66 protein-coding genes (1 of these 66 running past the window's edge) are annotated in these 53,672 nt (G+C 60.0%); 32 read left to right on the top strand and 34 right to left on the bottom strand.

Annotated features, from left to right (window positions below):
* Nucleotides 1–611 carry the 3' portion of a peroxide stress protein YaaA gene (gene yaaA, locus ACPW74_RS00330; RefSeq protein WP_279981083.1) on the top strand. It extends 163 nt beyond the left edge of the window, so only the last 611 of its 774 coding nucleotides appear in the window; the start codon falls outside the window, past its left edge; its stop codon occupies nucleotides 609–611.
* A gap of 187 nt (nucleotides 612–798) precedes the next feature.
* Here yaaA and srmB read toward each other — a convergent pair whose 3' ends face one another.
* Nucleotides 799–2,019: an ATP-dependent RNA helicase SrmB gene (srmB, locus tag ACPW74_RS00325; protein WP_041210934.1), complete on the bottom strand. Its 1,221-nt coding sequence runs from the start codon at nucleotides 2,017–2,019 to the stop codon at nucleotides 799–801.
* 127 nt (nucleotides 2,020–2,146) lie between these two features.
* On the opposite strand from srmB, the gene ACPW74_RS00320 reads away from it, so the two are divergent.
* Together ACPW74_RS00320 and brnQ are read left to right on the top strand one after the other, a co-directional pair.
* The gene (locus ACPW74_RS00320) at nucleotides 2,147–2,857 is read left to right on the top strand and encodes a tRNA1(Val) (adenine(37)-N6)-methyltransferase (protein WP_202040292.1); all 711 of its coding nucleotides are present in this window, start codon (nucleotides 2,147–2,149) and stop codon (nucleotides 2,855–2,857) included.
* Between the two features lie 190 nt (nucleotides 2,858–3,047).
* On the top strand, nucleotides 3,048–4,355 hold the full coding sequence (gene brnQ / locus ACPW74_RS00315) for a branched-chain amino acid transport system II carrier protein (protein ID WP_223933202.1): 1,308 nt from the start codon (nucleotides 3,048–3,050) through the stop codon (nucleotides 4,353–4,355).
* 89 nt (nucleotides 4,356–4,444) lie between these two features.
* Here brnQ and ACPW74_RS00310 read toward each other — a convergent pair whose 3' ends face one another.
* From ACPW74_RS00310 to zur, 3 genes are read right to left on the bottom strand one after another with little or no spacing between them, the layout of a single operon-like run.
* The gene (locus ACPW74_RS00310) at nucleotides 4,445–4,672 is read right to left on the bottom strand and encodes a hypothetical protein (RefSeq protein ID WP_039039956.1); all 228 of its coding nucleotides are present in this window, start codon (nucleotides 4,670–4,672) and stop codon (nucleotides 4,445–4,447) included.
* Nucleotides 4,673–4,677: 5 nt separating this feature from the next.
* The gene (locus tag ACPW74_RS00305; protein ID WP_010673043.1) at nucleotides 4,678–5,139 is read right to left on the bottom strand and encodes a chemotaxis protein CheX; all 462 of its coding nucleotides are present in this window, start codon (nucleotides 5,137–5,139) and stop codon (nucleotides 4,678–4,680) included.
* Nucleotides 5,129–5,587: a zinc uptake transcriptional repressor Zur gene (zur, locus tag ACPW74_RS00300; protein ID WP_049636537.1), complete on the bottom strand. Its 459-nt coding sequence runs from the start codon at nucleotides 5,585–5,587 to the stop codon at nucleotides 5,129–5,131. Before zur ends, ACPW74_RS00305 begins: the two co-directional genes overlap by 11 nt.
* Before the next feature lie 136 nt (nucleotides 5,588–5,723).
* Between zur and dusA the strand changes: the two genes are divergently transcribed.
* Together dusA and ACPW74_RS00290 are read left to right on the top strand one after the other, a co-directional pair.
* Nucleotides 5,724–6,710, top strand: a complete 987-nt coding sequence (gene dusA / locus ACPW74_RS00295) for a tRNA dihydrouridine(20/20a) synthase DusA (protein ID WP_223933200.1) — start codon at nucleotides 5,724–5,726, stop codon at nucleotides 6,708–6,710.
* A gap of 2 nt (nucleotides 6,711–6,712) precedes the next feature.
* Nucleotides 6,713–6,862: a hypothetical protein gene (locus ACPW74_RS00290; protein ID WP_080944170.1), complete on the top strand. Its 150-nt coding sequence runs from the start codon at nucleotides 6,713–6,715 to the stop codon at nucleotides 6,860–6,862.
* Between the two features lie 83 nt (nucleotides 6,863–6,945).
* Here ACPW74_RS00290 and ACPW74_RS00285 read toward each other — a convergent pair whose 3' ends face one another.
* Together ACPW74_RS00285 and hupA are read right to left on the bottom strand one after the other, a co-directional pair.
* Nucleotides 6,946–7,371, bottom strand: a complete 426-nt coding sequence (locus tag ACPW74_RS00285) for a hypothetical protein (RefSeq protein ID WP_029313758.1) — start codon at nucleotides 7,369–7,371, stop codon at nucleotides 6,946–6,948.
* Nucleotides 7,372–7,483: 112 nt separating this feature from the next.
* On the bottom strand, nucleotides 7,484–7,756 hold the full coding sequence (gene hupA, locus ACPW74_RS00280; protein WP_005305063.1) for a nucleoid-associated protein HU-alpha: 273 nt from the start codon (nucleotides 7,754–7,756) through the stop codon (nucleotides 7,484–7,486).
* 338 nt (nucleotides 7,757–8,094) lie between these two features.
* Between hupA and ACPW74_RS00275 the strand changes: the two genes are divergently transcribed.
* Both ACPW74_RS00275 and ACPW74_RS00270 read left to right on the top strand, forming a co-directional pair.
* Nucleotides 8,095–8,577, top strand: a complete 483-nt coding sequence (locus ACPW74_RS00275) for an Rsd/AlgQ family anti-sigma factor (protein WP_029313757.1) — start codon at nucleotides 8,095–8,097, stop codon at nucleotides 8,575–8,577.
* Between the two features lie 102 nt (nucleotides 8,578–8,679).
* On the top strand, nucleotides 8,680–9,066 hold the full coding sequence (locus ACPW74_RS00270; protein WP_279982240.1) for a PilZ domain-containing protein: 387 nt from the start codon (nucleotides 8,680–8,682) through the stop codon (nucleotides 9,064–9,066).
* A gap of 53 nt (nucleotides 9,067–9,119) precedes the next feature.
* Here ACPW74_RS00270 and radA read toward each other — a convergent pair whose 3' ends face one another.
* A complete protein-coding gene (gene radA / locus ACPW74_RS00265; protein WP_010673036.1) occupies nucleotides 9,120–10,484 on the bottom strand; it encodes a DNA repair protein RadA in 1,365 nt (454 codons plus the stop codon).
* A gap of 100 nt (nucleotides 10,485–10,584) precedes the next feature.
* Between radA and ACPW74_RS00260 the strand changes: the two genes are divergently transcribed.
* Nucleotides 10,585–12,960 carry a PilZ domain-containing protein gene (locus ACPW74_RS00260; protein ID WP_202043097.1) on the top strand — a complete coding sequence of 792 codons (2,376 nt, stop codon included), beginning with the start codon at nucleotides 10,585–10,587 and terminating at the stop codon, nucleotides 12,958–12,960.
* 56 nt (nucleotides 12,961–13,016) lie between these two features.
* On the opposite strand, the gene ACPW74_RS00255 is transcribed toward ACPW74_RS00260, so the two are convergent.
* A complete protein-coding gene (locus ACPW74_RS00255) occupies nucleotides 13,017–13,922 on the bottom strand; it encodes an alpha/beta fold hydrolase (protein WP_279981081.1) in 906 nt (301 codons plus the stop codon).
* Nucleotides 13,923–13,950: 28 nt separating this feature from the next.
* Nucleotides 13,951–14,955: a phosphoserine phosphatase SerB gene (gene serB, locus ACPW74_RS00250; protein ID WP_279981080.1), complete on the bottom strand. Its 1,005-nt coding sequence runs from the start codon at nucleotides 14,953–14,955 to the stop codon at nucleotides 13,951–13,953.
* Nucleotides 14,956–15,148: 193 nt separating this feature from the next.
* On the opposite strand from serB, the gene ACPW74_RS00245 reads away from it, so the two are divergent.
* A complete protein-coding gene (locus tag ACPW74_RS00245; RefSeq protein ID WP_279982239.1) occupies nucleotides 15,149–15,757 on the top strand; it encodes an AhpA/YtjB family protein in 609 nt (202 codons plus the stop codon).
* A gap of 65 nt (nucleotides 15,758–15,822) precedes the next feature.
* Entirely contained in the window at nucleotides 15,823–18,069 is a 2,247-nt protein-coding gene (locus ACPW74_RS00240; protein ID WP_425858512.1) for a PAS domain S-box protein, read from the top strand.
* A 61-nt stretch (nucleotides 18,070–18,130) separates the two neighbouring features.
* Here the strand turns inward: ACPW74_RS00240 and deoD are convergent, their stop codons facing one another.
* From deoD to ACPW74_RS00205, 7 genes are all read right to left on the bottom strand, one after another.
* A complete protein-coding gene (gene deoD / locus ACPW74_RS00235) occupies nucleotides 18,131–18,847 on the bottom strand; it encodes a purine-nucleoside phosphorylase (RefSeq protein WP_005341325.1) in 717 nt (238 codons plus the stop codon).
* A 133-nt stretch (nucleotides 18,848–18,980) separates the two neighbouring features.
* Nucleotides 18,981–20,189 (bottom strand): phosphopentomutase, encoded by a 1,209-nt coding sequence (locus ACPW74_RS00230; protein ID WP_039039948.1) that lies wholly within the window; start codon nucleotides 20,187–20,189, stop codon nucleotides 18,981–18,983.
* 14 nt (nucleotides 20,190–20,203) lie between these two features.
* Nucleotides 20,204–21,535, bottom strand: coding sequence for a thymidine phosphorylase (deoA, locus tag ACPW74_RS00225; RefSeq protein ID WP_041210927.1), 1,332 nt, complete (start codon nucleotides 21,533–21,535; stop codon nucleotides 20,204–20,206).
* An 82-nt stretch (nucleotides 21,536–21,617) separates the two neighbouring features.
* Nucleotides 21,618–22,391, bottom strand: coding sequence for a deoxyribose-phosphate aldolase (gene deoC / locus ACPW74_RS00220; protein WP_039039946.1), 774 nt, complete (start codon nucleotides 22,389–22,391; stop codon nucleotides 21,618–21,620).
* A 387-nt stretch (nucleotides 22,392–22,778) separates the two neighbouring features.
* On the bottom strand, nucleotides 22,779–22,949 hold the full coding sequence (locus tag ACPW74_RS00215; protein WP_010673027.1) for a XapX domain-containing protein: 171 nt from the start codon (nucleotides 22,947–22,949) through the stop codon (nucleotides 22,779–22,781).
* 123 nt (nucleotides 22,950–23,072) lie between these two features.
* The gene (locus tag ACPW74_RS00210; protein ID WP_010673026.1) at nucleotides 23,073–24,347 is read right to left on the bottom strand and encodes a NupC/NupG family nucleoside CNT transporter; all 1,275 of its coding nucleotides are present in this window, start codon (nucleotides 24,345–24,347) and stop codon (nucleotides 23,073–23,075) included.
* A 213-nt stretch (nucleotides 24,348–24,560) separates the two neighbouring features.
* The gene (locus ACPW74_RS00205; RefSeq protein ID WP_279981078.1) at nucleotides 24,561–25,349 is read right to left on the bottom strand and encodes a TatD family hydrolase; all 789 of its coding nucleotides are present in this window, start codon (nucleotides 25,347–25,349) and stop codon (nucleotides 24,561–24,563) included.
* A 40-nt stretch (nucleotides 25,350–25,389) separates the two neighbouring features.
* Between ACPW74_RS00205 and tppF the strand changes: the two genes are divergently transcribed.
* A complete protein-coding gene (gene tppF / locus ACPW74_RS00200) occupies nucleotides 25,390–26,004 on the top strand; it encodes a type IVa pilus pseudopilin TppF (protein ID WP_042014943.1) in 615 nt (204 codons plus the stop codon).
* On the opposite strand, the gene ACPW74_RS00195 is transcribed toward tppF, so the two are convergent.
* From ACPW74_RS00195 to amt, 4 genes are all read right to left on the bottom strand, one after another.
* Complete coding sequence (locus ACPW74_RS00195) at nucleotides 25,973–26,143, bottom strand: DUF5363 family protein (RefSeq protein ID WP_167418745.1); 171 nt, start codon at nucleotides 26,141–26,143, stop codon at nucleotides 25,973–25,975. The genes tppF and ACPW74_RS00195 overlap by 32 nt on opposite strands.
* Nucleotides 26,144–26,224: 81 nt before the next feature.
* Nucleotides 26,225–26,734 (bottom strand): GNAT family N-acetyltransferase, encoded by a 510-nt coding sequence (locus tag ACPW74_RS00190; RefSeq protein WP_210556020.1) that lies wholly within the window; start codon nucleotides 26,732–26,734, stop codon nucleotides 26,225–26,227.
* A gap of 188 nt (nucleotides 26,735–26,922) precedes the next feature.
* Nucleotides 26,923–28,275, bottom strand: coding sequence for a 23S rRNA (uracil(1939)-C(5))-methyltransferase RlmD (rlmD, locus tag ACPW74_RS00185; RefSeq protein ID WP_039039940.1), 1,353 nt, complete (start codon nucleotides 28,273–28,275; stop codon nucleotides 26,923–26,925).
* Nucleotides 28,276–28,505: 230 nt separating this feature from the next.
* Complete coding sequence (gene amt / locus ACPW74_RS00180) at nucleotides 28,506–29,933, bottom strand: ammonium transporter (protein ID WP_010673021.1); 1,428 nt, start codon at nucleotides 29,931–29,933, stop codon at nucleotides 28,506–28,508.
* Nucleotides 29,934–30,465: 532 nt separating this feature from the next.
* On the opposite strand from amt, the gene ACPW74_RS00175 reads away from it, so the two are divergent.
* Nucleotides 30,466–30,834, top strand: coding sequence for a VOC family protein (locus tag ACPW74_RS00175; RefSeq protein WP_042882282.1), 369 nt, complete (start codon nucleotides 30,466–30,468; stop codon nucleotides 30,832–30,834).
* A gap of 502 nt (nucleotides 30,835–31,336) precedes the next feature.
* The gene (locus ACPW74_RS00170; RefSeq protein ID WP_225159686.1) at nucleotides 31,337–31,738 is read left to right on the top strand and encodes a hypothetical protein; all 402 of its coding nucleotides are present in this window, start codon (nucleotides 31,337–31,339) and stop codon (nucleotides 31,736–31,738) included.
* Between the two features lie 41 nt (nucleotides 31,739–31,779).
* Here ACPW74_RS00170 and ACPW74_RS00165 read toward each other — a convergent pair whose 3' ends face one another.
* From ACPW74_RS00165 to ACPW74_RS00125, 9 genes are all read right to left on the bottom strand, one after another.
* A complete protein-coding gene (locus ACPW74_RS00165) occupies nucleotides 31,780–32,100 on the bottom strand; it encodes a hypothetical protein (protein WP_225159685.1) in 321 nt (106 codons plus the stop codon).
* 53 nt (nucleotides 32,101–32,153) lie between these two features.
* A complete protein-coding gene (locus tag ACPW74_RS00160) occupies nucleotides 32,154–32,816 on the bottom strand; it encodes a hypothetical protein (protein WP_225159683.1) in 663 nt (220 codons plus the stop codon).
* Between the two features lie 80 nt (nucleotides 32,817–32,896).
* A complete protein-coding gene (locus ACPW74_RS00155; protein WP_225159681.1) occupies nucleotides 32,897–33,169 on the bottom strand; it encodes a hypothetical protein in 273 nt (90 codons plus the stop codon).
* A 230-nt stretch (nucleotides 33,170–33,399) separates the two neighbouring features.
* Nucleotides 33,400–33,717, bottom strand: coding sequence for a DUF5681 domain-containing protein (locus ACPW74_RS00150; protein WP_225159679.1), 318 nt, complete (start codon nucleotides 33,715–33,717; stop codon nucleotides 33,400–33,402).
* Between the two features lie 339 nt (nucleotides 33,718–34,056).
* Nucleotides 34,057–35,901, bottom strand: coding sequence for an AAA family ATPase (locus tag ACPW74_RS00145; protein ID WP_425858511.1), 1,845 nt, complete (start codon nucleotides 35,899–35,901; stop codon nucleotides 34,057–34,059).
* Nucleotides 35,902–36,067: 166 nt separating this feature from the next.
* Entirely contained in the window at nucleotides 36,068–36,313 is a 246-nt protein-coding gene (locus ACPW74_RS00140; protein WP_225159676.1) for a hypothetical protein, read from the bottom strand.
* Nucleotides 36,314–36,443: 130 nt separating this feature from the next.
* Nucleotides 36,444–36,821 carry a hypothetical protein gene (locus ACPW74_RS00135; protein WP_225159674.1) on the bottom strand — a complete coding sequence of 126 codons (378 nt, stop codon included), beginning with the start codon at nucleotides 36,819–36,821 and terminating at the stop codon, nucleotides 36,444–36,446.
* Nucleotides 36,806–36,961, bottom strand: coding sequence for a hypothetical protein (locus ACPW74_RS00130; protein WP_225159672.1), 156 nt, complete (start codon nucleotides 36,959–36,961; stop codon nucleotides 36,806–36,808). The genes ACPW74_RS00135 and ACPW74_RS00130 overlap by 16 nt, the downstream gene beginning before the upstream one ends.
* Nucleotides 36,962–37,218: 257 nt before the next feature.
* Entirely contained in the window at nucleotides 37,219–38,235 is a 1,017-nt protein-coding gene (locus ACPW74_RS00125; protein ID WP_280094361.1) for a tyrosine-type recombinase/integrase, read from the bottom strand.
* Between the two features lie 409 nt (nucleotides 38,236–38,644).
* On the opposite strand from ACPW74_RS00125, the gene ACPW74_RS00120 reads away from it, so the two are divergent.
* Both ACPW74_RS00120 and ACPW74_RS00115 read left to right on the top strand, forming a co-directional pair.
* Nucleotides 38,645–39,166, top strand: a complete 522-nt coding sequence (locus ACPW74_RS00120) for a hypothetical protein (RefSeq protein WP_425858510.1) — start codon at nucleotides 38,645–38,647, stop codon at nucleotides 39,164–39,166.
* A gap of 272 nt (nucleotides 39,167–39,438) precedes the next feature.
* Nucleotides 39,439–39,618, top strand: coding sequence for a hypothetical protein (locus ACPW74_RS00115; RefSeq protein WP_127904545.1), 180 nt, complete (start codon nucleotides 39,439–39,441; stop codon nucleotides 39,616–39,618).
* Between the two features lie 98 nt (nucleotides 39,619–39,716).
* On the opposite strand, the gene ACPW74_RS00110 is transcribed toward ACPW74_RS00115, so the two are convergent.
* Both ACPW74_RS00110 and ACPW74_RS00105 read right to left on the bottom strand, forming a co-directional pair.
* Complete coding sequence (locus ACPW74_RS00110) at nucleotides 39,717–40,769, bottom strand: site-specific integrase (RefSeq protein ID WP_102949137.1); 1,053 nt, start codon at nucleotides 40,767–40,769, stop codon at nucleotides 39,717–39,719.
* Between the two features lie 14 nt (nucleotides 40,770–40,783).
* A complete protein-coding gene (locus tag ACPW74_RS00105) occupies nucleotides 40,784–41,503 on the bottom strand; it encodes a LexA family transcriptional regulator (RefSeq protein WP_227656737.1) in 720 nt (239 codons plus the stop codon).
* 137 nt (nucleotides 41,504–41,640) lie between these two features.
* Between ACPW74_RS00105 and ACPW74_RS00100 the strand changes: the two genes are divergently transcribed.
* From ACPW74_RS00100 to ACPW74_RS00020, 17 genes are all read left to right on the top strand, one after another.
* The gene (locus tag ACPW74_RS00100; protein WP_102949136.1) at nucleotides 41,641–41,856 is read left to right on the top strand and encodes a hypothetical protein; all 216 of its coding nucleotides are present in this window, start codon (nucleotides 41,641–41,643) and stop codon (nucleotides 41,854–41,856) included.
* Nucleotides 41,857–41,885: 29 nt separating this feature from the next.
* Nucleotides 41,886–42,395, top strand: coding sequence for a phage regulatory CII family protein (locus ACPW74_RS00095; protein WP_102949135.1), 510 nt, complete (start codon nucleotides 41,886–41,888; stop codon nucleotides 42,393–42,395).
* A 10-nt stretch (nucleotides 42,396–42,405) separates the two neighbouring features.
* Nucleotides 42,406–42,864, top strand: a complete 459-nt coding sequence (locus ACPW74_RS00090; RefSeq protein WP_102949134.1) for a hypothetical protein — start codon at nucleotides 42,406–42,408, stop codon at nucleotides 42,862–42,864.
* A gap of 66 nt (nucleotides 42,865–42,930) precedes the next feature.
* Nucleotides 42,931–43,107 (top strand): hypothetical protein, encoded by a 177-nt coding sequence (locus ACPW74_RS00085; RefSeq protein ID WP_193758892.1) that lies wholly within the window; start codon nucleotides 42,931–42,933, stop codon nucleotides 43,105–43,107.
* A 2-nt stretch (nucleotides 43,108–43,109) separates the two neighbouring features.
* Nucleotides 43,110–43,283: a hypothetical protein gene (locus ACPW74_RS00080; RefSeq protein ID WP_193758891.1), complete on the top strand. Its 174-nt coding sequence runs from the start codon at nucleotides 43,110–43,112 to the stop codon at nucleotides 43,281–43,283.
* On the top strand, nucleotides 43,280–43,471 hold the full coding sequence (locus ACPW74_RS00075; RefSeq protein ID WP_102949132.1) for a hypothetical protein: 192 nt from the start codon (nucleotides 43,280–43,282) through the stop codon (nucleotides 43,469–43,471). The genes ACPW74_RS00080 and ACPW74_RS00075 overlap by 4 nt, the downstream gene beginning before the upstream one ends.
* Nucleotides 43,468–43,677, top strand: a complete 210-nt coding sequence (locus ACPW74_RS00070) for a hypothetical protein (protein ID WP_102949131.1) — start codon at nucleotides 43,468–43,470, stop codon at nucleotides 43,675–43,677. Before ACPW74_RS00075 ends, ACPW74_RS00070 begins: the two co-directional genes overlap by 4 nt.
* Nucleotides 43,674–44,102 carry a hypothetical protein gene (locus ACPW74_RS00065; RefSeq protein ID WP_127904544.1) on the top strand — a complete coding sequence of 143 codons (429 nt, stop codon included), beginning with the start codon at nucleotides 43,674–43,676 and terminating at the stop codon, nucleotides 44,100–44,102. The genes ACPW74_RS00070 and ACPW74_RS00065 overlap by 4 nt, the downstream gene beginning before the upstream one ends.
* A complete protein-coding gene (locus tag ACPW74_RS00060) occupies nucleotides 44,099–44,413 on the top strand; it encodes a hypothetical protein (protein WP_102949129.1) in 315 nt (104 codons plus the stop codon). The genes ACPW74_RS00065 and ACPW74_RS00060 overlap by 4 nt, the downstream gene beginning before the upstream one ends.
* Nucleotides 44,410–44,667 carry a hypothetical protein gene (locus tag ACPW74_RS00055; RefSeq protein ID WP_102949128.1) on the top strand — a complete coding sequence of 86 codons (258 nt, stop codon included), beginning with the start codon at nucleotides 44,410–44,412 and terminating at the stop codon, nucleotides 44,665–44,667. The genes ACPW74_RS00060 and ACPW74_RS00055 overlap by 4 nt, the downstream gene beginning before the upstream one ends.
* 140 nt (nucleotides 44,668–44,807) lie before the next feature.
* Nucleotides 44,808–46,997, top strand: a complete 2,190-nt coding sequence (locus ACPW74_RS00050; RefSeq protein ID WP_425858509.1) for a replication endonuclease — start codon at nucleotides 44,808–44,810, stop codon at nucleotides 46,995–46,997.
* A gap of 2 nt (nucleotides 46,998–46,999) precedes the next feature.
* Nucleotides 47,000–47,497 carry a hypothetical protein gene (locus tag ACPW74_RS00045; protein WP_425858508.1) on the top strand — a complete coding sequence of 166 codons (498 nt, stop codon included), beginning with the start codon at nucleotides 47,000–47,002 and terminating at the stop codon, nucleotides 47,495–47,497.
* Nucleotides 47,494–47,718, top strand: a complete 225-nt coding sequence (locus ACPW74_RS00040) for a hypothetical protein (protein WP_095591450.1) — start codon at nucleotides 47,494–47,496, stop codon at nucleotides 47,716–47,718. Before ACPW74_RS00045 ends, ACPW74_RS00040 begins: the two co-directional genes overlap by 4 nt.
* Nucleotides 47,715–48,047 (top strand): hypothetical protein, encoded by a 333-nt coding sequence (locus ACPW74_RS00035; RefSeq protein ID WP_425858507.1) that lies wholly within the window; start codon nucleotides 47,715–47,717, stop codon nucleotides 48,045–48,047. Before ACPW74_RS00040 ends, ACPW74_RS00035 begins: the two co-directional genes overlap by 4 nt.
* A gap of 90 nt (nucleotides 48,048–48,137) precedes the next feature.
* Entirely contained in the window at nucleotides 48,138–48,572 is a 435-nt protein-coding gene (locus tag ACPW74_RS00030; RefSeq protein WP_425858506.1) for a hypothetical protein, read from the top strand.
* A gap of 355 nt (nucleotides 48,573–48,927) precedes the next feature.
* Nucleotides 48,928–49,506: a Rha family transcriptional regulator gene (locus tag ACPW74_RS00025; protein WP_425858505.1), complete on the top strand. Its 579-nt coding sequence runs from the start codon at nucleotides 48,928–48,930 to the stop codon at nucleotides 49,504–49,506.
* A gap of 194 nt (nucleotides 49,507–49,700) precedes the next feature.
* On the top strand, nucleotides 49,701–50,519 hold the full coding sequence (locus tag ACPW74_RS00020) for a DUF3800 domain-containing protein (RefSeq protein WP_425858504.1): 819 nt from the start codon (nucleotides 49,701–49,703) through the stop codon (nucleotides 50,517–50,519).
* A gap of 11 nt (nucleotides 50,520–50,530) precedes the next feature.
* Here ACPW74_RS00020 and ACPW74_RS00015 read toward each other — a convergent pair whose 3' ends face one another.
* From ACPW74_RS00015 to ACPW74_RS00005, 3 genes are all read right to left on the bottom strand, one after another.
* Nucleotides 50,531–50,782, bottom strand: a complete 252-nt coding sequence (locus ACPW74_RS00015; RefSeq protein ID WP_102949124.1) for an ogr/Delta-like zinc finger family protein — start codon at nucleotides 50,780–50,782, stop codon at nucleotides 50,531–50,533.
* Between the two features lie 65 nt (nucleotides 50,783–50,847).
* Nucleotides 50,848–51,861 (bottom strand): phage portal protein, encoded by a 1,014-nt coding sequence (locus ACPW74_RS00010; RefSeq protein ID WP_182955451.1) that lies wholly within the window; start codon nucleotides 51,859–51,861, stop codon nucleotides 50,848–50,850.
* Nucleotides 51,858–53,672 carry a terminase large subunit domain-containing protein gene (locus ACPW74_RS00005; RefSeq protein WP_411646733.1) on the bottom strand — a complete coding sequence of 605 codons (1,815 nt, stop codon included), beginning with the start codon at nucleotides 53,670–53,672 and terminating at the stop codon, nucleotides 51,858–51,860. The genes ACPW74_RS00010 and ACPW74_RS00005 overlap by 4 nt, the downstream gene beginning before the upstream one ends.

Below are 53,672 nucleotides of genomic sequence, written 5' to 3'. Positions count from 1 at the left end.
AGCTCGCCGGCCTCAACGCCGCCCGCTTTGCCGAGTGGCAGCCTGACTTCACGCCGGCCAACGCCCGCCAGGCGCTGCTGGCCTTCAAGGGGGACGTCTACACTGGTCTGGCCGTAGAAGATTTCAGCGAGGCCGACCTCGACTTCGCCCAGGCCCACCTGCGCATGCTCTCCGGCCTTTATGGCGTACTGCGGCCGCTTGACCTCATGATGCCCTACCGCCTGGAGATGGGGATTAGGCTTGAGAACCCGCGCGGCAAGGACCTCTACCAGTTCTGGGACGACATCATCACGGAGCACCTGAACAAGGCGCTGGCGGCCCAGGGGGACGACGTGCTGATCAACCTCGCCTCCGACGAGTATTTCAAGTCGGTGCGCCCGAAAGCCCTGCAGGGGCGCATCATCACACCGGTGTTCAAGGACGAGAAGAACGGCCAGTTCAAGATCATCAGCTTCTACGCCAAGAAGGCCCGCGGCATGATGGCACGCCACATCATCAAGCATCGGCTCACCCGGGTGGAACAGCTGACCGGTTTCAATGCCGACGGCTACTACTTTGTACCGGAAGAGTCCGACGCCAATACCCTGATGTTCAAGCGCGCTGAAAATTAATTACACATTCAAGGGAACCAAGTCGGAGATCCTCGGGTCTGACTCTGTGAATCCTCTGTTGTAAGCACTTTTTGTTGGCCGACGTCCTTGCGTCGGCTTTTTTCTGCGCCTCTCTCAGGCCACTCCCCAGGCAGCAGACAGCAAAACGGCCATCCTGGGATGGCCGTTTCAACTGTGCTCGGGGGCATTACTTCTTTTTCTTCTTTGCCGACTTCTTGGCATCCTTCGGCTTTTTCTTCTTCACCGGCACCCGCGCTTCCTTGTGTCTGGGGCGCAGCTCATCGATCACCCGGCGCTTGAGGCGCTCCTCGGTGTAGCGTTCGATCTTGGCGACCATGGCCATGTCGTGAGCTTCCACCAGGCTGATGGCGCAGCCACGGTTGCCGGCACGACCGGTACGACCGATGCGGTGCACATAGACATCCGCGCCGTAGGGCATGTCGTAGTTGATGACATGACTGACGTTCGGCAGGTCGATGCCGCGGGCGGCCACGTCGGTGGCGATGAGGAAGGGCACCTCCCCTTCGTGGAACTTGCGGATAGACTCTATGCGCTTGGCCTGCTCCATCTCGCCACGGATCCAGGCGCAGGGCACGCCTGCCGCCTGCAACTGGCCGGAAAGCTCCGCCAGTCGCTCACGGGTCTTGACGAAGATGATGGCCTTCTGGGTCTCCGGGTTTTTCAGGATGTGCACCAGCAGAGCCAACTTGTGGGCGGCATCATCGGCCAGGTGGATCCACTGGGTGATGGGGCGGCGCTCGCTGCGGGGCGGCTCGGCGTGCAGCTCAACCGGGTCTTTGAGGATCTCGCTCGCAAACTTCTCGAGGCCGGCCCCTTCCAGGGTGGCGGAGAAGAGCATGGTGTGCTTGCGGTAGCGCGCCTCTTCCACGATGCGGTTCACGTCCTTGATGAAGCCCATGTCCAGCATCCGGTCCGCTTCATCCAGCACCAGCACCTCGATGTCGTGGCTCTCGAACTCCTCTTTCTCGATGTACTCGAGCAGACGGCCCGGGGTGGCCACCACGATGTCGGTGGTCTTGGTCAGGGCAGGCAGCTGCTCTTCATGGCTGACGCCACCGATGATGGTCTCGATGCTGAGATGGGTGTGCACCGCCAGGGCCTTGGCGTGAGCACTCACCTGCAGCGCGAGCTCGCGGGTCGGAGTCAGGATCAGCATGCGGCACGGACCCGGCTTGCGACGCGGGAAGTCCAGCAGGTGCTGCATCGCGGGCAGCAGGAAGGCGGCGGTCTTGCCGGTGCCGGTCGGCGCAGAGGCCAGAATATCGCGGCCGTCCAGGGCTGGCTCCAGCACCATCTGCTGGATGGTGGTGGGGCGGGTGAATCCCATCTCGGCCAAGGCCCGACTGAGGGCTGGATTCAGGTCGAAATCATCAAAGGACTGGCTCATGGCAATACTCGGTCATTAAGGAAGCGGCAGATTATAGGCGATTATGCCGCCGGCTCCTATGGTGACTGTGGCTTAGCCGCTATAATCGCCGGCCATTTTCCGCGGGCAGGCACAGGAGGAGGGCCGAATGGGGCGCAACAACGGTTTCACGTTCAAGCAATTTCACATCGATCACGACCGCTGCGCCATGAAGGTCGGTACGGACGGCATTCTGCTGGGAGCCTGGGCGCCGGTCGACAGCGCCCGCCGGGTGCTGGACATCGGCACCGGCAGCGGCCTCATCGCCCTGATGCTGGCCCAGCGCAGCACGAACGACTGCCACATAGACGGGGTGGAGCTGGATAAGGATGCAGCCGTGCAGGCCCAGGAGAATGTGGCGGCCTCCCCCTGGCGTGAGCGGGTCACCATCATAGAGAGCGCCATTCAGGATCACCTCGCCCCCCCTTACGATCTCATCGTCTCCAACCCGCCCTATTTCCCGGCAGGCCAGACACTTCGCGATCCGGCCAGGGCTCTGGCCCGTCATACCGGGGGGCTCGACCCAAGGGGATTGCTGGCCGCCAGCGATCGCCTGCTGAGCCGTACCGGGCAACTGGCCCTGGTGCTGCCCACGGCGATGGCGGATGAAATTTTATGCATTTCGTCGAGTTATGATCTGTATGAGCGTTGTTATCTGGCTGTTACTACCAGAGAGGGGAAAGAGGCAAATCGTGTTTTATTGCTGCTTGGCAGAGGATTAAACAAGTGTGAGAGGGGTGAAATTGTGATCCATTCTGCCACTGGAGGCTATTCCGACAGATATATCCAACTAACCAGCCCCTTCTATTTGAAGATGTAAATTTTGCCTTGAACTATTTTTTCACATCATTATGCTGACTGCTAAATGAGCGCCCGCTCAAGACCAGTTCAAACCACTGGTCGCGATGAAAAAACCAGCGGGGCTCTTTTTTTTACCCCCGGAAAGTGCCGGTCACTGACAAATAAAAAACTATAACAAGCAATAGTTTACAAGACAGACGAGGTTGAACTTGACGAAATCACTCACATTGTCCGATGTACTCGGATTGGGCTTCATGACCTTTGCGTTCTATCTGGGCGCAGGCAACATCATCTTCCCGCCCCTGGCCGGCTTCATGGCGGGTGAGCACCTCTCCCTGGCCATGCTGGGCTTCCTGGTCACCGCCGTGGGCCTGCCCCTCATCACCATCATCGCCGTCGCCAAGGCTGGCAACGGCTGGGCCGGCATGACCAAGCTGCTGCCGGCCGGCGTGGCCACCGCACTGGCCGTCGCCATCTACATCATCATCGGCCCGGCCTTCGCCGCCCCCCGTACCGGCCTGGTGGCCTACGAGATGGGCCTCAAGCCCTTCCTTGGCGACATGGGACCATCCGGTCTGGCTGCCTACACAGTACTGTTCTTCGGCGTGGCCATCCTGGTCTCCCTCAACCAGGGCAAGCTGATGGATGCCATCGGCAAGTACCTGACCCCGCTGCTGATGCTGCTGCTGCTGACCCTGGCCATCGGTGTCTTCGTCGCACCGCAAGGAAGCATGCCTACCGCATCCGGTGACTACCAGAGCACCCCCTTCGTGAAAGGCATTCTGGAAGGCTACAACACCATGGACACCCTGGCGTCCCTGATGTTCGGCGCCCTGATCGTCGACCTGCTGCGCCAGAAAGGCATCCATGACTACCAGAGCCAGTTCAAGTACCTAGCCATCGCGGGCATCATCTCCGCCATCGGTCTCTCCGTGGTCTATGTCTCCCTGTTCCAGCTGGGCAACACCGCTGCCGGCGTCGCCACAGATGTGAGCAACGGCGGTGCCATCGTCAACGCCTACGTGCTGAGTCTGTTCGGCCAACCGGGTCAGTTCATCCTGGCTGCCATCATCACCCTGGCCTGCTTCACCACGGCCGTCGGCCTCATCTCCGCCTGCTCCGACTTCTTCCACAACCTGACCGGCATGAGCTACAAGAAGCTGGTCGTGCTGCTGGGTGTCATCTGCGGCATCGTGGCCAACGTGGGCCTGAGCCAGCTCATCAGCCTCTCCATTCCGGTGCTGGTCGCCATCTACCCGGTTGCCGTGGCGCTGGTACTGGTCACCTTCCTGAAGGGTTACTTCGGTCACCCCCGTCTGGTGTTCCGCTCCGTGCTGCTGGTCGCCTTCCTGTTCGGCTGCCTGGACGGCCTGGGCGCCGCCGGCATGAAGATGGATGCTTTCGCCTTCCTGCCGCTGTTTGACAAGGGCCTTGCCTGGTTGCTGCCGACCCTGCTGGCCTGTGGCCTCGGTGTCATGGTGCGTGGCAATGGCAAGCTGGCTGCAGAAGCGGCCTGATAACAGATCTTGACCAAATAAAGAGGCCAGCATTCGCTGGCCTCTTTTTTATTGGTGCAATCTGGTTCATCCGTTGTGGAGAGCGCTCTTCAGAGGACGGTTGCGGGCTTGGGTTTGCCTGCAAGACCGTACCAGTGATGCTCAAATCGGCCCGCATGCCAGCGCAGGGTGCCCCAGGGCTGGTCAGCCTGCCAGCGCGGGAAGTTGATCTCCACGCGGTTGTCTTCGTACTTGTAGAGAGAGGTGCTGATCTCGATATCCGACAGGATAAGCAGCACCACCCCACCGATGACACTCCATTTCAGCATCTTCCACATGGCGATTACTCGAAGCAGATCTCGATGGTGGCACGGCCATACTCCGATTCGAACGGCATCATGATCTTGGCGCCGTCGGCCCGGTGAGTGATGGTGTGATTGGGACCGGAGACGATGACCGGGGTCGCCATGTCGAACTCATAGCCCTTCTCCCCCAGCATGCGTTTGGCGCCGCCCGTCACCATGTTGGTGATCTCGCCCACCATGTCGGTCACTTCCTCGTTGATGGTGGCCGGCGCCTCCCCCAGCATGCGACGCATGATCTCCAATGCCAGCCCCTTCTCGAAGCTGATGGAGAGGGAACCCCGGGTCTGCGGACCCACCATGCCAATCAGGCCGGAGACATCTCCCCGAGCCAGCTCGTCCGTCTTGCGCTTGGGCGCGCCCGGTTTGAGTTCCAGCTGTGCCATGGTGGAGAGCACGTTGAGCAGGGAGAGCAGGAACGGGTTTACAAAATCAGCCTTCATCTTGACTTCCTACGGTAACGGAACAGCGGGCACATTGACCATGGGCTTCTATGGTCTTGTTGGTAATAGTAAAACCATGCTGATGAGCCTGCTCGGAAAAGGCGCCGTCGATGGCGGGATCGTGCAGCTCCACTACCTCACCGCAACGATCGCAGATCAGCAGTTGCATCGGGTGGGCATGGTCGAAGTGGCAGCAGAAGATGAAGGCGTTGAGCGACTCCACCTTGTGGGCAAAGCCCTGTTCGAGCAGGAAGTCGAGCGCCCGATAGACGGTAGGCGGTTTGGCATGAGCCTCGGTCTGCTGCAACTGGGCCAGCAAATCATAGGCACTAATGGCATTGCCGTGGGCGGCAAGCAGCCGGAACACCTGGCGCCGTGTCGGGGTGAAACGGATCCCTCGCTGCTCGCAGAGGCGTTCCGCTCGTTGTAGAAGTTGGTCTTGATTCATGTTCACGCAGATACCCTGTCAATTAGCCGGATACTATCACAGGGCCCCCAGTGCGCGGCGACAAAATTCATTTTCTGGGGCTGTCTCACGTTGTGATAGAATCCCGCCCCTTGTTTGGCCAACCCGGATGATTTTTATGCAGGCGCAGCGCTTTTCCATCGCCCCCATGCTGGACTGGACCGATCGGCATTGCCGTTATTTCCACCGTCTGATGACCCGCCAGACCCTGCTCTATACCGAGATGGTGACCACGGGCGCCATCATCCACGGCAAGGGCGACTATCTGGGCTACAGCGAGCAGGAACACCCTCTCTCCCTGCAACTGGGTGGCAGCAACCCGGCAGACCTGGCCCGCTGCGCCAGGCTCGCCGAGGAGCGCGGCTATGACGAGATCAACCTCAACGTCGGCTGCCCTTCCGATCGGGTGCAAAACGGCCGCTTCGGCGCCTGCCTCATGGGCGAACCCGCGCTAGTGGCCGATTGCGTCAAGGCGATGCGCGACGTGGTCGACATTCCTGTCACCGTGAAGACCCGTATCGGCATCGACGAGCAAGACTCCTACGAGTTCTTGCAGGCCTTCATCGAGCAGGTTAGGGACGCCGGTTGCGATACCTTCATCGTCCATGCCCGCAAGGCCTGGCTGAGCGGCTTGAGCCCGAAAGAGAACCGCGAGATCCCGCCCCTCGATTATCCTCGCGTCTACCGGGTCAAGCAGGATTACCCGGATCTGACCATTGTCATTAACGGCGGGGTGACCAGTCTGGAGCAGACTCTTGAACATCTGCAGCACCTCGACGGGGTCATGATGGGTCGCGAAGCCTACCAGAATCCCTACATTCTGGCCCAGGTGGACAATCTGGTGTTCGGCGAGAACCATGCCGTGCCAAGCCGCCACGAGGTGGTGCGGATGATGCTGCCCTACATCGAACAGGAGCTGGCCAAGGGCAACTACCTCTCCCACATGACCCGCCACATGCTGGGGTTGTTCCAGAACATGCAGGGGGCGCGCGCCTGGCGTCGCCATCTGAGCGAGAATGCCTGCAAGCCGGGGGCCGACATTCAAGTGGTGCTGGACGCCATGGCCAAGGTGCCGGAGTTCGCGTCGGCCGACGCGGTGGAGTGATCATGTACCGCTTCACCGGATCCTGGCTGCACAAGGCCCTGGTGCGTCTGTGCGCCGGCCTGCTCACTATTCTCGGCATCAAGCTCAGCGCCTTCTATTTCATCGGGCTGCTGATCGTGCTGGGGCTGCACCGGGACCAGATCCTGGGCTAAGCGCCCCACGCTCCCGAACAAGAAAAAGCCGGCGCCCCTGCGCCGGCTTTTTTGTCACCACGGAGGCGACCCGACAATCTGGCTTACTCCTCCTGAACCATGAACTGGAGTTCAGGGGGAGAAGAGGTCAGCACATCGGCGCAGTAATCCCAGGTCGAGATGCGGTAGTGCTGCAAATCTTCATCCAGGTGCAGTCCATCGGATTCCTGATGGAACCAGCTGGCGAAACGGGACGGGGTGATGAGCTGGATCTGCTCCTCGATGACGTGGCTGTCACGCCCCTCCGCCAGATCGCAATCCTCCATCACCCGCACTGCGAAGATGTGGCGAAAACTCACCCGACACAGGGGCAACGGAGGCAGATCGATGCTGCGAGCACGCCCCAGCATGACGGTCAGGGTGTCGCTCCAGATATCCTGATGCAGTTCGGCCACGACCAGGCCGGGAGGGAGTTGACGAGAGGGTGCCCAGGGGACGGCTACCTGCCGAATGGCATTTTTCTGTTCCATATCCACCTCGCTACAGCGCATGCCATATTCTGAGTGTATCTGAAACAAATTTGACGAAGATGGCAAGAAAAAACCCGGCACAAGCCGGGTTTCATTTGATTACAAGACGATCTTATTTGACGGCGTCTTTCAGCGCCTTGCCAGCCACGAAGGACGGCACATTGGCGGCTGCAATCTGGATCTCTTTACCGGTTTGCGGGTTGCGACCGGTACGGCCCGCGCGATGGTTGACCTTGAAGGTACCAAAACCCACCAACTGAACGGCATCGCCCTCTTTCAGGCTCTGGGTAATACCATTGATGATCTCTTCCAGAGCGACTTTGGCCTGAGCTTTGCTCAGGTCTGCTTTGGCGGCAATTGCATCGACAAGTTGAGCTTTGTTCATAACATTTCCTTTATGATCGGGCATTTAGCACCGGGCCACTCTATTCAAAAAAAAACACTCAGGCAAAGGCTTTATCAGCCGGATTGGCTTGAATGCTGGGGTTTTCATCAAGATCTGCGGAAATAGTCACATATATCGCCCCCTTGTCCCCTGGATGGGCGACAGGATGCGAAGTTCCGGTGGGGAGAGGCATGCAAATCCCCGCCTGATGTAACAATATCCCTACACTCCTATTGACGGTCAACTGGATTTTCCCTAGTTATAGGAGTGTCGTCAGTCGATGAGAATGACCGAAGGCATGCGACCCGAGAGCCGCATGTCATGCCCATGGAGGGACTATGTTAACTGAACTGGAAAAAACCAAGCGCGCACTGGCAGGCAAGCACAGAGCAATAGATGACTGGCTGGATGCCAGACAGGCGTTGCTGGTCGAGTACATGCGGCTGGCAGGCCTCATGCCCGCCAAGTGCAAGCAACGCACCCTCCCAGGTCACGTCGAACTGCAACGTTTTTGCGAACAACTGGTCGATTACGTCAGCGCAGGCCATTTCGAGATCTACAACCATGTCGTCACCGCCTTTGAGCAAGCCAGCGGGGACAAACTGGAGCTGGCCAAGCGCATCTACCCCCATATCCGTGCCTGTACCGAATTCGCGCTGGAGTTCAACGACAAGTACAGCAACGCCGACGAAGCCCAGTTGCTGCAACTGGACGAGGATCTGAACCAACTCGGCCCCGTGCTGGAGGACAGGTTCAAACAGGAGGATCGGCTGGTCAAGGCGCTGCAGGTGGTGGAATCCCTCAGCCATCAGCAGGTCTGATATTCAATATCGGAGCCAGTTCAATATCCTGGCGTGCCAGCTGGATTACACTCTGCAACATGAAGGATGAGCATCTTGCTCGCACGCAGACCGGAGACGACCATGGCCGAGCGCCGCCACTTTACTCGGATTTTCTATTTGACCGCCGCCAAGCTCACCCAGGGTGAACACCAGTGGCGCACCCAGCTGGTCGATGTCTCCCTGCAAGGAGCCCTGCTGCTCAGACCCGAGGATTGGGTCGCCAGCGAGGACAAGGAGTACGAAATCTACTTCGTGCTCGGGGGCAGCGACATCGAGATCAAGATGCAGGTCGAGCTGACCCACGAAGCCAGCAAGAAGCTGGGGTTTTACTGCCACCACATCGACATCGACAGCGCCACTCACCTCAAGCGGATGATCGAGCTGAACATCGGAGAGGAACAACTGCTCCATCGCGAGCTGGAGCAGTTGCTGCAAGAGCACCGAGACCACGTCCCCCCCGAATCCTGAGCGGGCGGGCAGAAAAACAAAGGAGCGTCCATACGCTCCTTTTTCATGGTCGATTACAGGGCCTCGAGGGCATCGGAGAGTTTCTTCACCGGCACCACCTCCATCCCCTCGATGGGATGTTTGGGCGCATTGGCATGCGGGACGATGGCTCGGCGGAAGCCGTGCTTGGCCGCCTCCTGCAGTCGCTCCTGACCCGAGGGTACGGGCCGTATCTCGCCAGAGAGCCCCACTTCGCCAAAGACCACCAGATCCTTGGGCAGGGCCTGATCCCGGAAGCTCGACACCATGGCCAGCAGCAGCGCCAGATCCGCGCTGGTCTCCTCGACTTTGACGCCACCCACCACGTTGATGAACACATCCTGATCCGCCATCTGCAACCCGCCGTGACGATGCAGCACCGCCAGCAGCATGGCGAGACGGTTGTGGTCCATCCCCACCGCCACCCGGCGCGGATTGGAGAGCTGGGAGTAATCCACCAGCGCCTGCAACTCCACCAGCAGGGGGCGCGTGCCTTCCCAGATCACCATGACGATGGAGCCCGGAGCCTGCTCCTCCCCGCGGCTGAGGAAAATCGCGGAAGGGTTGCTCACCTCCTTCATTCCCTGCCCGGTCATGGCGAAGACCCCCAGTTCGTTGACCGCACCGAAGCGGTTCTTGTGGGAGCGCAGGGTGCGAAAACGCGAGTCGTGCCCGCCATCCAGCAGCACGGAGCAGTCGATGCAGTGCTCCAGCACCTTGGGGCCCGCCAAGGTGCCGTCCTTGGTGACGTGGCCCACCATGAAGATGGCCACATGATTCTGCTTGGCATAGCGTGTCAGCAGCGCCGCCGACTCCCGCACCTGGGAGACGGACCCCGGCGCGGACTGCACATCCGCCACGTGCATCACCTGGATGGAGTCGATGACCATGATCTGAGGTTGCTCCTGCTGGGCGATGAGGCAGATCTGCTCGACACTGGTCTCGGACAACATGCGCAGCTTGTCCGTGGGCAGACCCAGCCGACCAGCCCGCATCGCCACCTGTTGCAGTGACTCCTCACCGGTCACATAGAGGGTCTTCATGCGCTGCGCCAGGCCGCACATGGTCTGCAGCAACAGGGTCGACTTGCCGGCCCCGGGGTTGCCGCCGATGAGAATGGCCGAACCGGGGACCACGCCGCCACCGAGTACGCGGTCCAGCTCCTTGAAGCCCGAGCTGAAACGGGGGATCTCCGTGGTGGCGATCTCCGCCAGGGTCTGCACCTGGCTGCCGACGGCGCCCGCATAACCGGTATAACGAGCGCTCTTGCCGGGTGTCGTCACCCCCAGTCGCACCTCGGTGATGGTGTTCCACTCCTTGCACTCGCTGCACTGGCCTTGCCAGCGGGTGAAGTCGGCTCCACATTCGGAACAAACATAGGCGGTTTTGTTTTTGGCCATGGATAACTCGGGGACAGGATGAATTCCTGCTTGATATACTTGTTTGCGACCGGCAGATCAAACCCAGAATCGGAAAAGTGACTTTCCGCGGCAGGAATACATGGATTCAGAACAACCACTACATCTGATAGAACAACTTGTCCCCCTGCTCCGGGAAAAGGACTTCGACGAAATCTTCAACCGTCTGACCCAGAACGAAAATACCAACAGTCGGTTCCTGCTGAAGATGGAACTCAAACGCAAGTGCACCCCCTGTCGGCGCGTCATCGACATGCGCAACGAGCTGGGCGCCCTCTGTCAGGTGCATGAGTTCGACGGGGTGACCCACTTCATGCCCGCCGAGGCCATCGAGCTGTTTCAATCCCAGTGCTACCTCTACCGGGACAGCTACACCCTGGGGGTCTACGAGGCGCTGCAAGCCTGGTACAAACTCAACCAGGGGCGCAGCGACAATCTGGCACTGCCCATCAGCCCGTTTCGTCCGTTCGATGTCAGTGCCATCCCCTTCGCCAGCCATTACGGGCGACAGGAAGAGCGCATGCACTTCAGCTCGCCCATGGTGCTCCAGCTCGCCAACGGCGAGAAGATCCTCGCCAAGAGCTCCGACATCTCCCTCGGCGGCATCCGGGTATCCGTGCCCTATCTGCCCGACTACCAGACAGGCGACCTGATAGCCGTCTTCTTCACCGGACTGGAACGCGATCATCCCCATCCCCTGCTGCGTGACCCCGTCAGCTACCAGATCCTGGGGGAGGAGAGAAAAGAGGACAAATTCTGGCTCAGGCTGCTCAAGAACGGCGAGCATCCGGTGTTTGACGAGTTCCTGCGCGACTTCATCGAGCGCAACCGCAGCCGCTATCGCGTCAGCGTCGACTACCTGCTCTCCGCCGCCGTCATCAAGGGGTATGAGCAGTTCTATCTGCCGCGCATGACCGGCATGCCCCTCTATTTCGGCAAGGGCAGCGTCCCCGCCCTCGAGATCGCCCTGCGCACCGAGAACAACCAGCACATTCTCGAATACTGGCGCGACGCCAAGAATCGCGACATGCTCGCCAGCCTCTTCACTGCGGCCCGCATGCCCTCGTTGCTTCCAGGCAAAGAGGGGCTGCGCGAGACGCTGATCTACAGCTTTACCCATGCGGTACGCAGCCACCTCTACTTCTTCTCCGCGACCCGGGAGGAGCTGGAACAGAGCGGACTGACCGCGCTCTTCTTCCAGATCGGCGCCCGCCGCCCCAGCTGGCGGGTATACAAGTTCAGCATGGAAGCCTGCACCCTGCGGGAGGCCGACCTCGACAACCCCCAGGGCGGGGCGAGCCAGTTGCAGGACAGGCTGCTGCGCGAGCGCCTGGCCCAGCTCGGATACGTGGGCATGCTGCAGGAGATAAACCTGGACAACCAGCGTGACGAGTTCCAGCGAGAGACGGGTCAGGATCCGCTCAACGCCAACGCCTTGCAGCGCTTTGGCCATGACATCCATGCCGCCCCCTTCGAGATAGAGACGCTGCACTATGTGCAACTGCGCAAGGAGGCGCGCTACATGCACAAGACGGCCATCGTCTTGCATCACAAGGAGCGCTCCTGGGTCGGCTGGACCCGAGACATCTCGGCCCACGGCATGCAAATCGAGCTGGAGGAGCCGTTCGACGGGGAGAAGGGAGACATCATCACGGTGGCTCTGCCCCGCTTGCAGGAGCTCGCCAGGAACATGGACCTGCAACGCCTGCCCTATCGGCTGGTCAGCCTCAACCTGAGCAGAACAGTGCTGCATCTGTGCATCGAGGGGACGGCCGAGCGCCATACCGGCCACCAGTTCTTCAGCCTGCTTATCGAAAGCAACCAGAACAAGCTCAAGACCACCCGGGAGTTCAATCGCTATCGCGGCATGGCTAGGGCGCTGCGCAACCTCTACACCCACCACCTGTTCAACACCCCCGTCTATGTGAACAAGCTCAAGGCCGCCCCGAAACTGGCCGCGGCCGGCCTCTCGCCACAGCCACGCAGCCTTTCCCGTCTGCTGCGCATCTGTGCCGAGCAGGATCAGCAGTTGAACCTGTATCCCCTGTTCCAGGGGGCTCTGCTCAAGGCCCTGCTGCTCAATCCCCTGCGCGCCATCGAGCGGGAAGACAAGCCGGAAGAGGAGGAGGTCTACATCGCCGCCCTCCACTCTCAGGGGGGAACACCCCTGTTTCGCAGCCACCTGGCCAGCAGCTTCAGCTCACCGGATCAAAAGCGCCGCTTCATCGAGCTGGCCCGGCAACAGGGCGAGTTCTATTCGGTACTGGTGGGTATTTCGCGCACCGGCCGCCCGGACACCAGCTTCATCGCGGGTGAACTGGACTACATCGCCAAGTTCGCCATTCACAAGGCCAAGAAGCTGGAAGAGGAGCTCTGGAGTGTCGTGGGCGTGGGTGAACTGACCGATACCACCGAGGCGACCCTGTTCCGCCTTGGCATACCATCCGGGCCCCGCTAACCAGCAGGGCCGGGAGACAACAAAAAACGGGCACGCAAGCGCCCGTTTTTTGTCTATCAGGCAGCCTGGGGGTTGCGCAGCCAAGCGAGGATGTCGGGGAAGTGATCCTCCTGTGCCTGGGGGGCCGTCAGCATGTTGATGTGGTCGTAATCGAGGCGGTTGCCGTTGTCCCGCCCAAGGCGGGTGTGGCGGGCGGCCGAGCCCATCTCGTCGCTGAAGCGGCGCACGTCGACGGGGTGGCCAAGTACCTTGTCCGCCTTGGCGGAGATCATCCAGAGCGGGGGCCAGTTGACCCGGCTCGCCGCCTCGTCATAGGCGAAACCGTCAAAGGGATCCTGCCAGGGCCCGCACTTGACCCAGGGGATGGTTTCCTGCAGGTAGCGCAGGGGCTCATCATCGGCCCCAATCTTCAACCGGCGGGCGGCCAGAAACCCCTGGCGGCTCGCCAGCCAGGGGGCGAGCCGGTTCCAGATCAGATCCACCTTCAACCAGCGCTCCGGGTTCTGCACCGAGACCCCCCGCTTGGTGCCGAAGAACACCAGGCTGGCAACCTGCTCCGCCAGCTCGGGGAAGCGCACCAGGGTCGAGGCCATGATGACGCCGCCCCAGGAGTGGGCCATCCAGTGCACCCGGGCACCGGCATGGCGGGCCGATACCCAGCGCTGCAGGGCGGGCAGATCCTCGGTGATCAGCTCATGCTGACCGTGGCCGGCCCGCTCGGCGATGGTCGGTGTGCTCAGACCCCGACCACGCAGATCCGCCACATAGACCTGATACCCGTGGCGAGCCAGAAAGCAGGCCAGCCCCTTGCCCGATTCGGTGTAGAAGATGCGGCCGTTCTCGATGGCCCCGTGCACCATCAGGATGGGGTCGGCATGCACCGCGACACCGGGCTGGATATGGCGCACATGGAGTCGATGCTCACCGCAGGGGACAAACAGGGATTGCTGTAACAGTTCCATCTCGTGATCGGCTCCTCCTTGAGCGGGATCAGCACCAGCGTCGGTCGCGACAAGCCAGGGCGCCGAGCAGGCAGAGCACCCCTTCCAGATCGTGGTGATTGAGGGTCGCCGCCGCTTGGGCACGTACCAGGGGTTTGGCATGAATGGCAATGCCAAGCCCCGCCACCCCCATCATCTTGAGATCGTTGGCACCATCGCCGACCGCGACCGTCTGGGATGCAACCACCTCGTACTCCGAGGCCAGCTGTTGCAGCGCCTCGGCCTTGGCGGCGGCATCGACGATGGGGCCGCTCACCTTGCCGGTCAGCAGGCCCCCTTCCACCGCCAGCTCGTTGGCGAAAATGGCATCCAGACCCAGAGCACGCTGCAACTCGCCGGCAAAGCGGGTGAAGCCACCGGAGGCGATCGCCACCTTCCAGCCAGCCTGCTTGAGGGTATCGACCATGAGTGGCAGGCCCGGCATCCAGGGCATGTCGGCCGCCACCTCGTCGAGGATGGTGACCGGCGCCCCTTCCAGCAGCGCCACCCGGGCACGCAGACTGTCGGCAAACTCCAGCTTGCCCTGCATGGCCGCCGCGGTAACGGCCGCCACCTGCTCACCGACCCCGGCCAGCCGCGCGATTTCGTCGATGCACTCTATCCTGATCGCGGTGGAATCCATGTCCATCACCAGCAGACCGGGCTCACTCAGGGTAGGCAGGGCGGCCAGATGACACAGGTCGATGTCCCACTCCTGGGCTTTGAGCGCCTGCACCAGCTCGGGGGAGAAGCGGTTGGTGCCAAGCAGCAGCAGCGGAATACCGGCCTGCTCCCCTGCGGGATAGAGGCTTGACTCAAGCCCCTGGGCATCCAGCTGCTGGGCCAGGCGGGCCAGATGACCGGCCTCCAGCCCCTTGCCAAACAGGACAATCCAGGCGCTGTCGTGGGCGTTGGCCGCGGGCAGCAGGGCTTCGTTGGTGAGCTGCCAGCAGGGGGCACAGCTCAGGGCCCCGGACCAGTCGTGCAGGGAGCGGGGAAGTTGGGACAACAACATAAGAGAGACGCCTTCCTTGGAAATCATGGGGTTCATCATGCGGGCCCAGAGTAGCGTATTGCTTTTTGTACAGGCAAGCGCCAAGATCCCGCCTGCGGTGCGGGCAGACATGGAAACAGACCACCCTGTTTCCCGCTTCGCGGCACCGGGGCACCAGCCAGCCCCGCTCATCCATTACCAGAGGCCCGGTTCTGTGCGTCATCTTCCCATCAAACGTGTTGTCAGCCTGGCGGCGGGAGTCCTGCTCGGTCTCTGGGTGCTGGTGCTGCTCATCCACATGCAGGGAGAGAGCCAGGCCGCCCTGCACGCGGCGGCACGGGACAGGGCACAGGCGCTGGTCGCCTATGCCGCCCGGGACATGCGCCGCTGGATCAAGGAGGACAAGGAGAACGAGCTGGAGAGACTGGCGCAGGATCTGGCCGCCGAGCCTGACATTCTGGATGTCACCCTCTATGACGCCCGCGGTATTCCCCTCGCCCAGTCGGACAACGCCCTGCCGCTGGACAGTCTGCTGCCCATCGGCAGCGACAACAAATCCCTGCCGGAGCAGGGAAAGGGGCGCATCCAGTTCGTCCAGGAGATCCAGGACGGAAACCTGACCCTGGGCTATCTGAGGATCACCCTGGAAGAGCAGAAACTGCTGGCCGCACAGGATACCCATCTCAAGGTCAACCAGGAGAAACAGCGCCTGATGCTGCTGGTGATGCTGCTGGCCGGCCTGCTCATCTCCTACGGGGTGCGTCGCAACTACATGCGGGTGCGCAAGCACAAGAAACAGAGCAAACCCGCCGCTCCGCAATAAGCGGGAGTGGATCACATTCTCCGGCTTGTATATAACACTGGCAAGATCACTGGCAGGAGAGCCACATGATTGCCCCCCCCTTGCCGCTGGATGAACACAGTCGACTGGAACGACTGCGCATCCTCGGCCTGCTCGACCACGAGCCCATCGATCAGCTTGATCGCCTCACCCGGCTCATCACCCGGCATTTCGCACTCCCCATCGCCATGGTCTCCCTGACCGACGTGAACAGGCAGTGGTTTCTCGCCCGCACCGGGATCGATATGTGCGAGATCAACCGGGAGCACTCCTTCTGCGGTCATGCCATTTTGCGCCCCGACATCATGCAGGTACCGGATGCCAGACGGGATCTCCGCTTTGCCGACAATCCGCTGGTGACCGATGATCCCGGCGTGGTCTTCTACGCCGGCCGACCCCTGCGCGCCCTCGATGGCGTGGTGCTCGGCACCCTCTGCCTGGTGGACCATGTGCCGCGCCATCTCGACGAAGATGCCTGCCGGGATCTCGACGACTTCGGCCGCCTGGTGGAGAACACCCTGCACGATTTGGAGCGGCGCCACCAGGTGCGCACCCTCAACCAGGTGCTGGAAGACAAGGAGCATCTCTTCACCCTCACCTTCAACCAGTCGTCGGTGGGCATGGCCCTCTCCTCCCTCGAGGGGAAATGGCTGAGAGCCAACCCGGGGCTGGAGCGGCTGCTCGGTTACAGCGAGCATGAGATGCTGAGCCGGACCTGGCTCGCCATGACCCATCCCGAAGATCTGCAACGGGAGCAGCCCCTGTTCGATGCCCTGATCGCGGGGCAACGGCAGGATTACCGGCTGGAGAAGCGGATGATCCGGGCCGATGGCACCCAGTGCTGGGTCCAGCTCAGCGTGACCCTCTGCCAGAGCCGCACCATGGCCCCCCACATGATCGCCGTGTTTGCCGACCTCACCGAGCGCAAACAGGCCGAAGCCGAACTCGTGCGGCTGCAGCAAGGGCTCGAGCAGCAGGTGCAGTCACGGACCCGGGAGCTTTCCCGCACGGTGGAACAGCTGCATCAGGAGATGCGCGAGCGCGGCGCCATGCAGCAGCAGCTGTGGCAGGAGCAGCGCCGCTTGCAGCACATGCTGGAGCACACCAGCAATGCCTTCCTCGAGCTCGATGCCGATTTCATCATCACAGGCTGGAACCCGGCCTCCACCACCCTGCTCGGCTGGCACGCCGACGAGATGCTGGGCCGTCCCCTCTTCGGGCTGCTCGGCGCCGAGCATCCCCTGCTGAGCCTGTCAGGCAACCCGCAGAGTCCGCCACGGCGGCTGGAGTGCGACATCATCACCCGCACAGGCCGGCACATCCCGGTCGAGGTGATTGCCGAGCGTTACCAGTTCGACGGCAAGGTGCGCATCGCCCTGTTTTTGCACGACATCACGGCCCGCCGCCAGGTGCTCGCGGAGATCGAGCGTGGCCGTGCCCGACTGCGGGCCATCACCGATGGCCTGCCGGTCACCATCAGCATGGTGTCGCCCGAGGGGCGTTACCTGTTCGCCAACCAGGCCTATTGCCGCTACTTCGGGCTCGATACCGAACAGATGCGGGAGATGAGCGTGCGGGACGTCATCGGCGAGGAGGCCCACGGCAGGGCCATGGCCTATGTGGCAAAAGCCCTCGCCGGTGAGCAGGTGAGTTTCGAGCACCGTTTCGATCTCCCCATAAGCCGACGCGACCTCAGGATCACCATGATCCCGAGCCGGGGCGACGAGCCCGGGGTCTACATCCTCGGCAGCGACATCACCGAGTTCAAGGCACTGCAAAGCCAGCTGGAACACGAGGCGGCTCACGACCCCCTCACCGGCCTGCCCAACCGGCGCGCCTTCACCCTGCGCCTCTCCCGGGAGCTGGAGCGGGTGCGTCAGAATGCCGAACCCCTGGGCCTGCTGTTCCTCGATCTCGACGGCTTCAAGGGGATCAACGACAGGCTGGGACACCACGTCGGCGATGCTCTGTTGCAACGCTTCGCCCAGGTGCTGAGTGCCGAGGTGCGCCCGGGGGACATGGTGGCGCGCCTGGCCGGCGACGAGTTCACCATCATACTGCCCGCCTTGCGCCAACCGGCGCAGGAGCTGCCCGCCCTGTGCGAGCGGCTGCTGGCGGCCATGGCGGTTCCTGGAGACGTGGGCGGTCATCGGCTGCCCCTTGCCGGCAGCATAGGGGGCGCCCTCTGCCACTCGGGCCAGTATTGTCACATCGATGATCTGCTGCACCGGGCCGATGCCGCCATGTACCAGGCCAAGCAGTCGGGCAAGGGGCGCTTCGCCCTCGATCTCTGACCGTGCTTCGCATAAAAAAACGGCGGCCCGAGGGCCGCCGTTTTTTTATGCGCGAGGGGGATCAGTTGTCACCCAGCAGGACGGAGTCCAGCGCGATTTCGATCATGTCGTTGAAGGTCAGCTGACGCTCTTCGGAGGTGGTCTGCTCACCGGTACGGATATGGTCGGAGACGGTGCAGATGGTCAGCGCCTTGGCACCGTACTCGGCGGCCACGCCATAGATACCGGCGGCTTCCATCTCGACACCCAGGATGCCGTATTTTTCCATGACGTCGAACATGGAGGGGTCCGGGGTGTAGAACAGATCGGCGGAGAAGATGTTGCCCACGCGCACGGCCACGCCCTTGTTCTTGGCAGCCTGAACGGCATTGGCCACCAGATCGAAGTCGGCGATGGCGGCGAAGTCGTGGTCCTTGAAGCGCAGACGGTTCACTTTGGAATCGGTGCAGGCACCCATGCCGATCACCACGTCACGCAGTTTCACGTCTTCACGCACGGCACCGCAGGAGCCCACGCGGATCAGGGTCTTCACGCCGTAGTCGGTGATCAGCTCTTTTGCGTAGATGGAGCAGGACGGGATGCCCATGCCGTGACCCATGACGGAGATGCGACGACCCTTGTAGGTGCCGGTGAAACCGAACATGTTGCGCACGTCGCACACCTGCTCGACGTTCTCCAGGAAGGTTTCGGCGATGTACTTGGCACGCAGGGGGTCGCCCGGCATCAGCACGGTATCAGCAAAGGCGCCATCTTTCGCATTGATATGAGGAGTTGCCATTCTCTTTATTCCTTCACACTAGGTTGAGTTTTATTGTCTTTATGGATTGTCCGCTGCCTGCGCGGCGGCGGTACATTACAGGAAACCGGGGCCCTGTGGCACCCCGGGCAGGCGAACCGGCCCGGGGTCACCATCACAGGAAGCTGGTACCGTATTGCAGCTTGGGCAGGCCGTGGTAGGCCGCGATGCTCTGGCCGATGTCGGCGAAGGTCTCGCGACGACCGACGGAGCCCGCCTTGACCGGCTTGCCGTAGAACAGTACCGGAATGTATTCGCGGGTGTGGTCGGTACCGCTCCAGGTCGGGTCACAGCCGTGGTCGGCGGTCAGCACCACCACGTCGCCATCCTGCAGCAGGTCGAACAGCTCCGGCAGGCGGGAGTCGAAGTACTCCAGCGCATCGGCGTAGCCCTTGACGTCACGGCGGTGACCGTAGGAGGAGTCGAAGTCCACGAAGTTGGTGAAGACGATGGTCTGGTCACCGGCCGCTTTCACCTCTTCCAGAGTCCTGTCCCACAGCTCGGTCAGACCGGTCCCCTTCACCTGCTTGGTGATGCCCTGCTGGGCATAGATGTCGGCGATCTTGCCGATGGAGACCACCTGGCCACCCGCTTCCTTCATATAGTCCAGCACGGTCGGCGCCGGCGGCAGCACGGAGTAGTCGTGGCGGTTGCCGGTGCGCTTGAAGTTGCCCTTGCCGCTGCCCACGAACGGACGCGCGATGACGCGGCCGATGTTGTAGGGCTCCAGCAGCTCGCGCACGATGTGGCACAGCTCATAGAGCTTCTCGAGGCCATAGGTCTCTTCGTGGCAGGCGATCTGGAACACGGAGTCGGCAGAGGTGTAGAGGATCGGCTTGCCGGTGCGCATGTGCTCTTCGCCCAGATCGTCCAGCACCTGAGTACCGGAGGCGTGGCAGTTGCCCAGATACCCGGGCAGACCGGCCTTCTCGACGATGGCATCCAGCAGCTCCTGCGGGAAGCTGTTGTGGTGGTCATGGAAGTAACCCCACTCGAACAAGACGGGCACGCCGGCAATCTCCCAGTGACCGGACGGGGTGTCCTTGCCGGAGGAGAGCTCCTGGGCAAAGCCGTAGGCACCGATCACCTCGACATCCTTGTTCAGTCCGGCCGGGAAGGTGCCGCTGGCGAGTTCGCCCGCGTGGCCCAGACCCAGCTTGCTGAGGTTTGGCAGGTTGAGAGCGCCACGGCCCTCGATCTCACCGGCGGCGCACGCCTTGGCGATATGGCCAAGGGTATTGGCACCCACGTCGCCGAACTTGTCGGCATCGGCGGCAGCACCAATACCGAAAGAGTCCATCATCAGAATAAAGGTACGTTTCATGGGACTTCCCCTTGTTACAAATCAGCCAGACCGATGCGACGGTAAACCTCGGGCAGCGCCTCTGGTCGGGTGTCGCCGATCTTCACGGCAGCCTGCACCATGCGGGCAGCCTCGGCAAATTGAGCTTCTGTCTGAGCGTGGATCAGGGCGAGCGGCTTGTCAGCATCGACGCTCTGACCCAGGCGGATAAAGTCGGTCAGACCGACCGCATAATCGAGTTTGTCGGCGGCGGCGCGGCGACCGCCCCCCATGGCGACCACCGCCAGACCCAGTTCACGGGTGTCCATGGCGGTGACGAATCCGCTGTGGGCCGCGTAGACAGGGCGCACGATGGCGGCTTTGGGCAGGTAGGCGTCGTAGCGCTCCATGAAGTCGGCGGGACCACCGAGGCCGGTCACCATGCGCCCGAAGATCTCGGCTGCCTTGCCGTTGTCCAGCACCGCCTGCAACCTGGTGCGGGCATCGCCGTCATCGCTGGCAAGACCGGCGGAGATCAGCATCTCGGCGCACAGGGCCATGGTCACTTCGTGGATGCGCGGGTTGCGATACTCACCGGTCAGGTAGCGCACCGCTTCGCGCACTTCCACGGCGTTGCCGGCGCTGGAGGCCAGCACCTGGTTCATGTCGGTCAGGAGTGCAGAGGTGCGGCAGCCGGCACCGTTGGCCACGGCGACGATGCTCCTGGCCAGTTCCTCGGAGGCTTCAAAGGTCGGCATAAAGGCGCCGGAGCCCACCTTCACGTCCATCACCAGGGCTTCGAGCCCGGAGGCAAGCTTCTTGGAGAGGATGGAGCCGGTGATCATGGCAATGGACTCGACGGTGGCGGTGATGTCCCGTACCGCATAGATACGCTTGTCCGCCGGGGCGAGATCGCCGGTCTGGCCGATGATGGCGACACCCGCCTCTTTCACCACTTTCAGGAAGCGGTCGTTGTCGACCGAGGTCTGGTAGCCGGGGATGGCATCCAGCTTGTCGAGGGTACCGCCGGTGTGGCCGAGACCACGGCCGGAAATCATGGGCACGAAACCGCCGCACGCAGCGACCATGGGGCCCAGCATCAGGGAGACGACGTCACCCACACCGCCCGTGGAGTGCTTGTCGACGATGGGGCCGCCCAGGTTGAGGTGATCCCAGGTCAGCACCATGCCGGAGTCGCGCATGGCGCAGGTCAGGGCGACCCGCTCATCCATGGTCATGTCCTTGAAGTAGACCGCCATGGCCAGGGCCGCTATCTGCCCCTCGCCGATGGTGTTGTTGGTAATGCCCTGAACGAAGAATTGAATCTCTTGGGTACTGAGCGCTTCACCGTTGCGCTTCTTGCGAATAATTTCTTGAGGCAAAAACATCTTTCATTCCCTCCGTGCACCGTGCACGAACACAGACCGAACCAGATCCGAAAGGAGGCGGCGCACCGCCCCCTGCCGCCGCTTAGTAACCGCTGGTATTGGCAGGCTTGTCGCCATGCCCCAGGGTCGCCAGCAGGCTGGCCAGCAGGCTGGAGGCGCCGAAGCGGAAGGTGCGGGCGGATACCCAGTCCTTGCCCAGGATCTCTTCGGCCATGGCCAGGTACTGACCCGCCACGGCGGCGTCTTTCACGCCACCGGCCGGCTTGAAGCCCACTTTCGGGTTCTTGGCCTTGATCACTTCCATCATGATGCGGGCCGCTTCAGGGGTCGCGTTCACCGGCACCTTGCCGGTGGAGGTCTTGATGAAATCGGCACCGGCGTCGATGGAGATCTCGGAGGCGCGACGGATCAGCGCCTCTTCCTTCAACTCGCCGGTCTCGATGATCACTTTCAGCAGTACCTTGGCGCCGCAGGCTTCCTTACAGGCTTTGACCAGATCGAAGCCGACCTGTTCATTGCCGGCCATGAAGGCGCGGTACGGGAAGACCACGTCCACCTCGTCGGCACCGTAGGCGACAGCGGCGCGGGTCTCGGCCACGGCGATCTCGATGTCGTCGTTGCCGTGGGGGAAGTTGGTCACGGTCGCGATGCGCACGTCGGCTGCGCCGATGTCACGCAGGGTCTTGCGCGCGATGGGGATGAAACGGGGGTAGATGCAGACGGCGGCGGTCAGGCCGGCCGGAGACTTGGCCTTGTGGCACAGGTCGATCACCTTCTGATCGGTGTCGTCATCGTTCAGGGTGGTCAGGTCCATCAGGTTCAGGGCGCGTTGGGCGGCCACTTTCAGATCAGTCATGCTATGTCTCCAAAGTCTTGTTAAGCCCCATCACCCGCGAGCGGCTTCACCGAACACCAAGGGTCGGCAGAGACGTTCCCGGAGCAACGGGATATGGAATTGCAGCGCAAATGCACAGGCAATACGGCTGCAAATAAGGCAAGAGCCCTGTCACTTTCTTACAAAAGTGCGGACTTGGTTCCATGAAGACTTGAGAAAGGCCGACTACGCAGACCCGACTTCCCAATCAATTCCATTTGACCGCCAACACCCGGATTCACCGGGCATTAGTCAATGCCAGCACCCTGCTGGCATCGCCTATTTCAGCCGAGATACCCCGTGTTTGCAAGCCGGATTTGCCAATTTCAGAGGTACCTCACACCCGGCAAATCCAGCGCTGGAAGGCGCTTAAGAGAAGAAGCGGGTCAGGATCCAGGAGTAGGCAATGCCCCCCAGATAGACCCCCACGATCCCCATGACGCCGGAGAGGACGGGCGGCGCCGGTATCGGCAACTTGAGGAAAGAAAACAACACCCCAACGATAAAGCCGGCCGCCATTGCCAGTAGCACTTCATTCATAGAACCTCCGATTTGACTCACTTTATTATTAGTCTTGACAGGAAAACGGTTGTCACCACCCCAAACGAGAACGCCACAGCAAATCGCTGTGGCGTTCGTCTTTATCCTGTCAGTCAGGCGATGTTACATGCCGGACAGCGCCAGGAAGAAGCCTGCGATGGTCGCAGACATCAGGTTGGACAGGGAACCTGCCAGCACGGCCTTCAGACCGAACTTGGCGATGGTGCCGCGACGGTTCGGTGCCATGGAGCCCAGACCACCCAGCAGGATGGCGACGGAGGACAGGTTGGCGAAGCCGCACAGGGCGAAGGAGATGATCGCCTTGGTGTGCTCGGACATGGCCACACCGTTGATCAGCACTTCATCCTTCAGGTAGGGAGCGAAGTTCAGGTAGGCCACGAACTCGTTGACCACCAGCTTCTGACCGATGAAGGAACCGGCCACGACCGCTTCGCTCCAGGGCACGCCGATCAGGAAGGCCAGCGGGGAGAACAGCCAGCCCAGCAGCAGCTCCAGGGAGAGTTGCGGGTAACCGAACCAGCCGCCCACACCGGAGAAGATGCCGTTGATCATGGCGATGAGGCCGATGAAGGCCAGCAGCATGGCACCCACGTTCAGGGCCAGTTGCAGACCGGCGGAGGCACCGGCGGCAGCGGCGTCGATCACGTTGGCCGGCTTGTCGTCCAGCTCACCTTCTGCGGTGTTCTCGTCGTAGCTCGGGGTCTCGGTTTCCGGTACCAGCAGCTTGGCGAACAGCAGACCACCCGGGGCAGCCATGAAGGAGGCGGCGATCAGGTATTCCATCTTGACACCCATGGAGGCGTAACCGGCCAGCACGGAGCCGGCAACGGAAGCCAGACCACCACACATGACGGCAAACAGCTCTGAGTCGGTCATCTTGGAGATGAAGGGACGTACCACCAGCGGGGCTTCGGTCTGACCGACGAAGATGTTGGCAGTGGCGGAGAGGGATTCGGTACGGGAGGTGCCCAGCACCTTCTGCAGACCGCCGCCCAGCAGCTTGATCACCCACTGCATGATGCCGAGGTAGTAGAGTACCGCGATCAGGGAAGAGAAGAAGATGATGACGGGCAGGACGCGGAAGGCGAAGACGAAGCCACCGCCACCGAACACTTCGAACATCTTGTTGCCAACCAGACCACCGAACAGGAATTCGATGCCGTTCTGGCCATAACCGATGACGCTGGAGACGGCGTCGGACACGCCCACCAGGATGTCACGACCGACCGGCACGTAGAGCACGAAGGCCCCCAGACCGGCCTGGATGGCAAAGGCGCCACCTACGGTACGAATTTTGATTGCCTTGCGGTTGCTGGAGAACAGCACCGCAATAAGGATGAGCGTCGCCATCCCTACCAGACCCATTATCAGATTCATTATTAACACTTCCTCTTTAGTAGCACCTGCCAGCTTGTTAACGATTTGTGTATTGAAGCCGCTAATCAAGGGTGCGCATTATACTAATTACGGTGCGACAAAATAGAATACTGGTCACATTTTATAAGCCACAAACGGCCTGAACATCGTTTAATTAGACCGCAAACGATTTTTATGGGCCCTGTTTTTTATCACTCGGTCATCATTTGATAATCAAATGTTAATTTCATGATTTCCCGGGGGGAACAGCCGCCGGGTGGAGTCATGTAACACCGAAATAACATCCTCCAGCGGTTGCTGCCGCAATTGTGCCAACAAGCGGGCTATGGTCGGCAGGCTGGCCGGCGTGTTCACCTCCCCCTGCTGGCCTTGCAGCGGCATGTCGGGAGCGTCGGTTTCCAGCAGCAAGGCCTCCAGCGGCATCTGGCGTATCGCCTCCCGGGTCTTGTTGGCCCGCTCATAGCTGATGACCCCCCCGATCCCCAGCCTGAAACCCAGTTGCCAGAACACCTCCGCCTGATGCAGGGAACCGCTGAAGGCGTGAATGACCCCCCCTTGTGGCGGTGTGAAGCGCCGCAGGATCTTGGCGACCGTGTCGTTGGCACGCACCGAGTGGACGATGAGGGGCAGCGCATGCGCCATGGCCAGCCGCACCTGCGCCTCGAACATCTCGACCTGCCCCTCCTGCGACACATGGGAGCGCAGATCCAGCCCGCACTCCCCCACGGCCACCAGCCCACGGGGCCGACTCGCCAGCAGGGTCTCCAGCCGGGTCAGTGCATCCCGGGGCTGCTTGCCCACATACCAGGGATGGATCCCCAGGCCATAGCGGATGTCGTCGTGGCGCTCAGCCAGCGCCATCACCCGCCCCCAGTTTTCCTCTCCCACGGCGGGGATGATATACTCGCCCACCCCCAGCTGGCGCCACCGGGTCAGCAGCGCCTCCCTATCGGCGTCAAAGACCGGAAAATCGAGGTGGCAGTGGGTGTCTATCAATTCCATGTCGCGCTTACCTGTCTGTCGTACTCAATGGGTTCATTCCATGCCAACACACGTTTCCCGAGGCTTTACCCTGATAGAACTGGTGCTGGTCATCATCGTGCTGGGGATCCTGGCCGTGACCGCCCTGCCCCGCTTCATCAACATCCAGGACGACGGGCTCAAGAGCAGCGTCTCGTCCACGGCGGGCAGCTTTGCCAGTGCCGCCCGGCTCGCCCACGCCGGCTGGGCGGTCAAGGTGAAGGGGGAGCCCCTGGCACTCTACAACTTTAGCGGCATGGGCAGGCAGGATCTCGACATCAACAGCCATGGCTGGCCGGTGGGCACCAAGGAGGACCAGGGAGGTCAGGGGCCCGATACCGTCTTCCCCGGTGGCGACAGCGATCAGATCTCCGTCAGCAGCCGGGACGACTGCGAGAGCCTGTTTGGCGCCCTGCTCGATACCGATCTGACGGTGGCCGATGAGTTGCACCAGGATTCAGACAGTGACTACATCTCCCGGCTCATCCCGGCAGACGCTCAGGCTGACGGCGCCCTTCGTCACGACAACTGCCGCTATACCCTGCGCAGCTCCGTGGGCCGCTTCCCGGCATACCCCGACGGGCTCTCGTTCGACTACAACAGCGTCACTGGCGCCGTGACTCGCCAGTTCCAGTGAGGTCGTCGCCCTTCTCCGGGCGCTTCTCGTCTTCATCATGGCGTACCGGCGCGCAGCAGCGCCGGTTCTCCGGTGTGAGTCCCCACTCCTGGCACCAGGCATCGTAGCGAGCCAGCCAACGCAGCAATATCCCCTTCATGGGCGCCTCCTTATCTCGATGGTTTCCCCACAAGCCTGCCCCAATCCAACTCCCCAGACCAGCATCTCGGGGCCAGCGGCGTCATGGCCTGTCCAGCGGCAGCAGCAGCCCCATGGAAATCTCGTCCACATAGCCCTCGTCCAGCCGATAGGCCTGCCGTCTCACCCCTTCCTCCACGAACCCGCACTTGCGATACAAGGCGTGGGCCACCTCGTTGTGGGCCATCACTCCCAGCTCCAGTCGGTGGATACCGAGATCCCTCGCGGTCGCGATCAGGGTACGCAGCAACCGTTCCCCCCATCCCTGCCCGCGCGCCCCCGAACGCAGCCCCATCACCACCAGGGCGCAGTGGCGGTTGCGTGCCAGGCCGCCACCAAGGAGCGCGGCAAACCCTTGCACCTCCCCCGCCAGCTCCAGCAGCCACATGGCCTGATTGGGGGCCGCGACCATGGCCTCGAGCCGCCTGCGCTGCCCCGCTATGTCCGAGGGGCGCTCTCCCGCTTCATACAGCATGAAGCGGGTCTCCCTGTCCAGTTGCCCGAAGAAGCTGTCCAGCACCGCCGCATCCTCCACCCCTGCCATACGAATCATCACGCCGACCTCCCTGCCTGGTGGTTCTGCCGACCACGACCATAAAAAAAACGACTCCCTCAGGAGTCGTTTTTATCAGAGCCATCTGGCTAACGCCACGCCCTCGGCCCGATCAGGCTTTCGCTGGCAGGCTCAGGCAGGCGACCGCTTCCACCTGCATCGTGCGAGGGGAAGATCCCGAGCGACGATCAGGCCTTCGCTGGCAGGCTCAGGCGAGCAACGGCTTCCACGTGCATGGAGTGCGGGAACATGTCCACCGGCTGCACCTCGTCCAGCACGAAGCCCTGCTTGACCAGCCAGGCGAGATCCCGGGCCAGGGTCTGGGGGTTGCAGGAGACATAGACCAGACGGCGCGGCGCCATGGCCACCAGGGTCTGCAATACCGCCTTGTCACAGCCCTTGCGGGGCGGATCCATCACCACCACGTCGGCACTCACCCCGTCGGCATGCAGGGCAGGCATCAGCTGCTCCGCCTTGCCCACGTGGAACTCGGTCTGCTCGATGCCGTTGAGGGCCGCATTGCGACGGGCGTCGCTGATGGCGCTCTCCACCGACTCGATCCCCACTACCTTGGCTGCCTTGCCTGCCAGGAACAGGGAGATGGTGCCGATGCCGCAATAGATGTCGAACACCGTCTCGCTGCCGGTCAGCTCGCAATACTCCAGCGCCTTGGAGTAGAGCACGTCGGTCTGGCTCGGGTTGTTCTGGAAGAAAGAGAGGGGCGAGATCTCGAATTCGAGCTCGTGGATCTTGTCGCGGATCACCCCGCTGCCCAGCAGCACCCGGTTCTTGTCACCCAGGATGCGGTTGGTGCGCGCCTCGTTGATGTTCTGCACCAGAGTAGTGACCGGCAGATCCGCCAGGGCCGCCAGCAGCTCGGCTTCGAACGGCAGCGCTTCACCCAGGGTCACCAGCACCACCATCAGCTCGCCGCTCTTGAAGCCCTTGCGGGTCATCAGGTTGCGCACGCAGCCGGTGTGGGCCACCTCGTCATAGGCCGCGATGTCGTGCTCGCGCATCCAGTTGCGTACCCGGGCATTGAGCTCCACGTGCAGCGAGTCCTGCACCGCGCAATCATCGGCGGTGATGAGGTCATGGGAGTGCTTGCGGTAGAAGCCGATCTCGGCGCCCGCCTCGCTGCCACGCACCGCGTACTGGGCCTTGTTGCGGTAGGCAAACGGCGTCTCCATGCCGAGGATGGGGTTGACCACGGCCTCACCCAGCCCGACCTGCTCCAGTGCGCTCTGCACCAGGCTCTGCTTGAGGGCAAGCTGGGCCGGATAGGCCAGCGGGCGCACCTGGCAGCCACCGCATTCGGTGTTGGGGCAAAAATCGGCCACCCGATCGGCAGAGGGCTGGGTCAACTCGACCAGCTTGCCGTGCAGGTAGTTCGGTTTGACCTCGGTCAACTCGACCAGCGCCTGCTCACCGGGCAGCAGACCCTCGACAAACAGGGGGCGATCGAACAGGCGACCCTTGCCATCCCCCTTGTCGGTCAGTTCCAGAATATCGATCTGATGTTGGTGTCCCACTAACGGCATGAGCGGCTCCGAAGGCATGAAAGAGAGGGTGACGACGGGGCAGACCCGGCGACCCCGAATAAAGGGTGGCAGAGTTTAGCGGAGATCCGCCCAAAATGCAGGCATAAAAGACCCCGCAAACACAAATAGCGACCCCGGCCACCAGCAGCCCGGTCCGGGCAGCCTGGCCACCTCGCCCCAATAAAAAACCGCCGGACGGAGCCGGCGGTATGACATTCATGGCAGCAGGATCAATGGCTGTAGGCTTTCTCGCCGTGGCTGGTCACGTCCAACCCTTCGCGCTCGGCATCTTCCTTCACCCGCAGACCGATCAGCAGGTCCACCAGCTTGTAGGCCACGGCCGAGACCAGGGCGGTCCAGACCACGGTCACCCCCACGCCGATGACCTGTACCTTGACCTGGGCCAGGATGGAGTATCCCTCGGCCACCTGGTTGGTCACATAGTCCCACACCCCGGTGCCGCCCAGATCCGGGCTGGCGAACACCCCGGTCAGCACGGCACCCAGGATCCCGCACACCCCGTGCAGGCCGAACACGTCCAGGCTGTCATCGGCCCCCAGCAGACGCTTGAGACCGTGCACGCCCCACAGACCGGCCACACCGCTGAGCAGGCCGATGATGAGGGCGCCCCCCACACCGACGAAACCGGCGGCAGGGGTGATGGCGACCAGACCCGCCACCGCACCGGAGACAGCGCCAAGCAGGGAGGGACGGCCCTTCATCGCCCACTCGGCGAAGGTCCAGGAGAGGGCGGCAGCGGCCGGTGCGATCCAGGTGTTGGCGAAGGCCAGGGCCGCCGTGCCGTTGGCTTCGAGGGAAGAGCCAGCGTTGAAGCCGAACCAGCCGAACCACAGCAGGGCGGCACCGATCATGGTCATGGTCAGGCTGTGGGGGGTCATGGGGTCACGGCCATAGCCAACCCGTTTGCCCACCATGAAGGCCCCAACCAGACCGGCCACCGCGGCGTTGATGTGCACCACGGTGCCGCCGGCGAAGTCCAGAGCGCCGTGCTGGAACAGATAGCCTGCGGTGGCACCGGCCGCTTCGGCGGCGGCCGCATCCGTGTAGGCATCCGGACCCGCCCAGTACCACACCATGTGCGCCATCGGGATATAGGCGAAGGTGAACCAGATCACCGCGAACAGCAGCACCGCCGAGAACTTCATCCGCTCGGCAAAGCCGCCGACGATGAGCCCGCAGGTGATGGCGGCAAAGGCCCCCTGGAACACCACGTAGATGAACTCGCTGATCCCGACCCCCTTGCTGAAGGTGGCGGCGATGGAATCCGGCGTCACCCCCATCAACAGCACCTTGTCGAAGGAGCCGTAGAAGGCGCCGCCCTCGGTGAAGGCCAGGGAGTAGCCGTAGACCACCCAGAGGACGGTGATGAGGCAGAACAGGGTGAACACCTGCATCAGCACGCTCAGCATGTTCTTGGCGCGCACCAGGCCGCCGTAGAAGAGGGCGAGGCCCGGCACGGACATCAGGATCACCAGGGCCGCTGCCACCATCAGCCAGGTATTGTCCCCCTTGTTGATGGTCACGGTCGCGGCCGCCTGTACCACATCGGCCTGCGCGGCCACCTCTTCGGCCCAGCCCGGGGCGGCCATGGTGGCGGCCAGCGCCAGCAGGCCAGTCATTACGAGTCTCTTGAACATACAGCCCTCTCCTTGTCGTCCCGGCATCCGGGTCCATTTCCTGATATGCATTTCCAACCTGGCCACCTGCCCACCGCACCTGTGTGGCTCACGGAGACATCATGGCGACATGACATGGGGAAAGCATAAAGCAGGCCAAGAAAAATAATCCTTTTATTTCATTGGTTTATGTTTTTATCACATTCAACACGCACCATCTTGGCGCACGATGCCCGGTTACAGGGGGAAAATCGCACTTTGGCTGTGCATTGCCGGGAAAGTGCACCAGGATGACCCAATCGCCTCACAATGACAGGGCGAACCCGTGGTGATGTCACCCTGGCAGGCTTATCTATCCCGCTAAGGTATTTATGAAATAAATGAAATGGGCCATACCATGGTGAAATCAAATGAGGCTGACGGCCAATATCCCCCCACCCGAGGGGCACAAGCACTTTAAGAGTGCAAACTCGCACCATTCGTCTGGTCTGCCCCGAAATGCCCGGTCATACTGGCAAGCCATCTTCCCTGTTCCCAGCGCCGCGAGGAGCCCATGCCCAATCTCAACGTGACCGAAATCAAGGCCTTCGTGCCTGCCCGGGATTTCACGCAGTCAAAGCAGTTCTATCAGGATCTCGGCTTTACCCTGGCCTCCGATGGCGACGGCGTGGCCTATTTTCATCTCGGCAACGCAAGCTTCCTGCTGCAGGATGGCAATCCCCCGGGGCTGGCCGAGCAGCTCATGATGCACCTCCTGGTGGAGGACGTGGCCGCCTGGCAGGCCCAAGTGGAGGCGAGCCAGGTCGCCGCCCGCTACGGCGTCAGGGTCACGGAGCTCGTCACCCAGCCGTGGCGCATGAAGGAGTTCTGTCTGTACGATCCCGCCGGCGTGCTGTGGCGCATCGCGCAGAATATCGACTGAGGGGATGGCAGTCCGAGAGGCTGATGGCCCGAGCGCCTGTGGGTCTGAAGGTCTGAAGGTCTGAAGGTCTGAAGGTCTGAGGGTCTGAGGGTCTGAGGGTCTGAGGGTCTGAGGGTCTGAGGGTCTGAGGGTCTGTGGGTCTGTGGGTCTGTGGGTCTGTGGGTCTGTGGGTCTGTGGGTCTGTGGGTACACCTCTTCGCACCGCCCGGAAAAACAAAAGGCCATCCGCGAGGATGGCCTTTTGTTATGGAATCTGATGGTGCCCGGGGTCGGACTCGAACCGACACGTATTGCTACGGCGGATTTTGAATCCCAAAACTACGGTTTCAGGCAAATCGTACAGGTCGCAAACCCCCATTTCAACTGGTTTTTGGTTGCCTCTGGTTTGTGATGGTTTTAGGCAAGTTGCACGAAATTGCACGAAGAAAGGCATTCAACCAGTTTGATTGATGGGTGATACCCTAGAGCGGCGTTACCGACATTAACCACAGGCTAATTACAAATGAAAAAGGTTATCTGGTTTACCGTTGCAATGGCCCTAGGGCTTGGACTTACTGTGGCGTACAAGAAGCACACTGAGAAAGAAAAGGCTAAAGAGGCCGCACTGATAGAACTCGCAACGGACCTTTGTAACCACATAGATACCAAGTTCATCAGGTCTCTACGTGAGTCTAAGAAAGCTGGTTTTGAAGCCTTTACGGTAGCGAGCAACATCAAACGGGAAGTACGGAAAACCGAGGCAGACGGTCGCCTAGGAGCCGAGGCGGAAGTAATGATTAACACCGCAGTTAACGCGGTTTATCGCGCCAAAGAAACTGAAACTGTTGAGCGCACACAGAACACCGCCCGCTATATCTGTATGGCAGAATTAACCAAGCTCTACACAAAGAAAACCCCTCAATGAGGGGTTTATGAAAGTCTCGGAAGACCCAAGAATTTGTACGTTCACTTGCTCGCCACGTATTCGAACCGTGGGGCCGCAATAAGCAATTTACTGATTTCATCAAACCGGATCTGGTTGTCGTAGATAACCTCCGTGACCTCACAACACTCACACCACTGTAGATGCTGCTCTTCTAGTCCAGGTAGGTAATGGCCTTCCTCGCCAAGCCGTTTCAGCTCTTCCACTGGCAGCTTCAATACGTCTTCTAGGTCGCGCATCCGTTGTTCAAAGGCTAGGGCTAGCCCGTTTTGTGTTTTATCCGCCAGTTTCAGAATCTGCATCAGTGCACTGGCCTGTTCGTCGTTCAAAGTGATAGTTTTCATGTTGTGTCTCTCCTAGTTGATTCAAAACCGGGCCGGTAGGCCCGGGAAATGGTTTACTCGCTTGCGTTCTGCTCGGCTTGGGTCTTTGGCTCCGGCCGTGGTGCCAGTGCAGCTTCGTCGAATCGGGAGGCTAAAGCCTGCTCATCGACATTCAGGCCGATTTCGCGGATGGTGCGGTCTACGACATTCGAGAGGCTCGAATAGGCGCTAAAATCGCGCTCATTTGCGGCGGCCTCGGCCAACAAGTCTGGGTAGTGGTTGAGAGCCGCAGCCGTTGCCACGTCAGCAGACAGGCCGGACAACGCCTGTGGGACACGGGCCATTGCAACGGCGATTTCCCCGCTATCAGCTATCGCGCTGCGGAACTGCTCGGCAGTTAAACCCGCAGCCTTGAGACCGGCAACAATCTGAACCGCATCGGCGAGGCTGACGGAGTTCAGCACCTTGGCAACTTTGGCCTCGTGCGCGTCAGTACGGGCCAGCAGTTCATTGCCGAACTTGTCCAAATCGGCCTTGATGGCTTTGCCGTGTTGCTCTTGTAGTTGCTTATAAAGTGGTGCTTTCTCGCTGCGGCTTCGGGTCGTATCGGCGTTCAGGCCGTTGAAAGCATCGATTGCCTGGTTGACTCTCAGGGCCACACGATGATGACCAACAGCCCCGTTGGGTGAGGTCTGGAATCCGCGAATCAGGGTTTCAGTGAATTTAGAAAGTGCCATTTTTTGAATCCTCTAGGTGGTTAGTTGCTGTTTCCAGCGTGGGTATCCACACTTGAGCGGTGAGATGACAACGAGGAACGTCATTGCGTGCCTTCTTGTTGGAAATTGATACACCGAGCATCCACAGCAATCAGAATGATGTTTCGGCCTGCCGCTTGGCGGGCGCTTGCTTGCTCATATTCGGCGGCGCTGCTGGCGAAGAACGTCATCTCGTTGCCCTGAACCACACAGGAGCCTCTCCGGTGGTCGTCACTGCGCACGGATACCACCCGGTGATATTCGATAACAGTGGGCATCTGGACGCTTTCAAGACTCTCCAGGCGAGCCAGTCGGGCCATCAATGCTTTGGCCATATCACCCCTCCAGTAAGATGAAGTGAGGCCGCAACGCCGCAACTGTGGCCCGGTACTCGTCGCGGGTGGCGGCGTATACCAACAGCTCAGCTATTGGCCCCCCTAGTGGGACATGCTCACTCGTCCCGTTGAGCGGGTCGCTCCGCTCAACCGTGACGTGTGTGACGAACCGATAACCAGCCAGCGCATGCGGCGCAAAGGCTCGTTCAAGTCGCTTTAGGCGGGCGTGTCTACTGGTCACGGCTGGCCTCCAGTGCAGCGAGACGGGCTTCAAACTCTCCCAGCTCTTTGATTTTCATTTGGATGAGTTCGGCGTCCAGCGACCCGACCGGCGTTACGGCGCGCAGCGTGGGGATTACTCGATCAAGTACCATTCGGACAGCCTGGGTATCGCCCTCGGCTACCAGTGCGGCCAATTTTGCCAAGGCGTCAGCGGTCAACTCTTCTGGGATCTGATTACGCTTACCCTTCGCCCCTTTTGGCCGCCCTGCTGGGTTACCACTTTCACCTTTGCGAAACCGACCTTTTACTACAATTCTATTATCCATACGAGTCCCCAAATGTTTCTGATAGTAGATCAGATGCCTGCATCAAGGGCAACTGCTTTTGTCCTGTAATTGAGCTGTTATTTACAGATAACGGATTGATAATCCCTCAGGAACAGCGACACACGGCGGCTTGCGCGTTCCACTGGGTGATATTGAGTGCAAACCAGTGTTTTTTTGACTCGCCCCGCCCGCCTCCCCCTAGGTACACAAGGCGGGGCGGGGCGTAATAATTAGTGAGCCCACTAGTACCAACACTCTCCAGTTTTGGACCCGCCCCGCCCTGTGTGTATAGGGGGGAAGCGGGGGCGGGGCGTGATTTACATCACAAAAAGCGGGCTATTAGTCCTCGTCTGGGCACGTTATTTCGCCATCGGCAAACACGATTAAGCCATCCCGCTCCAGCTTTCCGAGCCACTCGCGCCCCTTCTTAGGGTTCCATGTGCCGTTCTGCTTCATCGAGGCCATAACTGCATCCCACATGGCGACACCGTCTGAGATTCCCCACAAGGTGGTGATAGCCTCATACATAGCCTGATGGTTGGCGGATAGGGTCGGCTCTGCCAACTCTTCTTCCTCTATGGGCTCTCGCCCCGTGGCAGACACCGCCAAGCTGGTAACGTCCTCCCCATCGCTGTCGGTATATAGGAACCGCTCGCTTAGGTCATAGGCGCGGCTCTCGGCCTCTTCGGCATCCTTCTGCTTGGTACAGGCGAGCACCAGTGCTTTTGCGCCCACAGCCTCCCGCTTAACGAGAAATTCAGCGTCCAAGGCGGCCCGGAAGCTCGAACTACCACGAGCCCCCTTCGTCTCATCCTTGCCCGAGTGGTGCACAACCAGCACGGTCGCCCCCGTAGCCGCCTTGATGGCATCGCAACCCGCAATGAAAAGCCCCATGTCGCTGGCTTTGTTCTCGTCAGCACCGCCAAAGCACCGCGCCAGGGTGTCGATGACGATCAGCACCACCCGCAGCCCCGTGTACTGCTTAACATGCTCGGCGGCCAGTCGGAGCTGCTCGACCTGCAATGGTGCAGCCACGAACACGGGCTGATTGACGCAGCAGAGATTGGTGGCCTTCTCCTGGTGTGTGTTCTCCCATGCCTTGATTCGGCGAGGCACACCGGTTCCACCTTCCCCCACTACATAGATGACCGCGCCCTTCTCCACCCGTCGCCCATCCCAGCTTTTACCCGTGGCAATGTGGCAGGCCCAAGAGATAGCGAGGAATGATTTATAGCTACCTGAGGGGCCATAAATGGAGCTGGTGCACTCGGCAGGCAACAAGCCTTTGATTAGATACTGGCTTGCGCGGTCGAATCCCTCCGAGCCAAATGACAGCGGCAGGCTTAGCTTGCGGGGAGCTTCATCAGCGAGATCATCATCTCCGGCTACCTGCCCGCCGTGGCTCGGTAGGTCGTGCGCTGATACTCCGGCCAAATGGATCAGTGTCCCCATCCCAGCCGCACCGGGCTTACCCACCTTGAAAGAGTCCCAGCGCTTGCGGTTGTTGTCGTAGTCATAGCTCCCCGGAAATCGGGCGCTCCACTCGTTGAATAGTTCCCAAGCCTCCTCGCTTCCCCCCGCAGCCTGGTGAACGGACATACCTACGCTGAGCCACTGCTCATCGGTGCCCAGGTGGTCGAGGCAACACTTAATGTCAGCCAACGGCGTAACGGCAGCGGTTTCAACTTGTTCGGTGCGTTCCGCCAGCCTCGGGCGCTTGCATAACGGGGCTGTATCGAGAAGAGGGCCACAGGTGATTCGCTCAATCGCGGCATGATCGATTGGTGCGCCTTCGGCGTCCGTGTAGCCTCGCCCTGAGGCGATATAACCTCGACCAGCAGAGCGGATATCGACGCCCGGCCACACATTGGTCGTGTTAGGTATGTCGGCATCTTGTCGAACGGTAAAGGCGTAATGCGTGCCACCGCTCCGGGTGGTTTGTAAGTGCGCGTCGTCCAAAGTCTCTAGGGAAATTCCGAGATTGTCAGCCAGCGCCTCTTTGCTGATGGCGTCTTGCTTATAGGAATCGTGGTCGATGACAACGACACCGGCAGGCACAGGGACACCAAACATACGGGCATCGCTCGCCCCCTCGATATGGGCCTTCCAATTCCTCACCCGTGGCGACTTGTCACGGTTCACGGGGAAGCATCGGTCGGCTAAAGTAATAGCGTCTTCATGCATCAACAATTATCCTTTCGTTGGGTTGTTGGCCGCCCCGTCTCGCCAAAGTCACGGCGGCCAACTTCTTGGGGCCCTCGAGTGTTACTCGGGGGCTTTTTTCACCTTTTGCACTGCGTTTCGCACACACAGCCAAGGCAAACCCGTATTTACTAGGTTTCCTGTAGGATTAAGCATCCCTTGCCTGCTGTTCCGGCAGTTGTCCAGCCAGCCACAAACCAAACAAACGATGGTTTATGTATTGAGTTCGTCCGACCATCCGGGCGCAACGATCCAGGCCGGGCTTGTCCTCTTTTCTCCAGAACATCACCTTGATCTGCTGGTAGGTGAATTTCGGGAACTGTTGGGACAGTTCACGCATTGGCAACCAGTTGTTAAGGTCTGAACTGAGAGCTACTAATTCATGGTTTCCCATAATTGCTTTTCCTCTTTCTTGTGGTCTCGGACTGCGGTTTCGGTTTTGCTCGGGTCGAACACACTCTCGCAGAATGAGCAGACCGGAGCATCAAGGTGAGGGGGACATGAATTGCCCAACATTTGACCAGTCATTCCTTGGTGCCCTCGCGCTCCTTGGGGTTGAACAAGGTGCCATCCTTATCCAGCTCCCATCCTTGCGAGAGCAAGTGCTCATAAAAACAAAGATGTGACTCGCTTATATTCGCGAACCATTCAAGCTCTGGGGTGTATGGGTGTAGTGTTTCGCCCATGATGATTACCCCGCGTTCCTCCTTGGTCTGAGTCCTGATCGCCTCACTGAAACGGGACTTCTTCAGCTTCGCCTTGGCTCGCTTTACTGGTGTTTTTGTGTCGGACGTGATGCGCACACCGGCATCGAGCGCCGCCACCTTGTTTGATGTCCCATCTTGAAGTGACTTGATGATCTTCACGTCCATCTTGGAAAGCCCACTTACTGGTCTTGCCATTTGTTGTTCTCCAGGTATGCGAAAATAGCGGCTCGCCACAGGATGGCGGCCTCTTGTTGAAATCCTGCTCGATAAGCAATGACGGCGGCCCTTGCTGCTTGCTGGGCTGCTGATTTGGCGGGTATGATCTGAGTGTTCATGATCGATGCTTCCTCATCGGTTGTGTCCCATAGCCCTCGAACTGTTCCACCAGTTGCGGGGGCTTCTTCTTTTCAGTCCTGGTAATCAGTCAGGGCTGTAAACCTTCGCCAGTCGGCGGCATTCCATGTGGGCCTAAGCTCTCTGGCTTGCTTCATGGTGATAGCCTCTGCTCCGGTACTCTCGCACCACTGCTCACGCTCACGCTTCGACTTGTGCGCCGATAGGGCCCCATTTTTCGGGTCATGGCTCAGATATGTCATAACGCAATGGCTCCGAACACGCGATCGGTTAACGATTGCTTGTGACCATTACACAAATGGCTGTAACGCTGGGTCATGGTGATCGACTTGTGCCCCAATACCTGGGCAATCTCCAGCAAGCTAGCCCCACTCTTGGCTAATAGGCTCGCACATGTGTGCCGCAGGTCATGGAAATGGAAGTCGGTGATTCCGGCCTCGGCACGGCAGGCTTGCCAGAACGAGTCAAAATGCTCAAAGGGGGCGTTTAACTTGCTAGGGTGGGGGAATAGATAGGAATTGCCCACTTGCCGGAACTTCATCATCTCTTGGACAAGGGCCGGGGGAAGGGTCAGCACTCGCTGGGTGCCGTTTTTGGTGTGGTGCAGGTGTGCGGTTCTGGCCTTGAGATCAACATCTGACCATTGCAGGCCGATGAGTTCACTACGGCGGGCGCCGGTGAAGATAGCCATTGAGATAAGCAGGTGCAGCCGTTCCCATTTGCTGGCCTTAGCTGCTGCCAGTAGCCGTGGCAACTCTGCATCGCTCAGGAAGCGGGTTCGGGCATTGTCTTCTGTCTGCTGGCGAACTTCACGGGCGGGGTTGTGCTTAGTGTCGTGCTTGTCGTTAAACCAAACAAAGACGCTAGACAACGCGCTCCGGTAACGGTTCTGGGTGCTGGGTTGCTTCCCTTCGGCTTGCAGATCGTTAAGGGCGGCCTTTACTTGTTGGCGGGTAACTCTGCCCACTGGCTTGGAGCCAAGGCGGTCAGCCCACCACGTAAGGCGCTGGATAATGCTTGAGTCTCGGCCATTGTACTGGTCGAGGTAATCGCGGATTGCTTGGGATAGGGTTGTGGTCGTTAGTGTGACGTTCGTCAGCGCATCGGCCAGATCATCGGATACGGTAATCTGAGCCAAAAAGGCTTCTGCGTCTTTTTTACGAGGGAATGTTTGGCCTACACGGCGACCGTTTCGCATGAATTGCACGCGATAGCTGGTGCCACGTTTGCCTGATATTTTTTGAACGTTTGCCATTGGTTAAAACCTCTTGCACGCATTTGCACGTTATTGAGAGTTTCAACCGCAGTTGTTCCGAGAAAGGACAGCGCCTAAACGCCGTATCTTGTTGACCAGACAAGAGTTTTAATGGTGCCCGGGGTCGGACTCGAACCGACACGTATTGCTACGGCGGATTTTGAAACCGACGGGATACCTTTAAAATCAATAACATACTGATTATAAAAGGCATGTAAATCTCAATATGGGCAAATATGGCTAAATATGAGGGGCTTTGGTGGACTCTTTATGGACATGCGACGAGTGTTACCACCGCCAAATTTGTTCCACGGAGATCTATCTGAGATGATTGGCTCTCATTAGATCCTTCTGTACGTATGCACAGTAGTGATAAGATTGAAAAACCATCAACCTACGGCCTAACTACATGAATGCAGACCAGATAAAATCGGCAGTCCTGAGTGCAATGCAAGTTGTCACTGATGAGATGGGCTTAGGACTCGCAGTAGGGCCTGTAAATGAGCTCGATTGGGCCTACTTATCTGGGGGGTTCGGACATCTAAACTGGGAGGCGGGACTAACAGAATACGGCAACATGGAGTGGTCCTTTGACGTAGCCCTAAAGTTACAGTCCGACACTAGGTTGCTCAATGCAGCAATTCTGGGGGTTTTTAAACCCGAAACAGATACCCTAGAAATGCACTTTGTTGAGTCGTTCATCAGACGTGAAGAGCAGCACCAGCTGAAAGGCCGTGTCTTTGAGATGATGATCATCGCATCCTTCCTGTATGTAGCTGCTGTAGGTGGTAATACTGTAAGACTCATGGATGTTGAACCAGAACTCATGGCTTACTACCGTCTGTTTGGCTTCCAGGTCGATGGTCAAAACATGCATCAGTCGCTTGCAGATTTGGCCGCTACATTCGCTAGGATTACAGAAGGTGACTAAGACGCCGATAGAACCTATCGAGTTAGCGCATCCCAGTTGTGCAGTTATCACTCGACATCACCCTGGTTCTGTGTAGAATCACTTACCCAAACTAGTAACCAAGATGAGTTACCAAATCTAGTAACTCAAACCTGCAAGATACAGTTGGTTACTTTCAGAGAGATCTAACGCACTTTACAACCATTAAAAGGTTGACTTTACTGACAGAAAGTCAGATCAAGTAAACATGCGTTAGTAACAGAATTTTTGGCCAACGCAAAAGAGAGCATGACATGAAACATACTCAGCATTGCGCCGTAGAACGTAAGCTCGGCGCTCAAGATGTTTACAGCCGCCTGGGTGAGGCCCTCGGCCATGTAATGGCAGCAGCTCAAGAATTGAAAAAAGACAAGTTCAAGTTCAATGGTCCTGAGATTAGCGGCCCCAAAAAGTGCACGAAAGAAGCTGCATGAAGTTTTCAAGACAAGAAAAAGCACCTCTAGAAGGTGCTTTTTTTTTGCCTTGAAAACTAGAGAGTGAAAAATAATGCGATAAAAATCAACGCATTAAATCAAGACGCTTCGAGTTTTTCTTTATGGACACTGTTCAACGCCGTGATGGGGTTCAGCCGCACGGCGTCCTCTAGGTGATCGGGCGCGAAGTGGGCATAACGCATCGTCATCTTGATGTCGGTATGGCCGAGGATGCGCTGCAGCACCAGGATGTTGCCGCCGTTCATCATGAAGTGGCTGGCAAAGGTGTGCCGTAGAACGTGGGTACTCTGGCCTGCGGGCAATGTGATGCCAGCCCGTCTGATTGCCTTCTCGAACTCAGCATAGCAATCGTCGAACAGGCGGCCAGTTCGCCGAGGCAGCATGGTCAGTAACCAGGGAGCCACGGGAACAGTCCGGTTCCGCTTGCCCTTGGTCTTGGTGAAGGTGATTCGCCCCATACCGATCTGGGAGCGACTGACCTTTTCAATCTCCGACCAGCGGGCGCCGGTAGATAGGCAAAGCATCACGACAAGCCACAGATCCCGCTGCTCTTTGCAGGCATCGAGCAACTGCTCGATCTCATCCTGGGAGAGATAGGCCAGCTCGCTCTCCTGCACCTTGTACTGGCGCAGGTCGGCCAGTGGATTACCGCCGTGCCATACCCCCAGGCGAGAAAGCTCATTGAACACCGCCTGCAAATAGAGCTGCTCCCGGTTGATGGTGGTCGGCGTCACCTGCTTGCGTTGCCCTGGCACATAGAGTTCGCCAGCCAGCCGACGCTCTCTATATGCCGAGAAGTGTTCGGAGGTGAACTCGCTGGCCAGCGGGTTATCCAGCGCCTCGCACAGCCACACCAACTTGTCACGCCGCCGCTCACCATCCGCAAGGGTCTGGCCATGGCGACCAAACCAAAGGTGCACCAAGTCAAGTAACCGGGGGCCCTCTGGCTCAGGTTCTGGCTCAGGGGCGGCCTCTTTAAGCCAGGGCTTGTTCATCAGTTGGTGCCGCTCCCACGCCAGCGCTTCACCTTTGGTCATAAAGGATTTGCGCAGGCGGGGGCCATTCACCCCATCAGGGCGCACGTCTGCCCGCCAGGGCTTGGATTGCCCCTCAATCTTTTTGACTGTCACCGTCCACCTTCAACTTAAAACTTCTTCCCGGCCCAGACTACGCGGCCAACTAGATCCAACTCGGCCAGCTCGGCCTTGCTCAGGTCACGGGATTTATACAGAGGGTTGTCAGAGATGATGCGCACCCCGCCCAGATCGAACTGCAGGCGCTTGACGAACAGACCGCCATCGAGGCGCAGCACATAGAGGCCATCGCGCGGCGCTTCCCCGTTCTTCAACCGCACCAGGATCACATCGCCATCATTGATGGTCGGCTCCATCGAGTCGCCCTTGGAACGGATGACAGCCATCTTGGCAGGGTCAAACCCTTCACGGCGCAGCCAGTCGGTACGGAACGCCATGGGCTCAGCCAGAGGCTCATCCGTGATCTGTGAACCATGACCCGCACTGGCTTCGACCTGGTAGGCCGGAATCGTCGTGAACTCATCGGATTGATATGTCACACGGTGTTCAGCAGCGGCATCACTGGGGAAAGAGTTACCTTTTACTGGCGACGGGTCACCAATGCCAAAGAGCAACCAGACCAGATCGACATTTCCAGCCTCTGCCAAACGCATCGCTCTATCTATTGGTGGAATGGTTCCATCGTATAGATACCGTTTCAAACCTGTATCGCTCATGTCTGCACGCCGGGCAAAGGCCCTAACTGGCTCGGCACCGATAACTCCAGCAAGCCTTTCAACAAACCCATCGTGGTCATAAACAACGTTTTGGTTGGAAACGACAGCCATCATCAAACCCTCAGATCAAATAAACCATCTATGGAATCTTGACAGGGCAAACCGATAGGTTGAGAATCAAACCGCTGAGTTAGACCAAAACATATCGAATCACATTGCCCCGTATTGACGCTCAATCAAGAGGTTCAATCATGTCAGAATTTGCACTCAAGATCGACTCGCCGGTCAAAACCATCGAGCGCTATAGCGCCGATACCGGTATCCCTGTTGGCACCGTCAAGAAGATGATCTCCAGTGGTGAGCTGCAGATCATGCCAAAACCAGGCCCCAAGCATCGCGTCCTGATCAACATGGTCGCGCTCTACCACAAAGCCGCCGCAGCCGCCTACCTCCCTGCAACCTCCTGATTACTATGGCACTCATTGGAGCGAGAACCATGTTTATCAGTGGCGACTGCAAACACCCGCACCTCGAATCTGCATGCAGCAGGTTCAAATCTAATCACGAGATCAGCGCGATTGCTCCGTTGGCCGGCATTGATGCCCAGGTGTTGAGAAACAAACTCAACCCCGACCAACCGCATCACCTGACCGTGGCTGATCTCATCGCGCTCTACCACGCCACCGACGGGGACGAAACCCTGATTGACGGCATGCTGATGGAGTGTGGCCTGACGGCCATCGCCATCCCCAGCGCCGACCGGGCGCCATCCCTTCCCCACCAGGCGATCCGCCTCAACGCTGACGTGGCCAGTATCGGCCTGCGTGCGGTGGAGCTGGCCGAACGGGGACGGGTCACCCGCACCGAACGCAACACCATCATCAGTGTCGCCACCGCCGCCATGGGGTCGCTGGCACTACTCATCCACGACGTCGAGGCCCGCTTTCAGGCTGTGCCGGCCGTCGCCTGCGCATCAGACATCCTGATGCAAACCATGACCATGTAAGGGGAAACCCATGCAAGAGAAGCAAATCAACCACGACGAACGCAACCTCGCGGGCCTGACTCCGCTGGAGCAGGTGGCCATGAACACCGCCGGCTGCCAGATCCTGCGGGAGTTGTTCGGCAAAACGCGCTCCAGTCTGGACACCGACTGGCTGGCCCTGAGTCAGGCCAAGAAAGCGGCCATCTGTGCCATCGCCCGCCAGCCAAGAGGCGAGCTGATGACGGCAACCTTGTCAGCCCTGCCCCACGCACAACGCGAGGCGGTAAGGATGGCAGTGATCGCGCTGGAGTATCAGGGGGAGTTTCGCGGCGGCTGTGACACCAAGGTGTGGCACCCGGCGCCAGTGACCAGACACATCGGAGATATCGAGAGAGAGAAGAAGGAACGCGCCGCAAAGCTGCGCATGAAGCGCGCCGTCATGGCGGCCAACCAGATGACACAAAGCGGCCCGCGAGCAATCGGGCAATAAAAAACCCCGCAAAGGTGGTGGAACACCGCGGGGCTTTCATCAATCAGCTATCGACTAGGAGGTCGAATGCCAACTTTAGCCATTCTCGACACTGTGCGCAACCTGCGCCTGCAAAACCGCAAGCTGGCCCGCCTGGGTCAACGCTACAACGCCAGCCCTGACCTGATCCATGCAGTAGAACGCCCGGCCGCCATGGCCTGGCGTGCGGTCTGGTCATGCGTCAACAGCCGTGGAGGGATCTGATCATGGCCGCCGTTATCACTCGTCACACCGAACCGACCATCAAGGCCGCCAGCGCCTATCTGGTCAGACGCGGTTACATCAACTGCGGCACCACCTGGCTGCGCGGCCAGAACGGGTATGCCCGCATGGAGCGCCTGAACTCTGGCTCGATTCGCATCATCGAGGGGGTGGCATGAAAAAGCTGTTCCACCCCATCTCCCGGCAGGCAGCGCTGGCCGACTTGGCCGACCTGCCGCACCGCATCAGGGCGAAGACCTACACCACCAAGCGCGGCCCCGAGGGCCGCAATCTGCGCGAGCAGGCCCGCCAGCAACTGCGCTGGCACCAGCTATTCCACACCATGAACCGGAGGGCCCAGGCATGAGCATCGACGCCATTCATATCGCCAAGCGGGCAGAGCAGGCCGTGCTGCCACTGCTGACCGAACTGCTGGCCACCGGCGAGCAGGAAAACCGCATCGCCCTGGGCGAGCTCTACTCCGGTGATGAGTACATCCAGGTGCAGCTGGTCGTGACCAGCCGCCCCGCGGATCTGCTCGATGACGACTCTGTGATGGGGGATGAGGCGTGAGCGACATCTATGTAAACCCGATGGCAATGCGGGCCAGGCTGGCCGCCGAGCTGGCTGTGCTGGATTTGTATGGGGTGGTCAAAACCACCGCCGCCAGCCTGAGCGACTGGGTCGGTGTTAACGGCGATTCGCTCCCAGAGCCGCTTGTCGGTGAGGTAAACACCAGCATGGTCGCCATGTCGGCCGCCGCTCATTGCATTGGCTACAGGTCAGCCGACGAGCTGAGCAAGCGGCTGGCTGCCTTCGAGGACACCGGCGAGCTGGTCGTGCAACTGCTGGCAGAGCTGAACCAGGGTGATGGCCTGCGGCGTGAGGATCTGGTTGTCACTCGCTCAGCAGTGCTGCTGCTGGCGATGTATGGGCTGCTGGCGCTGGCCTGCAGCGAGGCCAATGCAGACCGCGACGACAAGGAGACGCTGGTATGACCGACCTGTTTGAACTGGAGGCCCCGCTGGATGACCAGGGCACCACAGAGGCGGGTCCCGCCCATATGCAGCCGCCCGCGCCTGTCAGCCCGCTGACCAAGCACTGGGAGGCCGCTGCCGATGAGTTCGCCACCTCGGGCTGCGACGCCAAGCGCAACCGCAATATCACCCAGGAGCTGCTGGCCCTTGGCGCCATCCGCGCCGTGTACTGGCTGGCGCTGGGTGGCGGTGAGGTGGCGCTGGCGAGAGAAATAGCAGAGTGGTGGGCAGACTGCGAACCGCTCCACGGGCTGGGGGAGACCATCAAATGAGCCACCGCCTGATCACCGACCTGCAAACCCGTGTGGATAGATGGTTCGACACCCTGATGGGCGACGAGGCCCGCCTGCGCAGCTACCAGCGCGACCTGCTGGCCATGCGCCAGCTATCCCCTCGCCCCCGCTGCACGGTCGCCCTCACCCTGCGCCAGTGTGTCGCAGCCAGAAAGATGGTGCGCCATGCCCGCCGTGCGCTGGCCTCATGCCGGAACAACATCAAAGAGCTGTCGGGTACCCATCACCTATGAACCACCAGAACAACACAGGGCCAGCCGCCGAGGCTGGCCAACTTGGTTTTGCCATCCAACGCCTGCCATCTGCTGTAAAAGGGCAGCTGCCGCTGTCAAAGAAGGCCATCAGGTCGCGAATTGAATCGCTCTCCAACTCCATGCCAGGTATCAACCTGGCTGATTCGTTTACCGGATCGGTAGGTGAGTACGATCTGGTCTGGGCGGTGCAGCTGCTCGATGGCTTCTCCATGCCACTGACCCAGACCCTGTTCAAGCAGTACATCCTCCGCCGCAAGGGTGGCACCGCCAGAAAAGCCCGCGATGCAAACATCTGGCTGCGTGAGCGGGTCGGGTGGATTCGCTCTCTCGTACAGGCGATCCCGGTCGATGCCCAGCAGCTGCGCGATGATGACGGCCGCAAGCGTGTTGCCCACCAGTTCGCCAACCAGACAGCAGCGATATGGAAGAACATCGAGCAGGGCGCAACTGCCGGTGAACTGGATCTGATGGAGACATGGGAAGCCATCAAGCAGCCTGCCGACCAGTGGGGGTTCATCGGCAAGATACCAAAATTCCAAACCAAAGAGGCGCGGAGTAACTGGATCTTGAGCGTGATGGTGCGCCTGCTCTCTGCCAAGTGGTGGGAGAAGCGAGTCAACCGCTGCTGGGATCGGCTGCAAGAGCACATCGCCATTCTGCTGGGCAAGGTGCGCAAGGGCGTCTCTGCCTACGTCTCGAACGCCACAATGAAGGTGGTGCGCGAGCGCAAGCGGGCCATGATGCGCTGGCTGGCCGAGTCGGAAGTGATGAACGGCCAGCACGATCTGGTGATCTCGATGAAGGATTGCTGGGAGGCCAGCGTCTCCAACCCGGTCAACCGCCGTAACGAGATGATGACCCGCATGCGTGGCTTTGAAGACTACGCCGAGCAGCAGGGCCATGTGGGCGTGTTCTTCACCTGGACAGCACCGAGCCGCTTTCACGCCTGGAAGACCAGCGGCAACGGCAAGACTGTTGATAACGATAAGTACGACGGTACCACCCCACGCGAAACCTGCTCATACCTTGCCAAGCTGTGGAGCCTGACCCGCGCCGCACTGAAGCGAAACGGTACCCCAGTTTATGGTTTTCGGGTCTGCGAGCCGCACCATGACGGTACCCCGCACTGGCACATGCTGCTGTTTATGCGCCCAAGCGATCGCAACAAGGTGATCAGCACCTTGCAGCACTACGCCCTGCATGACGACAAAGCTGAGCTGGAGCGTAAGCCTGTGGCGGCTCCGGCCTTTACCGATATCACGCCACGGTTCGACTGGAAGATGATCGACCCGACCAAGGGTGATGCAACCGGCTATCTCGCCAAATACATCGCCAAGAACATCGACGGCGCCTATGTCGGTGACGACGAAGAAGCGAACACCCCAGCAGACCAGGGAGCACTGCATGCCTGCGCGTGGGCCAGTTGGTGGGGGATCCGCACCTTCCAGCAGATCGGCGGCGCCCCGGTCGGGGTCTGGCGCGAGCTGCGCCGCATCAGCAACGCCAAGAAGAATGGCGATCTGGTGGGGCCACCCAAGCCGGTGTTGCAAGACCCGCGCTTTGAGGCCGCCCGTTATGCCGCCGATAACGCCATCTTTCGTTGCTACCTCGAAGCCATGGGCGGCGCTCTGGCGACCCGCTCCGAGCACCCAATCAAGCTGGCCCACCTCATCGAGGAGCAGGCCAACTGCTACGGCGAAGACATCAAGCGCCTGATGGGATTACACACCGCCCGCTTGGGTATCAAGACCCGCCTGCAAGGGTGGGAAGTGGTACCAGCAGGCACCTATGAGGCCACCAAGGCCGCCAGAGTTTCGGCTGGGGGTGTTGGGGTTAAGACGGGCGACAGCCCGGCACCTTGGAGCTCTGACAATAACTGTACGCAGCCGGATCCTGAGGCGTTCGCGGATCAGTTGATGGCAGAGCAATGGGGTTTATCTCCCTTCTCTATCGGGCGTTTGCGGGCAGGTGCCAGCGTGACTGCGGACGGCTACACCCTCCGGCTTGAGAACGGCCAGGTGCAGTCGAGCCAGGCGATCCCGAGCGAGCAGGATTGGCAACCGGAAGGCCAGGTGCCAGCCGAACAGGGCCAGCCGGATGAGTACGCGGTACCGGAAGGCGATGAGGACTGGCCAATGCTGGTTGAGCTGTGCGGCAAGGTCTACCAGGCACAGGGCCACGCCGGGGCGCACCGCTGGATAGAGATGCTGCCGCAGCCCTATCAGTCCGAGATGTGGCGCGTGCTGGAAGGGCTGGATGCGCCGGAGTGGATGCAGGAACAGGACGACTACAGCGAGGAGTGGGCATGAACATGAGTTGCACACAGACCGTCAGCCGCGAAGAGTACCGCCGCCTGGATAACCAGGTGACCTGCATTCTCCAGCAGCGCTGGCCAGCCAACGAGATCAGCCAGTGGGTGGGGATGCTCAAGGGCAAGCAGCAAGACGTGGCCTGCGCCATCCTGCGCCGTCGCCATCCACGCCCATCGCTGCTGGCCCTGCCGGCCATCGCCGCCGAGGTGCCGAACCAGTTTCAGGCCAAGTCCAGCCGCCCCACCGTGCCAGTGCTGACAGCTGATGGCCGCTCGGTTGGCCGCCGCCATATCGTGGACGGACTCACCCCCGTGGCCATCGACCAGAGCGGCACCATCCGGTGCGCCGTCACCGGTCGCACCCTCTTTATTGCCCCGGGCAGCGCCATCGACCGCGCCAACCCGGGGGCCGCCGCACAGCTCAACCCAACATACCGGCCGGCACTGCACCAGGTAGTGGCTGACCACCGTCAAATCGAGACAGGAGCTCAATCATGAGAGACCCCCGCAAACATCCGGTACCGGGTGATGTGATCACCCGCTTCGGTAGTACCAGGGAAGTGACAGCCATCAAGCAGAACGACCGCGGCACTGTGACCCATGTGCTGTACGAACACCCTGGTCAGACGCATCTCGAGCAGGCGAAGGAGGCAACTATCTCCAGCTGGCGGGCATGGGCCAAGGAGGATGCCATGGTGGTAAGAGAGGGCGCAGCATGAACCCCGCCACCAAACGCAAGCAGGAACATCGGGCCAGGCGGGCCGCCCTCGGTATCAAGCGGGTGGAAGTGGCGCTCTCAGAACGGGAGCGCCAGCAGTTGGAGACGCTGCGCATCGCCCGGGCTGGCAGCGGTGAGCCCTACTCCGCCGACGAGTACATCAGCACCCTGATCCGGCGGGACTGGGAACGCTGGCTGGAGCAGGAGGCCGAACTGAAACAGCAGAGCTGCCAGAACTGCGACTGCGCATTGCCAGAAGGATGCGGCGGGGCATTCAAGGGAGAGGCGGAGTGCTGGCACACCCAGGGCGACAAGACACTGGCCTTGTAATGGCGAAAATCGCGAAATGTGTCCGGTCACGCGCCAAGGGGGCGGAGGTTTTGATAGCATGCTGGTTCACGCCCAAATGAGAACAACAAGATGAATCGAGTTATCGCGGCCAGCCTGTTGTTGCTGGCCACCTCCGCCATGGCCATCAGTGACACCGAAAAAACGGCGGTCATCGAGCGCTGCAAAACCCAGATGAACCAGTACGGTGCCACCATGGTGAAAGCCTGTGTGGATCAGGATCTGGAAGCCTATGAGCTGTTAAATGCCAACTACCGGCCCCATGAAAAGCTCGTCAAGTTTTGCATCAGAACCACCAAACAATTTGGCTGGAACATGGTCAAGGCCTGCTCAGACCAGAACATTGAGGCGCGGCAGGCCATCTTGAACAATCAAGACAAGTACGCCAAGCACATGAAAATAGTGGAATCCTGCGCCGACCGGATGGGGAAAATCGGTGGGTGGGTCATGATCAAAGCCTGTACCGACCAGGACATCGAGGCCGAACAGGCCCTCTCCCAATACTGACCCTGTATAGACCGGCCCAGATAAACATGTCGCAGCGGTCTGCCAGCCGCTACCATCGCCATCGTGTTGTGGCTGATGGTTGAACCCGCCTTGGGTTTGCGACATACTGCCTAGGCAGCGGCAAAATCCGCTGCCGGGCTTGGACTCCCGCAACATGAAAGCGCACAACACGCGCCATGCGTGTTTTTTTGTGCGGCCCAGCAGTACCCGCAATTTCAGTTATGACGGGCTGGGCAGGAGCTCCCTCGGGGGCGCCGGTTTCCTTTCGTGTCCGGTAAGTCCAATCCTGTCCAGTTCGTCACCAGTAAGGTTGGACTCTTCGGTGACGATTCACTTACACGTAAGGAATCAAGCCATGCATACCATCCATGCCTTTACCCCATCCGATATCATCAGCCTGCACCACGGCCAGCCCATGACTACCTCGCTCAAGGTGGCAGAATTATTTGGTAAGCGTCACGACGACGTTCTGAAGAAGGTTCGAAACATAGAGTGTTCATCTGAATTCAACGCCCGCAATTTTGCGGCGGTTGAGTACATAGATGGCAAAGGCGAGAAACGGCCAGCATATGAGATGACCAAAGACGGTTTTATCTTCGTGGTGATGGGCTTCACCGGCAAGAAGGCTGCTGCCATCAAGGAGGCCTATATCAACGCCTTCAACTGGATGGCCGACCAGCTCCGGCAGGCCGCCCTCCCCAGCGCCAAGCAACAAGACGATGCCATGGCCGTGCTCAACTACGCCCATATGCTGGGCCAGCGAAACAGGGAAGCCATTCAGGCCGAAGCCTGGCTGGAGTCGCGCTTTATGAGCCTCACCCAGGAGCTGGAGAACCTGCGCCAGGACATGCGCACCTACCACGCCCGCCAACGCAGCAACCGCGATATCGTCAGCCATATGCAGCTGCACGGCCACTGGCTGAACCGCGGCTAGCACTATCAGCCCACCGCGTACTAGTTTGCGGCTATTGGTGGCTCTTAGTAGCTATTAGATGCGTATGTATACTTGCAAGAATTAAAAAATTGCGTATATTGACGGTCAGGCGCGTTGCGACAGCGACGCCCTAATTCCGAGGCCCAGCCATTTTGTGGTTGGGCTTTCGTGTATCTGGAGCATGGAGGCTAACATTGCTATACATCGCCTATCTTGACGAGTTTGGCCACGCAGGCCCCTACCTTGGTAATGACCACCCCAAACACCATACCCATCCAGTGTTTGGTATTGGCGGCTTTGTGTTGCCGTACTACAAGGTACGGGCGTTTTCTTCCTTCTTCTTCCAGCTTAAAAACCATCTTCTAAGTACTGATCTTGCCAATACTCAAGCCAAGGCGGTAGCGGATCAGCAACCCTTTCATCCCGCAAAGTGGGAGAAAAAAGGGACATCAGTGCTGACCGAGAAGAATGTCACCCGCTATCGTGAAACCAGAGCAGCAGTCAATCGAATCTTGAATCGTATCAGAGACGATGAGGGCTTCGCCTTCTATGTCGGGCAGCAGAAGAAACCAGGGCTGGAACTGGACTCCACCAAGCTTTATCTCGATGTGATGAGAGAGGTGATCAAACGGCTCGATCAAGAGTGCTGTACAGATAACAGCAAGTTGATGATCATCATCGACCAGCATACCGAACGGAAAAAAATAGTCGAAACAGCGTCAATCGAGATGTTCGGTGAGCACGGAAGACGTTGTCTTATCGAACCACCGACGCAAGTAGAAAGCCATCTGTATCAGACGATTCAGTGTGCTGACTGGCTATGCGCCCTGTATGGCAGGCTGAGTCACTATACCTGCGAGCCAGAAGCCAAGGCCGGGTTTCACGTCTTCGAAAAGTACTTCGGTGAACGGTTAAAACAAGTTCATAAACGAAGCAGTATTCGCACATTTGGCGGGCCTGCCAGCCCCGCCAAATTGCAACTGCTGGCTGATAGGTTCTCAGCGACCGGATGAAACAAGGGGCGCTATTGCGCCCCCAGTCCTTTCAGTACCAACTGCCGCCCCTCTGGCGTCAGTGATCCAAGTAGCCCCAGCACCAACTGGTTTGTCGTCCTGGCCGATGGACTCAGCGTGTGAGTGAACGACAGCGTGGCTACCCAGCTATGACCACACTCCGCATCAGTGCACTGGCAATAGAGATCGGAGACCTCATCGCTCAGCCGATTGGTCTTGGTAATACGGCCTCGCTGGCCACACTCTTTGCAAAAAACCCGCATCACCCCTCCCGATAAATCGAAATCTCAATCACTAGATAGCATCTTACATCAATGAGACTGTGTTTTTATACAGCGGAGCCTATCGCTTCTCGAAACGTGACCCACAGCGCCCGGGGCAGGCCTGCGCTGTTGATGGCGTCCTGCACCAACTCACACAGCGGCAGTACCTCGTTCCTGGAATAGGTGGCATCGTACTTCTCGGGATCCCCGAGCCCGCCGCCGTTGATCGGGATGATACCGGCCAGCGCCGCCGGAAAGCGGTGCGCCGTCAGCACGTCCTGGGAAGTGATCCCCTTGATGGCCGCGAACTCGTCCTTGGTCGCGATATCCCCCACCGGGATCAGCTTGATGCCATCGGGCTTGCCGTCCGGGATGTTCACGAACATCGAGCGGAAGTTCCCCACCCCCTTGGAGTTCGCGATCATCTCCTTCATCTCCTCCTCGGTGTCGTCGTCCATGTTCGGGTCGGTCGCGTAGAAGATGAACCCCATGTGGGCGCCGTTGAGGAAGTATTTGCGCCGAAACAGGGTGGCATCCTGGTTGAGCAGGGCAGACTGCAAGCCGCCCAGGTAGTCGGGCATGCCATAGACCTGCTGCTCGGGGTCATACTGGGCCAGCCAAATCACATCATCCGGGCGGTAAATCAGGTTCGGCTTGCCCTGCTGCAGGTAGACAAAGCAGCCATCCTCGCGCCGGCGCAGATAGACGCTCGAGAGCGGGTGCAGCCCCACCACCTGGCCGAAACTGTTGCGCAGCTTCAGCAAGCCACCATCACCAAACTGCAGGTAGTTGTGCACGAACGCCGTGATGGTGGCGCGTTGATTGGTAAAGCGCCCCGCCACCATGTTCCGCCTCGCCATCAGGATGGCCCCATGGTGGGCATTGGCCCGGGCCACCTTGGCCAGCCCTTTGCGGTCGATGGGCGGCTGGTAGTATTCCCCATAGGGGTTGTAAAACACCCCGGTGTAATCGGTCATCCAGGCCGTGGGGTCGATGGCCTCCGGCATGCTGAACACCACCGAGGGCCGAGGGGATGAAGCGGCCGCCTGGGCCGGTTGTTGTGTCTTTCGCTTGGTCATGCTGCCTTCTTCTCTTGGCTGGTTGCCCAGGTGGATTTGCGTTTGCGGTGGGTATCAAGGGGCTCATTGGCCACGGCGTGGGCGATGGCAAAAAACACGTCTGCGTGTCCGGTCACGTTGTCCCGGGCGGCACGGAACGTCATCTGGCCGCCGCCGGTAGTGCTGCGCTTGATGGCGAGGAAGGCGAGCGGGATGTCCCGATCAGTGCTGTCCCACTCGATGCGGTTCGCTTCCACCACATCGATCATCTTGAGCACCAGCCGCGACTTGCTCTCGATGCTGTAGTTGATGGGGTGGCACACCCCTTTGAAGACCGGCTTCAAGAGGTCAAACACCCCGGAGCCGATGCCAGAGACATCGACCCCGAGATAGGTGACCCGGAACTTCTTGGCGATGCGCTCGATCTCCTGCGCCTGGAACTGGAAGTTGAGCCCGCGCCAGTAGTGCTTTTCCAGCACCCGGAAGCGCTCGCCGGCGACGGTGGGCGGGGCGACCACCACCAGGGTGGCATTGTCGCGGGTGCGGCTAGGGTCATAGCCCATCCACACCTCGCGCCGCCCGAACGGTTCAGGCCGCCCGGGCTTGTAGTCCTCCCACCGGGTCGGGTCCACCCCTGCCCGCTCCATATCCTGAAACTTGAACACCGACAGGGCATCGTCGATAAAGCGGCACATGTAGAGGCGGTCGAACACCTCTTCGGGGTATTCGTCTTTCAGCTCCTCGATATCAATGCGGTCGCAACCAAGGCGGATAGCGTCCTCGACAGTGATGACATAGCGCCACTGCCGATCGGGGCAGATGCGGCCACCGTCGCGCAGGTCATCCTCTCCAGGGAAGTCGATAGCAATTCGGCTTGGTTTCTGACCCTTCCAGCGATCCCCGGTCCAGAACCGATACGCTTCGTGAGTCTTACTCGATGGCGTCGAGAAGAAGGTCTTGCGCCAGTGACTCTGGGTCGCCATGGCACTGGCCACGTCGGAGAGCTTCTCGAAGTTGGGGATCCAGAAATACTCATCGATGTACGTGTTGCCGGAGCGGGACTGCGCACTGTTGGAGTTGGTGGAGCAAAAAATAAGCTCGGCACCGTTCGACAGCACGATGGGGTTGCCGGTCAGGGTGACACCGAGGAAGGTCTGGGCAATCTTGCAGATGTAGGAGCGGAACACCTCCGCCTGGGCCCGGGTAGCGGACAAGAATATCTGGTTGCCACCATTCAGAATGGCATCTTCCAGCGCCTCACCGGCGAAGTAGTAGGTCATGCCGATCTGACGGGACTTGAGGATATTGCGGGTACGCGGCAGCGCCGGGTCGTTCTTGGCCTCCCGCACACGCAACTGATAGCCGAACAGGGTGCCCAGCCACTCGGTAAAGTCATCGGCCGTCAGGTGCCCGATCTCGTTCTTGGCCTTCTTGCCGCCCTTGCGGCCGCCCCCTCCCAGGCTGTTGTGCTCACGCTTGCCACGGCTGGGCCCGGGTTCACTCCCTTCCGCCCGCTGGGTCTTGAGGGCCTGCTCACGCTCGGCCCACTTGAGCGCCTTCTCTTTGAGGCTGACATGGTGGCCGATGAGCCGGTCCAGCTCCTCTTGCTCGCCCGGGGTTTTCTTCTCGCGGTGCAGCAACACCTGCACCCGGCGATTGATGGCATCCTCCACCGCCTCTTCGGTCAGCAGGTCACGCCAGCCGAGCTTTTCGGCCCAGTAGTAGATGATGCGACAGGAGTTGAGCCCCAGTTCGTCCTTGATCTCCTGGGGTGTCCATCGTTTAAGGTAGAGTCCCTTCGCCGCATTGCGGATCTCTTCGGGGTACGCCAC

It is taken from the genome of Aeromonas sp. INTO2 (assembly GCF_049860605.1).
In the GTDB taxonomy this organism is placed as follows: Bacteria; Pseudomonadota; Gammaproteobacteria; order Enterobacterales; family Aeromonadaceae; genus Aeromonas; species Aeromonas caviae.
This window is presented reverse-complemented; position numbering and strand designations above follow the sequence as displayed.

Coding starts and splice junctions, on each gene's coding strand:
- srmB (WP_041210934.1), bottom strand. CDS start 2,019: ATGAGCCAGTCCTTTGATGATTTCGACCTGAATCCAGCCCTCAGTCGG.
- ACPW74_RS00320 (WP_202040292.1), top strand. CDS start 2,147: ATGGGGCGCAACAACGGTTTCACGTTCAAGCAATTTCACATCGATCAC.
- ACPW74_RS00310 (WP_039039956.1), bottom strand. CDS start 4,672: ATGTGGAAGATGCTGAAATGGAGTGTCATCGGTGGGGTGGTGCTGCTT.
- ACPW74_RS00305 (WP_010673043.1), bottom strand. CDS start 5,139: ATGAAGGCTGATTTTGTAAACCCGTTCCTGCTCTCCCTGCTCAACGTG.
- zur (WP_049636537.1), bottom strand. CDS start 5,587: ATGAATCAAGACCAACTTCTACAACGAGCGGAACGCCTCTGCGAGCAG.
- dusA (WP_223933200.1), top strand. CDS start 5,724: ATGCAGGCGCAGCGCTTTTCCATCGCCCCCATGCTGGACTGGACCGAT.
- ACPW74_RS00290 (WP_080944170.1), top strand. CDS start 6,713: ATGTACCGCTTCACCGGATCCTGGCTGCACAAGGCCCTGGTGCGTCTG.
- ACPW74_RS00285 (WP_029313758.1), bottom strand. CDS start 7,371: ATGGAACAGAAAAATGCCATTCGGCAGGTAGCCGTCCCCTGGGCACCC.
- hupA (WP_005305063.1), bottom strand. CDS start 7,756: ATGAACAAAGCTCAACTTGTCGATGCAATTGCCGCCAAAGCAGACCTG.
- ACPW74_RS00275 (WP_029313757.1), top strand. CDS start 8,095: ATGTTAACTGAACTGGAAAAAACCAAGCGCGCACTGGCAGGCAAGCAC.
- ACPW74_RS00270 (WP_279982240.1), top strand. CDS start 8,680: ATGGCCGAGCGCCGCCACTTTACTCGGATTTTCTATTTGACCGCCGCC.
- radA (WP_010673036.1), bottom strand. CDS start 10,484: ATGGCCAAAAACAAAACCGCCTATGTTTGTTCCGAATGTGGAGCCGAC.
- ACPW74_RS00260 (WP_202043097.1), top strand. CDS start 10,585: ATGGATTCAGAACAACCACTACATCTGATAGAACAACTTGTCCCCCTG.
- ACPW74_RS00255 (WP_279981081.1), bottom strand. CDS start 13,922: ATGGAACTGTTACAGCAATCCCTGTTTGTCCCCTGCGGTGAGCATCGA.
- serB (WP_279981080.1), bottom strand. CDS start 14,955: ATGTTGTTGTCCCAACTTCCCCGCTCCCTGCACGACTGGTCCGGGGCC.
- ACPW74_RS00240 (WP_425858512.1), top strand. CDS start 15,823: ATGATTGCCCCCCCCTTGCCGCTGGATGAACACAGTCGACTGGAACGA.
- deoD (WP_005341325.1), bottom strand. CDS start 18,847: ATGGCAACTCCTCATATCAATGCGAAAGATGGCGCCTTTGCTGATACC.
- ACPW74_RS00230 (WP_039039948.1), bottom strand. CDS start 20,189: ATGAAACGTACCTTTATTCTGATGATGGACTCTTTCGGTATTGGTGCT.
- deoA (WP_041210927.1), bottom strand. CDS start 21,535: ATGTTTTTGCCTCAAGAAATTATTCGCAAGAAGCGCAACGGTGAAGCG.
- deoC (WP_039039946.1), bottom strand. CDS start 22,391: ATGACTGATCTGAAAGTGGCCGCCCAACGCGCCCTGAACCTGATGGAC.
- ACPW74_RS00215 (WP_010673027.1), bottom strand. CDS start 22,949: ATGAATGAAGTGCTACTGGCAATGGCGGCCGGCTTTATCGTTGGGGTG.
- ACPW74_RS00210 (WP_010673026.1), bottom strand. CDS start 24,347: ATGAATCTGATAATGGGTCTGGTAGGGATGGCGACGCTCATCCTTATT.
- ACPW74_RS00205 (WP_279981078.1), bottom strand. CDS start 25,349: ATGGAATTGATAGACACCCACTGCCACCTCGATTTTCCGGTCTTTGAC.
- tppF (WP_042014943.1), top strand. CDS start 25,390: ATGCCAACACACGTTTCCCGAGGCTTTACCCTGATAGAACTGGTGCTG.
- ACPW74_RS00195 (WP_167418745.1), bottom strand. CDS start 26,143: ATGAAGGGGATATTGCTGCGTTGGCTGGCTCGCTACGATGCCTGGTGC.
- ACPW74_RS00190 (WP_210556020.1), bottom strand. CDS start 26,734: ATGATTCGTATGGCAGGGGTGGAGGATGCGGCGGTGCTGGACAGCTTC.
- rlmD (WP_039039940.1), bottom strand. CDS start 28,275: ATGCCGTTAGTGGGACACCAACATCAGATCGATATTCTGGAACTGACC.
- amt (WP_010673021.1), bottom strand. CDS start 29,933: ATGTTCAAGAGACTCGTAATGACTGGCCTGCTGGCGCTGGCCGCCACC.
- ACPW74_RS00175 (WP_042882282.1), top strand. CDS start 30,466: ATGCCCAATCTCAACGTGACCGAAATCAAGGCCTTCGTGCCTGCCCGG.
- ACPW74_RS00170 (WP_225159686.1), top strand. CDS start 31,337: ATGAAAAAGGTTATCTGGTTTACCGTTGCAATGGCCCTAGGGCTTGGA.
- ACPW74_RS00165 (WP_225159685.1), bottom strand. CDS start 32,100: ATGAAAACTATCACTTTGAACGACGAACAGGCCAGTGCACTGATGCAG.
- ACPW74_RS00160 (WP_225159683.1), bottom strand. CDS start 32,816: ATGGCACTTTCTAAATTCACTGAAACCCTGATTCGCGGATTCCAGACC.
- ACPW74_RS00155 (WP_225159681.1), bottom strand. CDS start 33,169: ATGGCCAAAGCATTGATGGCCCGACTGGCTCGCCTGGAGAGTCTTGAA.
- ACPW74_RS00150 (WP_225159679.1), bottom strand. CDS start 33,717: ATGGATAATAGAATTGTAGTAAAAGGTCGGTTTCGCAAAGGTGAAAGT.
- ACPW74_RS00145 (WP_425858511.1), bottom strand. CDS start 35,901: ATGCATGAAGACGCTATTACTTTAGCCGACCGATGCTTCCCCGTGAAC.
- ACPW74_RS00140 (WP_225159676.1), bottom strand. CDS start 36,313: ATGGGAAACCATGAATTAGTAGCTCTCAGTTCAGACCTTAACAACTGG.
- ACPW74_RS00135 (WP_225159674.1), bottom strand. CDS start 36,821: ATGGCAAGACCAGTAAGTGGGCTTTCCAAGATGGACGTGAAGATCATC.
- ACPW74_RS00130 (WP_225159672.1), bottom strand. CDS start 36,961: ATGAACACTCAGATCATACCCGCCAAATCAGCAGCCCAGCAAGCAGCA.
- ACPW74_RS00125 (WP_280094361.1), bottom strand. CDS start 38,235: ATGGCAAACGTTCAAAAAATATCAGGCAAACGTGGCACCAGCTATCGC.
- ACPW74_RS00120 (WP_425858510.1), top strand. CDS start 38,645: ATGAATGCAGACCAGATAAAATCGGCAGTCCTGAGTGCAATGCAAGTT.
- ACPW74_RS00115 (WP_127904545.1), top strand. CDS start 39,439: ATGAAACATACTCAGCATTGCGCCGTAGAACGTAAGCTCGGCGCTCAA.
- ACPW74_RS00105 (WP_227656737.1), bottom strand. CDS start 41,503: ATGATGGCTGTCGTTTCCAACCAAAACGTTGTTTATGACCACGATGGG.
- ACPW74_RS00100 (WP_102949136.1), top strand. CDS start 41,641: ATGTCAGAATTTGCACTCAAGATCGACTCGCCGGTCAAAACCATCGAG.
- ACPW74_RS00095 (WP_102949135.1), top strand. CDS start 41,886: ATGTTTATCAGTGGCGACTGCAAACACCCGCACCTCGAATCTGCATGC.
- ACPW74_RS00090 (WP_102949134.1), top strand. CDS start 42,406: ATGCAAGAGAAGCAAATCAACCACGACGAACGCAACCTCGCGGGCCTG.
- ACPW74_RS00085 (WP_193758892.1), top strand. CDS start 42,931: ATGCCAACTTTAGCCATTCTCGACACTGTGCGCAACCTGCGCCTGCAA.
- ACPW74_RS00080 (WP_193758891.1), top strand. CDS start 43,110: ATGGCCGCCGTTATCACTCGTCACACCGAACCGACCATCAAGGCCGCC.
- ACPW74_RS00075 (WP_102949132.1), top strand. CDS start 43,280: ATGAAAAAGCTGTTCCACCCCATCTCCCGGCAGGCAGCGCTGGCCGAC.
- ACPW74_RS00070 (WP_102949131.1), top strand. CDS start 43,468: ATGAGCATCGACGCCATTCATATCGCCAAGCGGGCAGAGCAGGCCGTG.
- ACPW74_RS00060 (WP_102949129.1), top strand. CDS start 44,099: ATGACCGACCTGTTTGAACTGGAGGCCCCGCTGGATGACCAGGGCACC.
- ACPW74_RS00055 (WP_102949128.1), top strand. CDS start 44,410: ATGAGCCACCGCCTGATCACCGACCTGCAAACCCGTGTGGATAGATGG.
- ACPW74_RS00050 (WP_425858509.1), top strand. CDS start 44,808: ATGCCAGGTATCAACCTGGCTGATTCGTTTACCGGATCGGTAGGTGAG.
- ACPW74_RS00045 (WP_425858508.1), top strand. CDS start 47,000: ATGAGTTGCACACAGACCGTCAGCCGCGAAGAGTACCGCCGCCTGGAT.
- ACPW74_RS00040 (WP_095591450.1), top strand. CDS start 47,494: ATGAGAGACCCCCGCAAACATCCGGTACCGGGTGATGTGATCACCCGC.
- ACPW74_RS00035 (WP_425858507.1), top strand. CDS start 47,715: ATGAACCCCGCCACCAAACGCAAGCAGGAACATCGGGCCAGGCGGGCC.
- ACPW74_RS00030 (WP_425858506.1), top strand. CDS start 48,138: ATGAATCGAGTTATCGCGGCCAGCCTGTTGTTGCTGGCCACCTCCGCC.
- ACPW74_RS00025 (WP_425858505.1), top strand. CDS start 48,928: ATGCATACCATCCATGCCTTTACCCCATCCGATATCATCAGCCTGCAC.
- ACPW74_RS00015 (WP_102949124.1), bottom strand. CDS start 50,782: ATGCGGGTTTTTTGCAAAGAGTGTGGCCAGCGAGGCCGTATTACCAAG.
- ACPW74_RS00010 (WP_182955451.1), bottom strand. CDS start 51,861: ATGACCAAGCGAAAGACACAACAACCGGCCCAGGCGGCCGCTTCATCC.